This window comes from Streptomyces sp. NPDC048734, from assembly GCF_043198675.1.
Taxonomy (GTDB): domain Bacteria; phylum Actinomycetota; class Actinomycetes; order Streptomycetales; family Streptomycetaceae; genus Streptomyces.
The window spans coordinates 1-57,671 of the sequence record NZ_JBICUZ010000014.1 but is presented as its reverse complement, the minus strand read 5'-3'; the positions used below and the strand labels follow the sequence as shown (position 1 = coordinate 57,671).

46 protein-coding genes and 5 pseudogenes (1 of these 51 running past the window's edge) are annotated in these 57,671 nt (G+C 72.9%); 37 read left to right on the top strand and 14 right to left on the bottom strand.

The window, feature by feature from the left end:
• The 4 genes in view from pcaH to pcaD are tightly spaced (at most 6 nt apart) and all read left to right on the top strand, a layout consistent with a single transcriptional unit that may run on beyond the window.
• A protein-coding gene (gene pcaH, locus ACGFQC_RS29210; RefSeq protein WP_363090722.1) for a protocatechuate 3,4-dioxygenase subunit beta crosses the window boundary here: on the top strand, positions 1-762 show its 3' portion. 12 nt of this gene lie to the left of the window's left edge; only the last 762 of its 774 coding nucleotides appear in the window; its start codon lies off the left edge, out of view; the stop codon is at positions 760-762.
• A 6-nt stretch (positions 763-768) separates the two neighbouring features.
• The gene (gene pcaG, locus ACGFQC_RS29205) at positions 769-1,374 is read left to right on the top strand and encodes a protocatechuate 3,4-dioxygenase subunit alpha (protein ID WP_363090723.1); all 606 of its coding nucleotides are present in this window, start codon (positions 769-771) and stop codon (positions 1,372-1,374) included.
• Positions 1,371-2,699, top strand: coding sequence for a 3-carboxy-cis,cis-muconate cycloisomerase (gene pcaB, locus ACGFQC_RS29200; RefSeq protein ID WP_363090724.1), 1,329 nt, complete (start codon positions 1,371-1,373; stop codon positions 2,697-2,699). The genes pcaG and pcaB overlap by 4 nt, the downstream gene beginning before the upstream one ends.
• Entirely contained in the window at positions 2,696-3,820 is a 1,125-nt protein-coding gene (pcaD, locus tag ACGFQC_RS29195; protein ID WP_363090725.1) for a 3-oxoadipate enol-lactonase, read from the top strand. The genes pcaB and pcaD overlap by 4 nt, the downstream gene beginning before the upstream one ends.
• 336 nt (positions 3,821-4,156) lie before the next feature.
• Here the strand turns inward: pcaD and ACGFQC_RS29190 are convergent, their stop codons facing one another.
• Positions 4,157-6,871: an AAA family ATPase gene (locus ACGFQC_RS29190; RefSeq protein WP_363090726.1), complete on the bottom strand. Its 2,715-nt coding sequence runs from the start codon at positions 6,869-6,871 to the stop codon at positions 4,157-4,159.
• Positions 6,872-7,169: 298 nt separating this feature from the next.
• Here ACGFQC_RS29190 and ACGFQC_RS29185 point away from each other — a divergent pair, with 298 nt between their 5' ends.
• Positions 7,170-8,162, top strand: coding sequence for a DUF2510 domain-containing protein (locus tag ACGFQC_RS29185; RefSeq protein WP_363090727.1), 993 nt, complete (start codon positions 7,170-7,172; stop codon positions 8,160-8,162).
• 317 nt (positions 8,163-8,479) lie between these two features.
• Here the strand turns inward: ACGFQC_RS29185 and ACGFQC_RS29180 are convergent, their stop codons facing one another.
• Positions 8,480-9,124 carry a TetR/AcrR family transcriptional regulator C-terminal ligand-binding domain-containing protein gene (locus ACGFQC_RS29180; RefSeq protein ID WP_363090728.1) on the bottom strand — a complete coding sequence of 215 codons (645 nt, stop codon included), beginning with the start codon at positions 9,122-9,124 and terminating at the stop codon, positions 8,480-8,482.
• 314 nt (positions 9,125-9,438) lie between these two features.
• On the opposite strand from ACGFQC_RS29180, the gene ACGFQC_RS29175 reads away from it, so the two are divergent.
• Together ACGFQC_RS29175 and ACGFQC_RS29170 are read left to right on the top strand one after the other, a co-directional pair.
• Positions 9,439-10,245 (top strand): phosphatase PAP2 family protein, encoded by an 807-nt coding sequence (locus ACGFQC_RS29175; protein ID WP_363090729.1) that lies wholly within the window; start codon positions 9,439-9,441, stop codon positions 10,243-10,245.
• Positions 10,242-11,327, top strand: a complete 1,086-nt coding sequence (locus tag ACGFQC_RS29170) for a hypothetical protein (RefSeq protein ID WP_363090730.1) — start codon at positions 10,242-10,244, stop codon at positions 11,325-11,327. The genes ACGFQC_RS29175 and ACGFQC_RS29170 overlap by 4 nt, the downstream gene beginning before the upstream one ends.
• A gap of 6 nt (positions 11,328-11,333) precedes the next feature.
• Here the strand turns inward: ACGFQC_RS29170 and ACGFQC_RS29165 are convergent, their stop codons facing one another.
• A complete protein-coding gene (locus ACGFQC_RS29165) occupies positions 11,334-12,206 on the bottom strand; it encodes a phospholipid scramblase-related protein (protein ID WP_363090731.1) in 873 nt (290 codons plus the stop codon).
• A gap of 350 nt (positions 12,207-12,556) precedes the next feature.
• Between ACGFQC_RS29165 and ACGFQC_RS29160 the strand changes: the two genes are divergently transcribed.
• From ACGFQC_RS29160 to ACGFQC_RS29115, 10 genes are all read left to right on the top strand, one after another.
• Positions 12,557-13,081, top strand: a complete 525-nt coding sequence (locus tag ACGFQC_RS29160) for a hypothetical protein (protein WP_363090732.1) — start codon at positions 12,557-12,559, stop codon at positions 13,079-13,081.
• Positions 13,082-13,574: 493 nt separating this feature from the next.
• On the top strand, positions 13,575-15,716 hold the full coding sequence (locus ACGFQC_RS29155) for a hypothetical protein (RefSeq protein ID WP_363090733.1): 2,142 nt from the start codon (positions 13,575-13,577) through the stop codon (positions 15,714-15,716).
• Positions 15,717-15,850: 134 nt separating this feature from the next.
• On the top strand, positions 15,851-17,362 hold the full coding sequence (gene pelF, locus ACGFQC_RS29150; protein WP_363090734.1) for a GT4 family glycosyltransferase PelF: 1,512 nt from the start codon (positions 15,851-15,853) through the stop codon (positions 17,360-17,362).
• Positions 17,359-18,774 (top strand): hypothetical protein, encoded by a 1,416-nt coding sequence (locus ACGFQC_RS29145; protein ID WP_363090735.1) that lies wholly within the window; start codon positions 17,359-17,361, stop codon positions 18,772-18,774. The genes pelF and ACGFQC_RS29145 overlap by 4 nt, the downstream gene beginning before the upstream one ends.
• Before the next feature lie 100 nt (positions 18,775-18,874).
• Positions 18,875-19,876: a GDP-mannose 4,6-dehydratase gene (locus ACGFQC_RS29140; RefSeq protein WP_363090736.1), complete on the top strand. Its 1,002-nt coding sequence runs from the start codon at positions 18,875-18,877 to the stop codon at positions 19,874-19,876.
• A 42-nt stretch (positions 19,877-19,918) separates the two neighbouring features.
• Positions 19,919-20,632 carry a sugar phosphate nucleotidyltransferase gene (locus ACGFQC_RS29135; protein ID WP_363090737.1) on the top strand — a complete coding sequence of 238 codons (714 nt, stop codon included), beginning with the start codon at positions 19,919-19,921 and terminating at the stop codon, positions 20,630-20,632.
• Between the two features lie 7 nt (positions 20,633-20,639).
• Entirely contained in the window at positions 20,640-21,533 is an 894-nt protein-coding gene (locus ACGFQC_RS29130; protein WP_363090738.1) for an NAD-dependent epimerase/dehydratase, read from the top strand.
• Entirely contained in the window at positions 21,530-22,192 is a 663-nt protein-coding gene (locus ACGFQC_RS29125; protein WP_363090739.1) for a spherulation-specific family 4 protein, read from the top strand. The genes ACGFQC_RS29130 and ACGFQC_RS29125 overlap by 4 nt, the downstream gene beginning before the upstream one ends.
• Complete coding sequence (locus ACGFQC_RS29120; RefSeq protein WP_363090740.1) at positions 22,189-22,995, top strand: endo alpha-1,4 polygalactosaminidase; 807 nt, start codon at positions 22,189-22,191, stop codon at positions 22,993-22,995. The genes ACGFQC_RS29125 and ACGFQC_RS29120 overlap by 4 nt, the downstream gene beginning before the upstream one ends.
• Positions 22,996-23,253: 258 nt before the next feature.
• On the top strand, positions 23,254-24,765 hold the full coding sequence (locus ACGFQC_RS29115) for an MFS transporter (RefSeq protein WP_363090741.1): 1,512 nt from the start codon (positions 23,254-23,256) through the stop codon (positions 24,763-24,765).
• A gap of 550 nt (positions 24,766-25,315) precedes the next feature.
• On the opposite strand, the gene ACGFQC_RS29110 is transcribed toward ACGFQC_RS29115, so the two are convergent.
• On the bottom strand, positions 25,316-25,981 hold the full coding sequence (locus ACGFQC_RS29110) for a hypothetical protein (protein WP_363090742.1): 666 nt from the start codon (positions 25,979-25,981) through the stop codon (positions 25,316-25,318).
• A gap of 228 nt (positions 25,982-26,209) precedes the next feature.
• Between ACGFQC_RS29110 and ACGFQC_RS29105 the strand changes: the two genes are divergently transcribed.
• The 3 genes from ACGFQC_RS29105 (at position 26,210) to ACGFQC_RS29095 (ending at position 28,044) form a co-directional block, all read left to right on the top strand.
• Positions 26,210-26,860: a helix-turn-helix transcriptional regulator gene (locus ACGFQC_RS29105; protein ID WP_363090743.1), complete on the top strand. Its 651-nt coding sequence runs from the start codon at positions 26,210-26,212 to the stop codon at positions 26,858-26,860.
• Between the two features lie 41 nt (positions 26,861-26,901).
• Complete coding sequence (locus tag ACGFQC_RS29100; RefSeq protein ID WP_363090774.1) at positions 26,902-27,444, top strand: toxin-antitoxin system, toxin component; 543 nt, start codon at positions 26,902-26,904, stop codon at positions 27,442-27,444.
• 360 nt (positions 27,445-27,804) lie between these two features.
• Complete coding sequence (locus ACGFQC_RS29095) at positions 27,805-28,044, top strand: hypothetical protein (RefSeq protein ID WP_363090744.1); 240 nt, start codon at positions 27,805-27,807, stop codon at positions 28,042-28,044.
• 42 nt (positions 28,045-28,086) lie between these two features.
• Here ACGFQC_RS29095 and ACGFQC_RS29090 read toward each other — a convergent pair whose 3' ends face one another.
• A complete protein-coding gene (locus ACGFQC_RS29090; RefSeq protein WP_363090745.1) occupies positions 28,087-28,776 on the bottom strand; it encodes a 4'-phosphopantetheinyl transferase superfamily protein in 690 nt (229 codons plus the stop codon).
• Entirely contained in the window at positions 28,773-29,633 is an 861-nt protein-coding gene (locus tag ACGFQC_RS29085; protein WP_363090746.1) for a metallophosphoesterase, read from the bottom strand. The genes ACGFQC_RS29090 and ACGFQC_RS29085 overlap by 4 nt, the downstream gene beginning before the upstream one ends.
• A gap of 271 nt (positions 29,634-29,904) precedes the next feature.
• Between ACGFQC_RS29085 and ACGFQC_RS29080 the strand changes: the two genes are divergently transcribed.
• A complete protein-coding gene (locus ACGFQC_RS29080) occupies positions 29,905-31,035 on the top strand; it encodes an ATP-grasp domain-containing protein (RefSeq protein ID WP_363090747.1) in 1,131 nt (376 codons plus the stop codon).
• Positions 31,036-31,599: 564 nt separating this feature from the next.
• On the opposite strand, the gene ACGFQC_RS29075 is transcribed toward ACGFQC_RS29080, so the two are convergent.
• Positions 31,600-34,662, bottom strand: a complete 3,063-nt coding sequence (locus ACGFQC_RS29075) for a glycoside hydrolase family 38 C-terminal domain-containing protein (RefSeq protein WP_363090748.1) — start codon at positions 34,660-34,662, stop codon at positions 31,600-31,602.
• A 227-nt stretch (positions 34,663-34,889) separates the two neighbouring features.
• On the opposite strand from ACGFQC_RS29075, the gene ACGFQC_RS29070 reads away from it, so the two are divergent.
• Entirely contained in the window at positions 34,890-35,012 is a 123-nt protein-coding gene (locus tag ACGFQC_RS29070; RefSeq protein WP_363090749.1) for a hypothetical protein, read from the top strand.
• 23 nt (positions 35,013-35,035) lie between these two features.
• Here the strand turns inward: ACGFQC_RS29070 and ACGFQC_RS29065 are convergent.
• From ACGFQC_RS29065 to ACGFQC_RS29055, 3 genes and pseudogenes are all read right to left on the bottom strand, one after another.
• Positions 35,036-35,521 (bottom strand): annotated as a pseudogene (locus tag ACGFQC_RS29065) (GNAT family N-acetyltransferase); the annotation flags it as partial.
• Positions 35,500-36,093, bottom strand: a complete 594-nt coding sequence (locus ACGFQC_RS29060) for a hypothetical protein (protein ID WP_363090750.1) — start codon at positions 36,091-36,093, stop codon at positions 35,500-35,502. The gene ACGFQC_RS29060 and the pseudogene ACGFQC_RS29065, both read right to left, overlap by 22 nt.
• A 156-nt stretch (positions 36,094-36,249) precedes the next feature.
• Positions 36,250-37,587 (bottom strand): 6-phospho-beta-glucosidase, encoded by a 1,338-nt coding sequence (locus tag ACGFQC_RS29055; RefSeq protein ID WP_363090751.1) that lies wholly within the window; start codon positions 37,585-37,587, stop codon positions 36,250-36,252.
• 433 nt (positions 37,588-38,020) lie between these two features.
• On the opposite strand from ACGFQC_RS29055, the gene ACGFQC_RS29050 reads away from it, so the two are divergent.
• Positions 38,021-38,356 (top strand): YnfA family protein, encoded by a 336-nt coding sequence (locus tag ACGFQC_RS29050; protein WP_363090752.1) that lies wholly within the window; start codon positions 38,021-38,023, stop codon positions 38,354-38,356.
• A gap of 64 nt (positions 38,357-38,420) precedes the next feature.
• A complete protein-coding gene (locus ACGFQC_RS29045) occupies positions 38,421-39,245 on the top strand; it encodes a methyltransferase domain-containing protein (protein WP_393288890.1) in 825 nt (274 codons plus the stop codon).
• A gap of 27 nt (positions 39,246-39,272) precedes the next feature.
• On the opposite strand, the gene ACGFQC_RS29040 is transcribed toward ACGFQC_RS29045, so the two are convergent.
• Positions 39,273-39,551, bottom strand: coding sequence for a metal-sensitive transcriptional regulator (locus ACGFQC_RS29040; RefSeq protein WP_363090754.1), 279 nt, complete (start codon positions 39,549-39,551; stop codon positions 39,273-39,275).
• A gap of 323 nt (positions 39,552-39,874) precedes the next feature.
• On the opposite strand from ACGFQC_RS29040, the gene ACGFQC_RS29035 reads away from it, so the two are divergent.
• The 3 genes and pseudogenes from ACGFQC_RS29035 to ACGFQC_RS29025 form a co-directional block, all read left to right on the top strand.
• Positions 39,875-40,267 (top strand): metalloregulator ArsR/SmtB family transcription factor, encoded by a 393-nt coding sequence (locus tag ACGFQC_RS29035; RefSeq protein ID WP_363090755.1) that lies wholly within the window; start codon positions 39,875-39,877, stop codon positions 40,265-40,267.
• Positions 40,264-40,755, top strand: a complete 492-nt coding sequence (locus tag ACGFQC_RS29030; protein WP_363090756.1) for an SRPBCC family protein — start codon at positions 40,264-40,266, stop codon at positions 40,753-40,755. Before ACGFQC_RS29035 ends, ACGFQC_RS29030 begins: the two co-directional genes overlap by 4 nt.
• A 142-nt stretch (positions 40,756-40,897) precedes the next feature.
• Positions 40,898-41,086: pseudogene (locus ACGFQC_RS29025) on the top strand (transposase); the annotation flags it as partial.
• A gap of 46 nt (positions 41,087-41,132) precedes the next feature.
• On the opposite strand, the gene ACGFQC_RS29020 reads toward ACGFQC_RS29025, so the two are convergent.
• Positions 41,133-41,945, bottom strand: coding sequence for a recombinase family protein (locus ACGFQC_RS29020; protein ID WP_363090757.1), 813 nt, complete (start codon positions 41,943-41,945; stop codon positions 41,133-41,135).
• A 369-nt stretch (positions 41,946-42,314) separates the two neighbouring features.
• A complete protein-coding gene (locus ACGFQC_RS29015; RefSeq protein WP_363090758.1) occupies positions 42,315-43,193 on the bottom strand; it encodes a helix-turn-helix transcriptional regulator in 879 nt (292 codons plus the stop codon).
• 130 nt (positions 43,194-43,323) lie between these two features.
• Here ACGFQC_RS29015 and ACGFQC_RS29010 point away from each other — a divergent pair, with 130 nt between their 5' ends.
• The 5 genes and pseudogenes from ACGFQC_RS29010 (at position 43,324) to ACGFQC_RS28990 (ending at position 50,444) form a co-directional block, all read left to right on the top strand.
• Entirely contained in the window at positions 43,324-44,250 is a 927-nt protein-coding gene (locus tag ACGFQC_RS29010) for an alpha/beta hydrolase (protein WP_363090759.1), read from the top strand.
• A gap of 87 nt (positions 44,251-44,337) precedes the next feature.
• A pseudogene (locus ACGFQC_RS29005) lies at positions 44,338-44,898 on the top strand (oxidoreductase); the annotation flags it as partial.
• A gap of 52 nt (positions 44,899-44,950) precedes the next feature.
• Positions 44,951-45,616: an NAD-dependent epimerase/dehydratase family protein gene (locus ACGFQC_RS29000; protein ID WP_363090760.1), complete on the top strand. Its 666-nt coding sequence runs from the start codon at positions 44,951-44,953 to the stop codon at positions 45,614-45,616.
• A 223-nt stretch (positions 45,617-45,839) separates the two neighbouring features.
• A pseudogene (locus tag ACGFQC_RS28995) lies at positions 45,840-46,585 on the top strand (transposase); the annotation flags it as partial.
• Positions 46,586-47,009: 424 nt separating this feature from the next.
• Positions 47,010-50,444 (top strand): phosphocholine-specific phospholipase C, encoded by a 3,435-nt coding sequence (locus ACGFQC_RS28990; protein ID WP_363090761.1) that lies wholly within the window; start codon positions 47,010-47,012, stop codon positions 50,442-50,444.
• 256 nt (positions 50,445-50,700) lie between these two features.
• Here ACGFQC_RS28990 and ACGFQC_RS28985 read toward each other — a convergent pair whose 3' ends face one another.
• The gene (locus ACGFQC_RS28985; protein ID WP_363090762.1) at positions 50,701-51,588 is read right to left on the bottom strand and encodes an AraC family transcriptional regulator; all 888 of its coding nucleotides are present in this window, start codon (positions 51,586-51,588) and stop codon (positions 50,701-50,703) included.
• A 155-nt stretch (positions 51,589-51,743) separates the two neighbouring features.
• Between ACGFQC_RS28985 and tkt the strand changes: the two genes are divergently transcribed.
• The 5 genes and pseudogenes from tkt to ACGFQC_RS28960 all read left to right on the top strand — a co-directional run.
• Complete coding sequence (gene tkt, locus ACGFQC_RS28980; RefSeq protein ID WP_363090763.1) at positions 51,744-53,837, top strand: transketolase; 2,094 nt, start codon at positions 51,744-51,746, stop codon at positions 53,835-53,837.
• A gap of 19 nt (positions 53,838-53,856) precedes the next feature.
• Positions 53,857-55,032, top strand: coding sequence for a transaldolase (tal, locus tag ACGFQC_RS28975; protein WP_363090764.1), 1,176 nt, complete (start codon positions 53,857-53,859; stop codon positions 55,030-55,032).
• Entirely contained in the window at positions 55,029-56,573 is a 1,545-nt protein-coding gene (zwf, locus tag ACGFQC_RS28970; RefSeq protein WP_363090765.1) for a glucose-6-phosphate dehydrogenase, read from the top strand. The genes tal and zwf overlap by 4 nt, the downstream gene beginning before the upstream one ends.
• A complete protein-coding gene (gene opcA, locus ACGFQC_RS28965) occupies positions 56,570-57,505 on the top strand; it encodes a glucose-6-phosphate dehydrogenase assembly protein OpcA (protein WP_363090766.1) in 936 nt (311 codons plus the stop codon). The genes zwf and opcA overlap by 4 nt, the downstream gene beginning before the upstream one ends.
• Positions 57,498-57,671: pseudogene (locus ACGFQC_RS28960) on the top strand (glucose-6-phosphate isomerase); the annotation flags it as partial. The gene opcA and the pseudogene ACGFQC_RS28960, both read left to right, overlap by 8 nt.

Below are 57,671 nucleotides of genomic sequence, written 5' to 3'. Positions count from 1 at the left end.
CAAGCCGACATCGACCAGGAGATCGCGGCCGAGCACGCCGCGTACGAGAAGCGGGTCGCCGACGGCGCCCCCGTCGAGCACCATCCGCGCCGTGACTACGCGCCCTACCGTTCCTCCCTCCTGCGCCATCCGCAGCAGCCGCCGGTCGCCATCGACGTCCGCAAGGACCCGGAGCTGGTGGAGCTGGCCTCGCCGGCCTTCGGCGAGCGGGACATCACCGAGATCGACAACGACCTGACCCGGCACCACCGCGGCGAGCCGGTCGGCGAACGCATCACCGTCTCCGGCCGGCTCCTCGACCGCTCCGGGCGGCCGGTCCGCGGCCAGCTGGTGGAGATCTGGCAGGCCAACTCGGCCGGCCGGTACGCCCATCAGCGCGAGCAGCACGACGCCCCGCTGGACCCGAACTTCACCGGGGTGGGCCGCACGCTCACCGACGACGACGGCCTCTACCGCTTCACCACGATCCAGCCGGGCCCGTATCCGTGGCGCAACCACGTCAACGCCTGGCGGCCCGCGCACATCCACTTCTCGCTGTTCGGTTCGGCGTTCACCCAGCGGCTGGTGACGCAGATGTACTTCCCGAACGACCCGCTGTTCCCCTACGACCCGATCCTGCAGTCGGTGACGGACGACGCGGCGCGGCAGCGGCTGGTCGCCACCTACGACCACAGCCTGTCCGTGCCCGAGTTCTCGCTCGGGTACCACTGGGACATCGTGCTGGACGGCCCGAACGCCACCTGGATCGAAGAAGGACGCTGACCCGCCATGACGAAGATCGACACCAGCAACCCGGAGAGCGTGCCGCCCACCCCGTCGCACACGGTCGGCCCCTTCTACGGCTACGCGCTGCCCTTCCCGGGCGGCGGCGACATCGCGCCGGTCGGCCACCCCGACACGATCACCCTCCAGGGGTACGTCCACGACGGCGAGGGCCGGCCGCTGCCGGACGCCTTCGTCGAGCTGTGGGGCCCGGACCCGGACGGCCGGGTGCCCACCGTCGACGGCTCGATCCGGCGGGACCCCTCGACCGGCGGCTACCTGGGGCGCAACGGCGTGGAGTTCACCGGCTGGGGCCGCGTCCAGACGGACGCGAACGGCCACTGGTACGCGCGGACCCTGCGGCCCGGCGCACGCGGGCGCAGCGCCCCGTACCTCAGCGTGTGCGTGTTCGCGCGCGGACTGCTCGTCCACCTGTTCACCCGGATCTACCTGCCCGAGGACACGGCCGCGCACGCCACCGACCCGCTGTTGGCCGGGCTCGACCCGGCGCGCCGCGGCACGCTGGTCGCGGCCGGCGACGGCGCGGGCACCTACCGTTTCGACATCCGCCTTCAGGGCGAGGGCGAGACGGTCTTCCTGGAGTTCCGGTGACAGCTGACCAGTCGGACGCCGGTCTGCTCGCCCCCGGGTGGACCGGCTCCCCGGCGGCCTCCGCCACGAGCGACGCGGCCTACCTGCGGGCGCTGCTCGACGCGGAGGCCGCGCTGACCCGTGCGCAGGCCGCGCTGGGCCTGGCCCCGTCCGCCGCCGGGAGGGCCGTCACCGAGGCCGCCGCGGGCACCTTCGACGTACGGTCCCTCGCCGCGCGCGCGAGGAGCGGCGGGAACCCGGTGATCCCGCTGGTCGCGGACCTCACGGCGGCGGTCGGCACGGAGTACGGGCCGTACGTCCACCGGGGGGCCACCAGCCAGGACATCATGGACACGGCGACCATGCTGGTCGCGGGGCGGGCGATGGAGGCGGTCCTCGCCGACCTGGACCGTACGCAGCGGGCGCTGGCGCGGCTGGCCGCCGAGCACCGGGACACACCCGTGCCGGGCCGCACGCTCACCCAGCACGCCGTCCCGACGACGTTCGGGCTGAAGGCCGCCGGGTGGCGGTCGCTGGTGCTGGACGCGCGGGACCGGATCTCGGCCGTACGGGACTCCCTGCCCGCCCAGCTCGGCGGCGCGGCCGGGACGCTGGCGGCCTTCACGGCGTACGGCGCCGCGGACGCGACCGAGCTGCCCGCCGCCTACGCGCGGGAACTTGGCCTGCGCGCACCGCTGTTGCCGTGGCACACGCTGCGCACCCCGGTCGCCGACCTGGCCGGGTGCCTGGCCTTCACGGCGGGGGCCCTGGGGAAGACGGCGGCCGACGTGCTCACCCTCTCCCGCACGGAGGTCGCGGAGATCGCGGAGGGCAGCGGCGGCGGTTCCTCGGCCATGCCGCACAAGGCGAACCCCGTGCGGTCCACGCTGATCGCCGCCGCCGCGCTGCGGGCCCCCCAGCTCGCGGCGACGCTGTACGGCGCCCTGGTGGCGGGCGACGAGCGGCCGGCCGGGGCCTGGCACGCGGAGTGGGAGCCGCTGCGGGACCTGCTGCGGCTGGTCGGCGGGGCCGCCCGGGACGCGGCGGAGCTGACGGAGGGGCTGCGGGTGCACGCGGACGTCATGCGGGAACACCTCGGACTCACCCACGGGTTGATCGTCTCCGAGCGGCTCTCCGCCGAACTGTCCGCGGTGCTGGGCCGGGCCCGTGCCAAGGAGCTGTTGACCAGGCTCGCGCCCCGCACCTTCACCGAAGGCCGCTCGTTGCGCGAACTCCTTTCCGAAGAAGCGGCGTTGGAGGACGTCGACCTCGACGGCCTCACCGACCCCGCCCGTTACACCGGCTCCGCCGGAGCCCTCACCGATCGTGCGCTGGAGCGACGTTGACCGAGAAGCTGCTCAACCACCGGTCCGAGGGGCCGACTTCCGCTCCCCCGCTGATCCTCGGGCCCTCCCTCGGCACCTCGTACGCGCTGTGGGACGAGGTCGCGCCCGAACTGTCCATCGGGCACCGGGTGATCCGCTGGGACCTGCCGGGGCACGGCGGCTCGGCCGCCGACCTGATCGGCCCCGGTGCCACCGTCGGCGACCTGGCCGCCCTCGTGCTGGCACTCGCCGATTCCCTCGGCCTGGAGCGGTTCGCCTACGCCGGCGTGTCGCTGGGCGGGGCGGTCGGCCTGCACCTGGCGCTGCACCACCCCGAGCGGGTGTCGTCCCTCGCGGTGATCTGCTCGTCGGCCCACTTCAACGGTGCCCGGCCCTGGCGGGAGCGGGCCGCGCTGGTGCGGCGCGAAGGGCTGGCCCCGGTCGCGGAGAGCGCGAACTCCCGCTGGTTCGCCGGTGATTTCACGGTGCCCGAACTGATCGCCGACCATCACCGCGCCGATCCGGCGGGCTACGCCGCCTGCTGCGACGCGCTGGCCGCGTTCGACCTGCGCGAGCGGCTCGCGGAGATCACCGTGCCCACGCTGCTGGTCGCCGGACGCGAGGACCCGGCGACGCCGCCGGCGCATCTGCGGGAGATCGCGGACGCGGTGCCGGGCGCCGCGCTCGTGGAGATCCCGGGCGCCTCCCACCTGGCCCCCGCGCAGTGCCCGCAGGCCGTACTGACCGCGCTGCGCGCCCACTTCGGCGAGGGCGCCGGGCGGGGCATGCGGGTCCGGCGGGAGGTGCTCGGGGACGCGCACGTGGACCGGGCGCAGGCCCGCCAGACGCCGTTCACCGCCCGCTTCCAGGACTTCATCTCCCGCTACGCCTGGGGAGAGATCTGGACCGACCCGACGCTCAGCCGCCGTGAGCGCAGCATGATCACCCTGACGGCGCTGGTCGCCCACGGCCACTACGACGAGCTGGCCATGCACGTCCGGGCGGCCCGGCGCAACGGGCTCACCCCACAGGAGATCGGCGCGGTCCTCCTCCAGACGGCCGTCTACTGCGGGGTCCCCGCGGCGAACTCCGCCTTCGCGACGGCCCAGCGCGTCCTGGCGGAGGAGACCGACGAGGGGTGACCGTGCGGGGCCCCGCGCCCCGGCTCGGCCGGCGTCCCTGCGTTGCGGGCCCGGCCCCGCGGGGGTCCCGGGGCGGCTGGAGCCGGACGCCGCTCCACCAGGGGCTTCGTCCTCCGTGCGACGAGGGCCGGCCGCTCGGACTCCGTCAGGCGACGACCGGGAGCCCGGCACGGCGACGGCCGGGAGCCCGGCACGGCGACGACCCGGAGCCCGGCACGGCGACGGCCGGAAGGAGGCCTCCCTGCCGGGCCCGTCGCTTGCGGCCCTGCCGGGAGCCGGCCTCGCCGGGGCCCTGGTGGGCCCTGGGCCGGAAGCCGCTCCCCGGGTTCCTGGTTCCTACCTGCGGGTCTGGCCCGGTACCAGGCCGGCCGCCGGGGCGCCGAGGGCGTCCAGGGCGGTCTGGGCCTGGAGGGCGAGGCCGTCCGCGTCGCAGGAGCGGGCCAGTGTGAGGCCCCGCTGGAGTTCGGAGGCCGAGCGGGAGGCTATGCCGTACTCGACGCGGGCGGCGGCGTGTTCGTACTGGCAGGGCGAGGCCTCCAGGTAGGCGACCGCCTGGGCGGCGAGGCGGACCGCGCGCCGGCCGGTCTCCAGGGCGGCGGCACAGCGCAGGGCCTCGCCGATGGCGGTGTCCGTGCCGAAGCGTTCGGCCTGGCGGCGGGCGTCGGAGGCCAGCCGGGCCGCGCGGGCGGGGTCCTCGCCGGCGAGGGCCTTGGCCAGGTCCGCGGCCCAGGGCACCATCACCGGGTTGAGGTGACCGCGGGCGGCCGCCGCCTTCTCGGCCTCCTCCAGCTCGTTGACGCCGTCCTGGGTGCGGCCGACGGCCAGCAGCAGCCGGCCGCGCACCGACCGCGGGTCGGGCAGCACGATCGTGGACGGGTAGGGCGGGGCGAAGCCGTACTGCTCGGCGACGTCCCAGGCCTCCTGGACGTGTCCGCGGGCGAGCAGCGTGTCGACGAGGTTGCAGGTGGCCGACCAGTACAGGGGCAGGCCACGCCCGACGCGTTCGGCGATGCGCAGTGACTCCCGCAGGGACTCCTCCGCCTCCCTCAGCCGGCCCCGGCGGCGCAGGCCGAGTCCGAGGTAGGCGTGGGCCAGGGCGAGGTGGCCGCCGCTCCAGCCGGCGGTGACGTAGGCGCGCAGGGCCTCGTTGAAGAGGGCTTCGGCGCGGTCGAGCCGGTCGGTGTAGGCGTACGAACTGGCCAGCATCATCAGCAGTTCGAGGCCCCACTCGGGGTCGGTCCAGCCGAGGCCGGGTGCGAGGCGGCCGTTGACGAGTGCGCGGTCGCACAGTTCGACGACCACTTCCGCGTTCTCGCCGTGGGTCATGGCGTCGAAGCCGCGCAGGATGAGCAGGGCCCGCTCGGCGTTGTCGCGGCCGGTGCAGGTGGCGGCGAGCCTGCTGAGTTTCGCGGAGCGGCCGGGTGAGGTGCTCTCGCCGGCGTGGATGCCCTCCCACATGAACTGCACCGCCTGGAGCCGCATCCGGGCCGGTCCGGCGGACTGCCGGGCGGCCTCCGCCTCGACGGTGCGGACGGCCTCCTCCAACTGGTCGTTGTGCGTGAGGGCCTGGGAGAGGCAGTAGACGGCGTCGACCCGCTCGGCGTCGTCGAGGCCGGGCACGGCGAGCGCGGTCCGCAGGTGCTCGATGGTCCTGGCGGGCGAGATGAGGAGGGTGGCGCAGCCGAGTTCGTAGAGGACGTGCGGGTGCACGTCGGGCGCGGGCGGTTCCGCCAGGGCGCGTTCCAGGCAGCGGCGGGCCGCGTCCGGGGCGCCGACGGCGAGGTGTTCGCGGGCGGCCTCGCGCAGTTGCTCCACGAGTTCCTCGTCGTCGTCCGCGTGGACCTGGAGCAGGTGCCGGGAGGCCGCCGCGAGGCCCTTGCCGGCGTCGATGACGATCTGGGCGGCGATGCCGTGCATCGCCTTGCGCAGCCCCTCGGGGATGGAGTCGTAGACGGCGGTGGCGATCAGCGGGTGGACGAACTCCAGGTCGCCGTCGTCGGCGGGGGCGGCCGCCGCGTCGGGTGTGGTCAGGAGGCGGGCGGTGCGCAGCAGTTCGGCGCAGCGGACCGCGACCTCGTGGCGCATGCCCGCCAGCCGGGCCGCCTGGTCGACGGTGATCCCGGCGCCGAGGATGGCGGCCGCCATGGCGAACCGGGTGGCGTCGACGCCCAGTTGTTCCAGGCGGTCGACGAGGCCGCCGCCGCGCGCGGAGCGGTTCAGCGGGCGCAGTTCGGTGGCGGAGGACTCGCCGGGTATGAGAGCCCGGTCCTGCACCTTGGCGAGGAGTTCGACGGTGTCGTAGGGGTTGCCGCCGGTGACGGCCCAGACCTCGCGGCAGAACGGGTCGTCGGCGTGCTGGCCGAGGGTGGCGCGGGTGAGGCCGGCGACCGCCTCCGGGGTCAGGGCTCTCAGGCTGGTGACGGACTGCCCGGCGACCGCGGCGACCGCGTCGAGGTACTGGACGCCGTCGCCCTTGACCCCGCTGGTCCTGCAGGCCACGACGACCAGGACGGACAGGTCGTCGAGGCGCTCCACGAAGGCGGCGAGCCAGCGCAGGGTCTCCTGGTCGGCCCAGTGCGCGTCGTCCACCAGCAGGACGAGCGGCCAGTCCCGCCGGGCCAGCCGGGTCACGGCGGCGACGAGGCCGTCGCACACGCCCTGCGGGTCGGCGTGGCCCTCGCCGGGTTCGGCGATACCGAGGGCCGGCCCCGCGATGTCGTACCAGTCACCGAGGTACTCGCGGGCCTCCTCCGGGTGCAGTGACAGCAGGGCGGGCTGGAGCAACTGCCGCACCACGTTGAAGGGGACGGACCTGAGGGTCTCGCCGCCGCGGGCCGACCACACCGTACAGCCGCGGGCCTCGGCGATGCGCCGGGTCTCGGCCAGCAGTGCCGTCTTGCCGAACCCCGCGTCACCGCGCAGCAGGTGCACCCGGCCCGCCGAGGAGCGGTCGGCGCACAGCCGGTCCACCACCCTCTCGATGACGGCCACTTCCTCGTCGCGCTCCCACAGGGGGGCCGAGGCGGCCGCCGCCGGCCGTACCTCCGTCATCCCGCTACCTCCCCAAGTCGCCCGAACGACGTACCGGACCTCGAGCGTAGCCGTCCGGCGGTCCGCGCGGAGGGTGGTCGGCCCAGCTGTTGCCCCGGCGGGTGACGGGCGGCGCCCCACCGGGGCCCGGCGGGCCTGTGGGTGAGGCCCCGAACGTCAACGAGGCGGAGCCCAAGGCGAATTGACGTCGATTTTACGCCAGCGCGGCACGGAGTGCCGGACCGGCCTCCGAAGAGGGAGCGGGAGAAGAGCCGATCCCTCTCATACGACTTTCACCGATGCCTCATACGGTGGGGGCATGACGCAGGTGACTCCCCCCGGGTGGTACCCCGACCCCGGGCAGACGAATGACGCCCCGCCCACCGAGCGCTGGTGGGACGGCGGGGCATGGACGGACCAGACCCGTCCCGCGGGCTCGGCGGCCACGTGGGGTGCGCCGGCGCAGGCCCCGACGGTCGGAGCCTTCCCGGCATACCCGGCATACCCGGCGCATCCGTCCGGGCCGCCCGCCGGTTCGCGGCGCGGGCTGCGCACCGGGGCGGCCGTGGTGGCGGCCGCCGCGGTCCTGGCCAGTATCGGGGTCGGCGTGTACGTGCTGACCGAGGACGACGGCGGCTCCGCCGGGTCCGGTACGGCGCAGGGGCCCGGCGGCCGGGGCGGTCCCGGCGGCTCCGGCGGGCAGGACCCCTTCGGCGACCCGGGGGGCCCGGGCGGCTCCGGCGGCTCGGGGGGCGCCTCGCCGGTCCCCGAGGGGTCGGAGGCGCCGAAGATCGAGAGCGGCGCGGTGACCGACGCCCTCAACGGCATCAGCATCCCCATCCCCGACGGCTGGAGCGGGCAGGAGCTGAACGTGGGCGCGCAGATAACCTCCGAGTCCTCCTACAAGTGCCCCGGCGACACGTCGAAGACCTGCACCAAGGGCGGCGTGTACTCGGCTCCGGCCCAGGTGCCCGGCTCCACGGCGGAGGCGGTCGCCAAGGCGGACATCGAGGTCAACGCCGAGGAGTCGTACGGCGGCACCACGTACGGCGAGATCACCTCGCACCAGGTCCTCGCCTCGCGGGCGGTGACCGTGGCCGGCCAGAAGGGCTACCTGGTGCGCTGGAAGGCTGTCACGAGCAAGGGCGCCGACGGCTACGTCGAGTCCCTGGCCTTTCCGGCGCCCGCGGACACCAAGCGGATCGTGGTCCTGCGCTTCGGCGTCGACGCCGACCAGGAGGTGTCCGTCATCGACGAGATCACCAAGGGCATCAAGGTGTCGACGGGGAGCGGCAGCGGACAGGGGGTCTGAGTACGGACCCGGCCGGGCCGGGCCGCGCCGCGTGGGCGCGCGTCCGACCGGGCTGACGGGCGCCGGCCGGCACTCGCTGGGCTGAGCGGCTCGGCCGGGCTTCGTCCGGCCCGGCTTCGTCCGGCCCGGCCCGGCCGCCGCGGAGCGGCTCGAACCGGCGCGGTCGGGTCGACCGTCCGGCCCGCCGCCGTGTCCGGGCCGCCCGCGACACACGAGCGGCCGGGTGGGACGCCCCTCCGCTCAAGGGGCGTCCCACCCGGCCGGGGGTGCGCGCCACCCCCGTCCCCACGGTGCGGCGCGAGCAGGTCACCGTCCGGTCATCCCGCGGACGGCGGCCTGGGTCCTCCCGCTCCGAGGCCGAGTGCCGGCAGCACGGCGGCCTCCACGAAGCGCAGCAGGTACTCCTCGTCGGCGTACTCCCCGTCCACCACGGGACGGGCGCGGACGACGCCGAACATCTGGGCCGGGACGTACTCCAGCGCCGGGTGGCCGGCCGCCACCTCGCCGCGCTCGACACCCCGCCGCAGGATCTCCCGCAGGGCGGCGATCTCGGGTTCGACGATGGCCTCGCGCAGCGCGCCCGCCAGCTCCGCGTCCTGGGTGACGGCGTGCCCGAGCGCCTGGAGGAGTTTGGTGTCGGTGATGGACCACCGGGCGGCGCCCCGCGCGGCCTCGCGCAGGTCTCCGGCGAGCGATCCGGTGTCGATCCCGGCGAGCCGCGACCGGCGGCGGGAGCGCAGGGCCGCCACCACGAACTGCGGTTTGGTCTTCCACTGCCGGTACAGCGTGGACTTGCTGCACCGGGTGCTGGTGGCGACGCCCTCCATGGTGACGGCGTCGTACCCGCACTCGCGGATCTGTTCCAGGACGGCGTCGAAGAACTCCTGCTCACGCTCGGGCGTGAGCTTGGAGCGGCGCGAGGCGGCGACCGATTCCGGTCCGTCCGCGGCCTGCGACGTCATCGGCGCTTCTCCTCACTGCTGTCCACTGTTGTCCGGTGGCCCTCGGACGGGCCGCTACCAGTGTGTCGCATGTCGATCGATACGCCAGTGTACCGGTACTCGAGCGTATCGGTACACTGACGTATCGGTACACTGGCGTATCGGTACGACGTCGTATCGATGCTGCGCGCGGGTCACGGACCCGCACGTCACACGCACCGGCACACACCTGAGCCCGCCACGCATCGGCACGGGTACGGGCACGGCACTCGCGCGGCACACGCACCACTCACACGCACCACTCATACGCACCACGTCAGCGAAGGGGCCGGGGGATGAACGCCCGCACCGAGCCTGAAGAAGCGGAGCCGGCCACACCGGCGAGGCCGCCGATGGTCCGGGAGCTCCTGCTCGTCGCCGGACTCTTCCTCGTCTACAAACTCGGCCGGCAACTGGCCACGGGCCATACCGCCGAGGCCTTCCGCAACGCGCACCGCGTGTGGGACGCGGAACGGTGGCTGCGGCTGCCGGACGAGGACGCCGTGCAGTCCCTGCTGCTGCACGGCGACGGCCTCGTCCAGGGCGCGAACACCTACTACGCGACCGTCCACTTCCCCGTCACCGCGGCCTTCCTGGTGTGGCTCTTCCTGCGGCGCCCCGCGCACTACGTCTGGGCCCGCCGGGTACTGGCCGCCGTCACGGCCGCCGCCCTGGCGGTCCATCTCACGTTCCCCCTCGCGCCGCCCAGGATGCTCGCGTCGACGGGACTGATCGACACCGCGCGGGTGTACGGGCCCTCGGTGTACGGACCCCCGCGGACGGACACCTTGTCGAACCAGTTCGCGGCGATGCCCTCGCTGCACTTCGGCTGGGCCCTGATGGTCGCCGTCGGGCTGATCGTCGCCACCCGGTCGCGCCTGCGGTGGCTGTGGCTGCTGCACCCGCTGGTCACCCTGCTGGTGATCGTGGGCACGGCGAACCACTACTGGCTGGACGCGCTCGTCGCCTCGGCACTGCTCGGGATCGCCCTCGCGGTGATCCGCGCGCCGCGGCGCGCGGTGGCGACGGCCGGACGCGGTGCGCCCGCGGGCCGGGCCGGCGAGTCCGGCGACGAGAAGGTGCTCGTGGGGGCGGGCCGATGAGCGCCGCCCTCGTCGCCGTCGTCCTGTCGCTGTTCTCCGCGGTCTCCTACGCCGCCGCGGCGGTCGCCCAGGAACGGCTGGCCGCCCGCGCCCCCGGCACCGGGTTCGCACGGCTGCTGGGCAGCGGATCCTGGTGGGCCTCGGTGGGGCTCAACGCCGGGGCCGCCGTGCTGCACGTCGTGGCCCTCACGTACGGCCCGCTGACCCTGGTGCAGCCGCTCGGGGCGCTCACCCTGGTCGCGGCGGTGCCGCTGGGCGCGCGCATCGCAGGACGGCGGGTCGGCGCGGCCGAATGGCGGGGCACCGCCCTGACCCTGTTCGGACTGGCCACGATCCTGGTCACGGCGTCCGGTCCGGCCCCCGACGACGTGCTGAGCGGGTCCGAGGCGGTCGCGGTGGCGGGGGTGACGGCGGCGCTGATCGGGCTGTTGGCCCGGCCCGGCACCCGGCCCGGCCTGCGGCACGCCAGCGCGTCCGGCTTCGCCTCCGGAGTGGCCTCCGCGCTCACCCAGACCGTGACGGTGGCCGCGACCGACCGGTCCGGACCGGTGCTCGGCGCACAGGTGATCGGGGTGGCGCTCCTGGTGGCCGCCTTCGCCACGGGCGGGCTGCTGCTGTCGCAGACCGCCTACCGGGGCGGACTGGGCGCCCCGCTGGCGGTGGTGACCCTGGCGAACCCGGTGGCCGCCGCGGTGATCGGCATCGCGCTGCTGGGCGAACGGCTCCAGGGCGGGACGGCGGGTGCGCTCCTCACGGCCACCGGAGCGGGACTCTCCGCGTGGGGCGTGGTGCTGCTGTCCCGCGCGACGCCGGAACCGGCGTCGGGACCGACCGCGGCGCCCTCGGCGGACCCACCCCGGGGGCACCCTGCCGCGTACTCCTCGGAGCGCCCGTCCCGGCGGGGTTCGCGATACGGCGGGAGGCGTGCCGAGGACCACGGCGACGGGCGCCGCGGACACGAGGACGGGCACGCCGCGCATCCGGTGGCCGCGCTGCTCGCGCTGGAGCCGGAGACGGCCTCGGTCGAACCCGCGCCGCTGCCCCGGCCGGCCACGGGACCGGGGCACCTCACCGCGCTGTGACCGGCGTCAGCCGAGGCCGCGGGAGTCCTGCTTCAGGGCCGTGTCCACCGTCAGGGCGGTGGCGACGACCAGGCTCAGCAGGGGTTCGGGCAGCTGGTAGTGGATCTGCAGGACGTAGTTGTCCGCGGTGGTGAAGAGGGTCTTCGCCAGGCCTTCCCAGGTCTTGGTGATCCGGGCGACCTCGTTGTCCGCGTGATCGACGATCGCGAAGTTCCAGGCCCGCCAGTTCTCCGCCCTGATCGCGCCGACCTGGCCGCCACCGGCGTTGATGGCGAAGTTGATCTTCCCGAAGACGTTCTGCTGGACGATCTCGCCGACCGGCTGCCCGTCGGGACGCGTCACGAGCACCCGGGACTTGAGGAACTTGCGCGGGCGGGTCAGCAGCAGGACCGGCCGGCCGTGGGCGTCGCGGATCTCCAGTCTGTGGGTCATGAACTGGTCGATGCTGGCGACGAAGCGCAGGACCTTGCGCAGCGCGCTCTGCCCCACCTGCACGACCGAACCGAGCTGATTGCCCTGCTGGTCCATGACCTTGTACTCGTTGGTCAGCTCGATCAGCTTGGCCTTCTGGTTGACCACCAGCACCGGCTCGCTGAACAGCGTGCCGCCGCCGGGGCCGCCCGCGGCGACCCCCGCCTGCTGCTGCACCTGGTGCTGCACACGGGGGTCGGGTCCGGCGGCCGGCTGCGCGGGCACCTGGGGCTGGGCGGGCTGCGCCGGGACCGGCTGCCGGTCCGGCGTCTGCGGTAGACCCCGCGCCGGCTGCTGCTCGGCGTGGGTGTGCTCGGTCCACCGGGAGCCGTCCCAGTAGCGCAGGGTCCGGTCGGCCCCGTGCGGGTCCGGGTACCAACCTGAAGGTGTGTTCGAATGCGTGGTCACCGGGGCACACTATCCCGAACCCACGCGGACCTGACGGCCCACGCCCGCACGCGGGGCGGCCGGAAAGCGGCGGACGGCCGGGAAGCCGCCTTCCGCCCGCGCGTCGGGCACGGGCCGGGTGCAGCCGTACGCGCCAAATCCCCCCGGGCGGCCCCCGGGTCCGGACGTCCCCGCCCGCACCCTCGCTCCCCTGCGTCACGGACCGGACACCGTGCGCCTTCACCGGTCCTCCGGTGCGAACACAGGTCCGCCACACCGTCTTCACGCGGGGCACACTTCCGGCCGATCGAGGTTCCCTGCCGGTCGGCGGGGCAGACGGTGGCGACCGCGCCTGCCTAGCCTCCCGGCTCATGCGATCACCACTGATGAGACGCCTCGGACTCAGCACCGTTCTCGCCCTCGTCCTGGCCCTGTTCGGCCTGGCGCCCGCCGCGAGCGCGGACCCGGCCCCGGCCACGCTGACGTTCACCACCGACAGCGCGACCACCACGCCCGGCAGCACGGTGAACCTGTCGATGACGATCACCAACCACAAGACCCACGACATCTGGTTCGTGTACCAGACGATCGACCCGACCTGGCTGACCACCCAGCGCCCGGACCTGAAGTACGACTTCACCGGCTGCTCGCTGGCGACGGCCGCCGGCGCCACGCCCTGTTCCGGGACCGGACCGGCCGACCTCGGCGCCAACTACGGCACCACCGTCCCGCCCGGCCAGAGCCGCACCGTCACGCTGACGCTCCAGATCGCGGCCGACTCCGGCTGCAACGGCAACATCGGCTTCTACTCGTACTTCTACGCCGAGTTCAGCGACACCACCAGCCTCAGCGGTGGGCCGATGTACACGCCCGAGACCCGCGTCCTGTGCGCCTGAGGGACCGGCCCCCCGTCCCGTCCGGGCGCCTCGGCCCCGGTGGGACGACCCTGACGGATCCGGTCAGACGGACCGTCAGAAACCTTCTGAAAAAGCCAAGTTGACCTGAAGTCGGCCCGTGATCCGAAACCGGCCTGTGAGCAGTCCCACATCGCCACCGGATCGCGGGCCCCGGGCACGGCGGACCGGGCCGGCTCACCGGCACCACCCCCGGGCCCCCGACCAGCGGGCGTTCCCCTCACGTCACCTGGTCGCACGGAGCACCGGCGGACGGATCCGCGCCCTTTCCGGTTCCACCGGCGCCTCACCGGTCACCTGCGCTTTTCCGTCATGTTTCGCCGCGCCATCACAAAAGCCACACAAAGACATCACCATGTGACGCGACGGATGCGTCGACGACCGGCTTCTGAGGGGGACGCCGGAGTCGCGCGAGGGGGTGCGTCCGCTCCACGGGAGCCGTGCTCGCCCCTGCCCGGGGAGGGGACTTCACCGCATGAAGCGGACCATACGCACCACCGTGCTCACGGTCGGCGCGCTCATCGCCGCGCTCGGCCTGCCGGCCGGCCCGGCACACGCCGACACCACCGCGCCCCGCGTCGACCTGCGGGTCCTGGTGGTCAGCGACGGCGGCCCGGCCACCGACGCCATCGCGGCCGAACTCGACACGGCCGGCACGCCGTACACCGAGGTCGACCTGACGCAGCCGGGCCGGCCCGTGATCGACGGCGGTTTCCTGGCCGACACCGTGGACGGCCGGCCACGCGCCAAGTACCAGGCCGTGGTGCTGCCGAACGACAACCCGTTCCCGGCCGGTTCCACCGAGATGGCGGCCCTCGCGGCCTACGAACAGACGTACGCGGTGCCGCAGGTCGACGCCTACACCTACGCGCGCCCGGAAGCCGGCCTGCAGTATCCGGTGTACGGCGGCTACGCCGGCAGTCTCGACGGCGTGCGGGCCTCCGTCACCACCGCCGGCCGGGCGGGCCCCTTCGGCTACCTGGACGGCTCCGTCCCGTTCGAGGACAACGACCCGGTCATCGGGGAGAGTTACGCCTACCTGTCGACCCCCGTCGCGGGCGCCGACTTCACCTCCTACGTCGACGCGCCGATCCCCGGCCGGGCGACGCGCGGTTCCCTGGTGGGCGAGTACCGGCACGACGGGCGGCGCGAGCTGGTCGTCACGTTCGTCTACAACCAGTACCAGCAGCAGTTCCGGCTGCTGGCCCGCGGCATCGTGGAGTGGATGACCGGCGGTGTGCACCTGGGCGCCTCCCGGAACTACTTCGCGGTGCACGTGGACGACGTGTTCGCCGCCGACGACCGCTGGAACACCGCCCTGAACTGCACCCCGGGCGACGTCGACTGCACGGACCCGAACGCGGTCCCGGACCCGATCCGGATGACGCCCGGCGACGTCGACCACGCCGTCTCCTGGCAGCGGGAGCACGGCTTCACCCTCGACTTCGCCTACAACGGCGCGGGCAGCGTCGACCACCGCGAGGACCACGGCGGGGCCGACCCGCTCGCCGACCGGCTGATCGCCGGACGCGACGCGTTCCGCTGGATCAACCACACCTACACGCACGCGTTCCTCGGCTGTGTGCAGGACACCTCGGTGGTGCCCTGGAAGTGCGCCATCGAAGCCGACGGCACCACGCGGTGGGTGAGCCGCAACGGGGTCGCGGACGAGATCGCGGCCAACCGGGTGTGGGGCCGAACGGCGGGACTCCCCCTGGAGAACGACGAGTTGGTCACCGGCGAGCACTCGGGGATGAAGGTGCTGCCGCAGCAGCCGGTGGACAACCCCAACCTGGCGCTCGCCCTCGACGACAACGACATCACCTGGCTCGGTTCGGACAACTCCCGTGAGCCCGAACAGCGTTCGGTCGGCCCGGCCACCACCGTCCCCCGATACCCGATGAACGTCTTCTACAACGCGGGCCGCGCCGCCGAGCAGGTCGACGAGTACAACTGGATCTACACGAGCCGCGCCCAGGGCGGCAGCGGCATCTGCGAGGACAACCCGGCCACCACCACCTGCCTCGCGGCCCCGCTGGACCCGGCCACCGGCTACACCGGGCACATCGTGCCGCTGGAGACGCGGATCGCCCTCGGACACGTGCTGTCCAACGACCCCAGGCCGCACTTCATCCACCAGTCGAACCTCGCCGAGGACCGCATCGCCTATCCGGTGCTGAGCGGCGTCCTCGACGGCTACGCGGCACTGTTCGCGGACGACACCCCCGTGGTGAACCCGCGGATGAGCGAGGTCGGCACCGAGCTGGCGCGCCGGGCCGCCTGGCGCGACGCCCTGCGAAGCGGCCGGGCCACGGCCTACCGCATCGGCGACACGGTCACCGTCGAGGCACCGGCCGGAATCCCGCTCCCCGCGACCCTGCCCACCGGCTCCACGCTGAACGGCGCCGCGTTCGGCGCGCCGTACGCGGGTCTGGTGTCCGGCTGGACGCCCTCCGCCGGCACCCCGCTCACCCTCACCCTGCCGGCCTCCGCCCCCGCTCCGACCGTCCCCGCCCCGGTCACCGGTACTCCCGCCGCCGCGGTCACCGAGCCGGCCCCGGACACCCTCGTCCCGGAGGGCGTCACCGAGCCGGTCGCGTCCTCCGCCAGGAACTGAACGGCGCACCGACCCGCGTCCACCGAAGGTCCCGGCCGCCCACCCGCGGCCGGGACCGCCACTGGCGAAACGGTTCCCCGGAGGAACCTGCCGCCGCGCACGACCACCCCACACCTCGGCCGTGGAGCCCCTCGATGCACGTTCCCCACGGCGCGCGACGCCCCGGCGCGACGCGCGTCACCCTGCTCACCGAAGGCACCTATCCGCACAGCCACGGCGGCGTGAGCGTCTGGTGCGACCAACTCGTCCAGGGCATGCCCGACCTCGACTTCGACGTCCTCGCCGTCACCGGCACGGGACGCGAACCCCTGGTGTGGGAGCTGCCCGCGCACGTCACGCGGGTGCGGTCCGTCCCCATGTGGGGCGCCCCGCCCGCGGGACGCCCGCCGCGCGGCCGGTCCCGCGACCGGCTCGCCGCCGCCTACGAGCGGTTCCTCACCGCGCTCCTCGACCCGTGCGCGCAGGACGGGTTCGCGCCCGCCCTGTACGCCATGGCGGGGGCGGCCGGGGACGGCGGGCTGAGCGCGTTCCTGCGGGGCGACCGGGCGATCGCCCTGTTGTCCTCGGTGTGGAACCGTCCCGGTCTGGCCGTCCGCGAGGCCCGGCCGACCGTCCATGACGCGCTGACCGCGACGTCCCTGCTGGAACACGCCCTGCGCCCGCTGGCCGTAGCGCCGCCGGAGAGCGGGGTCGCGCACGCGGTGAGCGGCGGCGTCGCGGCGCTGCCCGGTCTGGCCGCGCTCGACCGGCACGGTGTGCCGCTGCTGTTGACCGAGCACGGCGTCTACCTGCGTGAGCGCTACCTCGGTTACCGCACCGCTCCCTACCGCTGGCCGGTGAAGGCGGTCGTCCTCGGCTTCTTCCGGCTGCTGGCGGAGGAGACCTACCGCCGGGCCGCGCTGATCACCCCGGGGAACCGGTACAACCGGTTGTGGGAGGAGCAGGGCGGCGCCGCCCCGGAGTCGATCCGCACCGTCTACAACGGGGTGGACCCCGCCGCGTTCCCGCCGGCCGGGCCCGAGCCGCAGGCGCTCACCCTCAGCTGGGCGGGCCGGGTCGACCCGATCAAGGACCTGGAGACCCTGATCCGGGCCTTCTCCCTGGTGCGGGCCCGACTGCCGGACGTGCGACTGCGGTTGTTCGGCGGGACGCCGCGGGGCGGGGAGGCGTACCGCGAGCGGTGCGAGGCGCTGGCCGCCGAGCTGGGGCACGCGGACGCCGTCACCTTCGAGGGCCGCGTCGACGACATCAAGGACGCCTACGCGGCCGGCAACATCGTGATGCTGTCGAGCATCAGCGAGGGTTTCCCGTTCACGCTGATCGAGGCCATGTCGTGCGGGCGGGCCACCGTCTCCACCGATGTGGGCGGAGTCCGGGAGGCGGTCGGCGAGACCGGGCTGGTGGTGCCGCCGCGCGATCCGGCCGCGATGGCCGCCGCCGCACTGGAGCTGCTGGGCGACCCGGCGCGGCGCCGCGCGATGGGCGAGGCGGCACGGCTGCGGGTGATCGAGCAGTTCACCCTGCGGCAGACCATCGACACGTTCCGCGCCATCTACCGGGAACTCCCCACGGTGAAAAAGGAGTTTCCCGATCGGATCGTCCTGCCCGCTCCGGCGGTCACCGGCACGGGGAGCCTCGCCGGATGAGCGGACCGATGTTCCTCGAACCCGGCGGCGCCGAACAGGACACGCTGGCGCTGCGGCTGGCGACGCCCCGGCCGCCGCGCCGCCGCCCGCGTTGGGCCCTGGACGAGGACACCCTCGCCGTCCGGCTGCCCCGGCGGGGTGCCGACGAGGAGGCGGTCAGCGCCCTCGCCGCCGAACTCGCCGACCGCGTCGGCCCCGCCGTCCACCCCTACGAGGTGGCCGCGCTGCTGGAGGCGGAGGGCCTGTCCGCCTCCGTGATCAAGGAGCGGTACGGTCATCCGGACCTGTTCTCGCTCGCCGCCGCGCTGTACGAGAGGGTGCCGCGGACCTTCCCCGAGCCCGCGCCCGGGCCCGACCCCTGGCGCCCGGACACCGTGCGCTGCCTGCTGCGGGGCGTCCTGTTCGCCCTGCCCGGCCTGGTCTACCCGCTGACCGCGCCCCTGTGGGACGCCGGCCGTCACCTCGCCGTGCTGGTGGTGGCCGGACTGCTGTCCTGGGCCTGGGGGCAGGCACTGGGGCACCGGGCCCACCTGCGGATGGCGGCCGGGCGGCGGGAAGCCGGCCGTACCCTCCTTCTCGGAGCGCCCCTCGGGGCGGCGGTCGCCACGGCCGCCGCCGCGCTGCCCGCCGGGGGCGGGCCGGTGACGCTGGTGGCGGCCGCGCAGTCGGTGTACCTGGCGGCGGCCGGCGTGCTGCTGGTGCTGGGCCGGGAGCGGCTGCTGCTGGCCGCGCTCGGTCCGCTGGTCGCCGGTGGCGCCGTGCTGCCGTGGTGGGACCTCGCGCCGTCGCTGCGGGCCGGGCTGCCGCTGCTGGCGCTGCTGGCCGTGCTCGCCGTCACCGGCCACGCGCTGCGCACCGTCCTCGCCGTCCCGCCGGCGCCGGCCGGGACTCGGCCGGGGCTGCTGCGGTCGCTGCCGTACGGGCTGTTCGGGCTGGCGGCGGGTGTGCTGGTGCTGCTGGAGGGCCACGAGGAGCCGTACGCCGTGATCGTGCTGACCGTCAGCATGGGACCGGCGGAGTGGTTGCTGTACCGCTACCGCGGGCTGTCCGTCGCCGCGCTGCGCGCCGCCGCGACGCCCGCCGGCTTCCTGCTGCGCTCGGCCGGCGTCCTCGCCCTCTGCCTGCTCGCGTACGTCCTGCCGCTGCTGCCCGCGGCGCTGCTCACCGGCGCCGATCCGGCCGTCCTGCTGCCGCTCGCCGCCGCCCTGTGGACCGCGCTGCTGCTCCAGGCGTTCGGGGCGGCCTGGCCCTCCGCCGCGATCTGCCTCACGGCCGCGGCCGGCGCCTCGGCGGTCACCCTGTTCCGGCTGCCCCCCGGCCCGGCCGCCCTGCCCCTGTGCTGCGGCGCCGCCGCGCTCTGTCTGGCCGGGTGCGCACTGTGGCTGCTGGGCCGTCCGGCCCCGCACGCCTGACGGCACGCCCGCTCCGCCGCCCAAGCCCCGACGACCGGCAACACCGACGACAACCGGCCCCACCGCCCATGACCGTCAACGACCTTAAGGAAGAACCGAGTTGACCTCCACACCGCTCGCCGCCGTCACCGGAGCCGAGGGTTTCATCGGCTCGCACCTCACCGAGGCGCTGGTCGCCTCCGGCCACCGGGTGAGAGCCATGGCCCAGTACAACTCCTTCTCCTCCTACGGCTGGCTGGAGACACTGCACCCGGACGTCCTGGACCAGGTGGAGATCGTCCTCGGCGACGTCCGGGACCCCGGCTCGGTCCGCGCTCTCCTCGACGGCGCCGACGTGGCCTACCACCTGGCCGCGCTGATCGCGATCCCGTACTCCTACCAGGCACCCCACAGTTACGTGGACACCAACGTCACCGGCACCCTCAACGTGCTGGAGGCGGTCCGCGCGCTGGGCACGCCCCGGCTCGTGCACACCTCCACCAGCGAGACGTACGGCACCGCGCGGACCGTGCCGATCACCGAGGACCATCCCATCAACACCCAGTCCCCGTACGCCGCCTCGAAGGCGGGCGGGGACCGGCTCGCCGACAGCTACCACGCGAGCTTCGGCACCCCCGTGGTCACGCTGCGGCCGTTCAACACCTTCGGGCCCCGCCAGTCGATGCGCGCGGTCGTTCCCACCGTCATCGGGCAGGTGGCCGCCGGGGAGCGGACGATCACCCTCGGCGACCTGCGTCCCACGCGGGACTTCACGTTCGTCGAGGACACCGCGCAGGCGTTCCTCGCGGTGGGCACGGCACCCGCCGAGCAGGTGGTGGGCCGCACCTTCAACGCCGGCACCGGCGGCGAGATCTCGGTCGGGGACCTGGTCGCGCTGATCGGCAAGGTGATGGACACCGCGCTCGACGTGCGCGAGGACCCCGCCCGCATCCGGCCGGCGAACTCCGAGGTGCTGCGGCTGGTCGCCGACGCGAGCCGGCTCGCCGCCGCCACCGGCTGGCAGCCCGCCCACACCCTGGAGGAAGGCCTGGCGCACACCGTGGAGTTCTTCCGCGCCCCGGGCAACCTCGCGCGCTACAAGACCGGCATCTACAACATCTGACCCGTCCGGCACGTCCCCGCACAGGCATGAAGGAGGAGCCCCATGCACGCAGTGATCCTGGCCGGAGGCAAGGGCGTCCGGCTGCGGCCGTACACCACCGCGCTGCCCAAGCCGCTCGTCCCCATCGGTGACCAGCACGCCATCCTGGAGATCGTGCTGCGCCAGCTCGCCACGGCCGGCTTCACCAGCTGCACCATCGCCATCGGCCACCTCGGCGAGATCATCCGCGCCTACGTCGGCGACGGCACCCAGTGGGGCCTGGCCGTCGACTACGCCACCGAGGAGAGCCCGCTGGGCACCATGGGCCCGCTGCTGACACTGCGCGACCGGCTCCCGGAGACGTTCCTGGTGATGAACGGCGACGTCCTGACCGACCTCGACTACGCCGACGTCCTGCTCCGGCACCGCGAGTCGGGCGCGCCGCTGACCATAGCGACGTACGCCCGCAGGGTGCACATCGACTTCGGGGTGCTGACCACCACCGACAGCAAGGTCGTGGCGTTCACCGAGAAGCCGAGCATGGACTACCGGGTGTCGATGGGCGTCTACGGTCTGACGCGCTCGACACTGGACGGGTACACGGCCGGACTGCCGCTGGGTTTCGACGAGTTGGTCCTCGACCTGCTGAAGTCCGGCAACGCGCCGCACGCCTACGACTTCGACGGGTACTGGCTCGACATCGGCCGTCCGGACGACTACGACCGGGCCAACGCCGAGTTCACCAGCCGCCGGTCGCTGCTGCTCAAGGGAGCCTGAGCACCACATGCGCATTCTCGTCCTCGGCCACACCGGCTACCTGGGCACCCACGTCGCCGAGCGGCTGCGGGCCCTGCCGGGCACGCGGGTCCTCGGCGGCGGACGTTCGCCCGCCGCCGAGTTCCCCGTCGACCTCGCCGCCGTCCGCCCGGAGCAGCTGGCGAAGACCCTGGCCTCGGCCGCGCCCGACACCGTCGTCAACTGCGCGGGCGCGACCGGCGGTGACGCCGTGACCCTCGCGGAGGTCAACGCCCGCGGCCCCGCCGTCCTGTGCGCGGCGCTGCGCGCGGCGGCCCCGGCGGCCCGCCTGGTCCACCTCGGCTCGGCCGCCGAGTACGGACCCGGCACCCTGGACACCCGGGTGACGGAGTCGGCGGCCACCAGCCCGGCCGGCCCGTACGGCGCCACCAAGCTCGCGGGGACGGTCGCGGTGACCGCGTCCGGGCTGGACGCGGTGGTGCTGCGGGTGGGCAATCCGGTGGGGCCGGGGGCGCCCGCCTCGGGGCTGCCGGGCCGGATCGCCGGGCTGCTGCGGGCGGCGGGCCCGGACCCGGAGGCGGTGCTGAGGCTCGGCGACCTGTCGGCGTACCGCGACTTCGTGGACGTACGCGACGTGGCGCGGGCCGTGGCGCTGGCGGTCACGACGCCCGGTCCGCTGCCGCCCGTCCTCAACATCGGCGGCGGGCGGGCGGTCCCGGTGCGCGAGCTGGTGCGGCGGATGGTGCGACAGGCGGGTTTCACGGGCCGGGTGGAGGAGGACGCGGCGGGCTCGGTCCGGTCCGCCCGGGTGTCCTGGCAGTGCTCGGACATCGGCGCCGCCGCGCGGGCCCTGGGCTGGCGCCCGGTCCACACCCTCGACGACGCCCTCGCCGCGCTGTGGGAAGGGGGCGGTACGCCGTGAACCTGCTGATTCCGCTGTACGTCCACCCGGCCGAGGACCCGGGCGCCTGGCACCGGCTGATCAGGTCCGCCGCCGGTACCTACGGGGTCGTCCTCAACCCGGCGAACGGGCCGGGCGAGGGACCCGATCCGGCGTTCGCGGCGGCGGCCTCGGCGCTGCGCGCGGCGGGGGCCCGGCTGCTGGGGTACGTGGACACCGACTACGGGATCCGGGACGACGCGGAGATCGCCGACGAGGTGCGCCGGCACCGTGAGTGGTACGCGGCCGACGGCTGTTTCCTCGACCGGGTGACGGCGACCGCGGACGGCCTGTCCGCCTGCCGCCGGCTGGTGCGCGCGCTGCGGCGGCAAGGGGCGGGGACGGTCGTGCTGAACCCCGGGGTCCACCCGGCGGCCGGGTACGCCCGGCTGGCCGACCTGACCGTCACCTTCGAGGGCCACTGGTCGACGTACGTCTCGGCCTTCAGCAGACCGGAGTGGACCGCCCGGCAGGCGCCCGGGCGGCTGTGCCACCTGGTCTACGGGGTGCCGGAGGCGCTGGTGCCGCTCGCCGTGCGCACCGCGCACGAGCGCGGCGCGGCGGTCTGCGGTCCCGTCACCGGTGAACTCCCCAACCCGTGGTCCGAGTTGAGTCCGGCGCTGAGCGGGGTCCGGCCGTGAGGCGGGCGGTGGCGGGCCCGGCGGTACTGGCCACCGTGCTGGTGACGGCGCTGAGCGGCTGTTCCGGTGACGGCCGGACCGGCGGTCCGGACCCGACGGCGAAGCCCCGGTGGCAGCCGCGCCCCGGCCTGGCCTGGCAGTGGCAGCTCGACGGCAGGGTCGACCCGTCGGCCGACGTGCCCGTGTACGACATCGACGGCTTCGAGAACTCCGCGGCCGACGTGGCCCGGCTGCACCGGGACGGCCGCAAGGTCATCTGTTACGTCAACGTCGGCGCCTGGGAGAGCTTCCGGCCCGACAAGGACGCCTTCCCGCGCGCGGTGCTCGGTGAGCCCAACGGCTGGGCGGGCGAACGGTGGCTGGACATCCGGCGGATCTCCGTCCTGCGACCGTTGATGGCGAAGCGTTTCGACATGTGCCGCGACAAGGGGTTCGACGCGGTGGAACCCGACCTGATGGAGGGGTACGGCAACGAGACCGGCTTCCCGCTCACCGCGCGCGACCAGCTCCGCTACAACCGCATGATCGCCGGGCTCGCCCATGAGCGCGGCCTGTCGGTGGGACTGAAGAACGACCTCCCCCAGATCCCCGAGCTGGTCGCCGACTTCGACTTCGCGGTGAACGAGGAGTGCGCCCAGTACGACGAGTGCGGCCGCCTCACCCCGTTCGTCGCGGCGGGCAAGGCGGTCTTCCACGTGGAGTACACGGAGCCGGCCGGGGAGTTCTGCCCCGAGTCCCGCCGGCTGCGCCTGTCGTCGATGCTGAAGAAACCCGAGCTGGGGGTGTGGCGCAGGCCCTGCTGAGCGGGGCGCGGGGCCGGGCGCGGGCGCCGTCGGGAGCACGGGGCGCGGGGCCGGGCGCGGGCGCCGTCGGGAGCACGGGGCGCGGGGCGGGCGCCTCACGGGCGGACCGGAGCGAAACGTTTGCGTTTCGCTCGCCGGACCTCTAGGCTAGGTGTACGAAACGGTTTCGTTTTACCTGTTCGTAACCGGCGCCGTCACCGATTTCGCCACCGACTTCGCCACCGACTTCGCCACCGACCACGACTGGAGTACGTCCCCATGGCTCAGACAGCCGCAGCACCGGACACGGTGTCGCCCGGCAGGATCGGCTCACCGGCCGAGGCCGCCGGGCCCCGCCACCGGTGGTGGATACTCGCCGTCATCGGGCTCGCCCAGCTGATGGTCGTGCTGGACGCGACCATCGTGAACATCGCCCTGCCGTCCGCCCAGGCCGACCTCGGCTTCTCCGACGGCGACCGGACCTGGATCGTCACCGCCTACTCACTGGCCTTCGGCAGCCTGCTGCTGCTCGGCGGCCGGATCGCCGACCTCTTCGGCCGCAAGCCCGCCTTCCTCGTCGGCGTGAGCGGCTTCGCGGCCGCCTCCGCCGTGGCCGGCGCGGCCACCAGCTTCGAGATGCTCGTCGCGGGCCGCGCCCTCCAGGGCCTGTTCGGCGCGCTGCTCGCCCCGGCCGCGCTCTCCTTGCTGACCACCACCTTCACCGACCCGAAGGAACGCGCCAAGGCCTTCGGCATCTTCGGCGCGATCGCCGGCTCCGGCGCGGCCGTCGGCCTGCTGCTCGGCGGTGTCCTCACCGAGTACCTGGACTGGCGCTGGACCCTCTACGTCAACCTCTTCATCGCGGCCTTCGCCATCGTCGGCGGCTCGCTGCTGCTCCGGCGCACGGCCCGTGACCCCGGCGCCAAGCTCGACATCCCCGGCACGGTCCTCGTCACCACCGGCCTGTTCGGCATCGTCTACGGCTTCTCCAACGCCGAGTCCCACGACTGGAGCTCGCCGCTGTCCTGGGGCTTCCTCGCCGCCGGCACCGTGCTGCTGGCGCTCTTCACCTGGTGGCAGACCAGGGCGTCGCATCCGCTGCTGCCGCTGCGGGTGCTCCTGGACCGCGACCGCGGCGCGTCCTTCACCGCCATGCTGATCTCCAGCGCCGGGATGTTCGGCGTGTTCCTCTTCCTGACCTACTACCTCCAGCTCAGCCTCGGCTTCTCCGCCGTCCGGACGGGCCTGGCCTTCCTCCCGATGGTCGGCGCCCTCATGGTGAGCGCCACCCTGTCCACCAGCGTCCTGCTGCCGCGCGTCGGGCCGAAGACCGTGGTCCCGCTCGGCATGGTGCTCGGAGCCGCCGGCATGGTCTGGCTGACCGCCCTCGGCCTGGACAGCACCTACGCGGCCGACGTCCTGCCCCCGCTGCTGGTCACCGGTCTCGGCATCGGCCTGATCATGGCCCCCGCCATGAGCGTCGCCACCAGCGGTGTGGCCACCGAGGACGCCGGAGTCGCCTCGGCCTCCGTCAACACGATGCAGCAGATCGGCGGCTCCATCGGCACGGCCCTGCTCAACACCCTCGCCGCCAGCGCCGCCACGTCGTACCTGGCCGGCAAGGACCCCTCCGACAAGCTGACCCAGGCCCGGGCCGCGCTGGAGTCCTACTCCGCCGCCTACTGGTGGTCGGCCGGCTTCTTCGCGGTCGGCGCGCTGGTCACGGGGCTGCTCTACCGGCGCGGCGTCCCGGCGGTCGACGCGGACGCCGCCCCCACCGTCCACATGTGAGCGGCATGTGGTGATCCGCGCCGGCCCGTGGGGACGGGGAGGGCGCGGCCGACGGGCCCGGTGCTTTCGAGCACCGGGCCCGTCGGCATGCCGCACCGCTTCTCCCGCGACGCCGGCCGGGCTCCCACGGCCGGCGGAAGCCGCCCCGCGGGACCGCCGGCCCCACAGCCCCGGGTCCGGCCACGGCACGCGGGGCCAGGGTCTTTCGTTTGGATCAGGCCGGATCAGGCCGGATCAGGCCGGATCAGGCCGGATCAGGCCGGATCAGGGAGCGGGGTCCGGTGCCGGGGGCACCTCCTGCGCCTTTCGGGCAGTGGGGGAGCCTCGCAAGGCGGAGGAGCGAGTAAGGGCGGAGCCCTGGCGACCGACGGCAACGCGGCGAGGGGCGGTGCCGGGCCCGCGAGCCCGGCATGATCCAAACGAGAGGCCCTGAGGCACGCCGTCGGCCGGGACGGGAACGCCCTGCGCGCCCGACCGTCCTCGGCGAGAACGTGCGGTGCGTCCCGCTGACCCGGGCGCCGTCGGCGACCTGAACGCCGACGGTGCCCGGTCAGGCCTCGGGGGCGGGCACCACGCTGAGGTGTCCCGCGGTGCGGCGCGGACGCCGTCCCCCGCGGGAGGCCGGCGCGGGTGCCTCGCGCAGCACCATCGTCAGCCGCGTGTACCCCATCTCACGCAGCGTGCGCGGAGTCTCACCGACGATACGGCACTCGGTGGCGGGTCGGCGCGGGTCGGGGTGGAGCAGGGTGCGGACCGCCCCGTCGTGCTCGACGGCGTCCTCACCCATGGCGCGCACCCAGTGCGGCAGTCCCTGCCGGTAGGCGGCCTCCATCAGGGGGTCCTGGGCGATCTCGCGGCGGATCGCCTGCAGGACGGGGTCGTGGCCGTGCCGTTCGAGGGTCGCGGCGAACCGGGCGAGCACGGGCAGGCACCAGCCCGCCTCGTGGTCGCCGAGGACCGACGCCGCGTCCGGGTGGAAGAGGACGAACCGCAGGAAGTTGTCGTCCGGCAGCGCGGTCGGATGCGGGCCCACGTCGCGGAAAAGTGACGCGAAAGCGGCGTTGGCGAGAACGACGTCCCAGCGGTGGTCGAGAACGACGGAAGGAAAGGGCACGGCCTCCAGGTACGCGGCGTAGTCCCGTAGGTAGGACTGGGCCTCGGGACTCGCGGGGACGGGCCGCGGTACCGACCGCTGCCCACCTGCCTGATACGCCATCGGGAGGTCACCCCTCTTGCCTCTGCGGCCTTCACGCGGCGTGCCGATCCTGCTGCCCTGCGCGCGGCGTGTCAACTATCGTGGCATTCGGCGGTCGTTGACGGCTGAAATTGGCCACAGTTGTGGCGAGACCTGGATGTGAGTTCGAAAGACCGGTTACTCTCCGGGCAGTTCACGGCGATCGCGTGTGCCCGTGAGAGGCTCGTGAGAGACGTAGGAGACCTGTCGGTGACGGATGGCTTCGAGGTTCCGGGCGCCACGGCGACGGTGCTGTTGTCAGCCGTCGTCGCCCGCGTCACCGCTCTCGCCGACCGGCTCGGCGTGCCGCACGCGGAGGTCTTCGGCACCGCACGGCTGTCCATCGCCTCCGGCGTGCCCGAGTCCGTGGTCAAGGCCCTGCTGAGCGGCCGCCCGGCGGGGGAACCGGACGTGCAGGCCAGGTTCCTGCAGCGGCTGGACCTGTTGCGCCGCACCCGGCTCAAGCCCAACGGCCGCAAGTACACCCAGCAGGAGATCGCCGACGGCGCCGGCATGTCGCGGCAGCAGGCGGGCGCCCTCATCAACGGCGACCGCCGCCCCACCATGGAGCACTGCGACGCCCTCCAGCGCTTCTTCCGCGTGCACGCCGGCTTCCTCACGGCCGAGGACCCCGAGGCCCTGGCGGGCGCCCTCCAGCACATCGAGCAGGAGTTGCTCCAGAAGCTCGCCGCCCGGGAGGCGGCCGCGGCCGCCGAGGACCCGCTGGAGCGGCTGCTCCAGGACCACGGAGTGCGCGGGATCGCGTGGCGGGCCGCCCAACTGCCCACCGATCAGCACCGTGACAAGGTCGCCGAGTGGCTGGACATGCTCCTGGAGAGCGTGAAGCGGCCGGAGTCGTGATCCGGGGGAGAACTGGGAGGACTGTGGGCATCGCCAAGGACATGCGCCGGCTGTGCGGCGAACTGGTCGCGGAGCTGACCCTCCCCGCCCCCGCCGCACCCGCCGACCTGTACGCGGCCCTGTGCGAGGGCATGAGCCGCCGCCGCGGCCGCCCGGTCGTCTTCCGTACGGCCGCGTTCCCGCCCGGCACCGCCAGCGGTCTGTGGCTCGACATGACCGACCAGGACCTCGTCGTGATCGAGGAACGCACCGCCCCCGACCACCAGTTGGTGATCCTGGGCCACGAGCTGTGGCACATGAAGGCGGGCCACTGCGGTCACCATGTGGAGGGCGCCGCGGTCGCGGCCCGGCTGCTCCACGACGAGGCGGACCTCCAGGCGACGGTCCGCAGCGTCGCCGCACGCACCCGGTTCGACCAGGCCGAGGAGCGGGACGCCGAGAGCTTCGGCCTGCTCCTCGCCAGCAAGTGCCGTACCTGGCTGCCCGGTTCGTCGCCGCGCGGCCGCGGGCGGCGCGATCACCTGGCAGGCCGGATCGAGGCGGCGCTCGGGTACCTCGGGCCGCAGGACCGGGCCGGCGGCTGAGACGGGCCGCGAGTCGGGGCCGACGGCTGAGACGGGCCGCCTCGGACCGCGGGTCAGGCCTGGCGGCCGAGCGCGGGGCCGCACGGTCCGGCGCGACGGTCCGGCCGGAGCGGGTCGGCCGGAGCGGGTCGGCCGGACCCGGTGCCGTGGACGGGAACCGGCGCGGGGCCGTCACCGGCCGTCGGCTTTCCCGGAGGGGGCTTTCGGTGACGCCCCGCCTCGGCCGAGCGGGCGAACCGCTGACCGGGAAAGCCGGATTGTCAGTGGTGGGCGGCAGGCTTGAGGGTGCGCCGCCGTACGGGGGCGCACGCGCCGCGGGCGGCGCGTGGGAGACGACGCCGACACGGGGAGAGCCGACCGATGCCCACTGCCGTACCGACCGACCGCGAGCGCACCGCCGTGCAGGCCTACCTGCGGCTGCTCCACACCGTGCGGGCTGCGCTCGGGGACGACGCCGGCGGTCCGCCGTACGACCGGCTGCCGCCGGTGGTCCCGCCCGCCGTTCTCGCCGAGGCGGAGCAGGCCCTGGCGGCCGCCGGTCTCACGGGCGGCGAGGAGGAGTTCTTCCGGCTGCTGCGCGACCGGTTCCCGGAGCGGTGACGGCGGGGGCGACCGGTCGGTGGGGCCGCGGGCCCGCGGGGTTCAGCCGTGCGGGACGGTGATCGCCGTCGCCACCAGTCCGCGACCGACGGTCCAGCCGCCCTCGAAGTGTCCGAGGCGGTGACCGCCGACCACGGGCCCGGGGACGAGGAGCCGGGCCCTGAGGGTGCCCTGTGAGCCGCCCGCGGGTCCGGCGTCGATCTCGATGTCGGCCTCGGCGAAGTCCAGCCACTTCCGGGTGAGGGGGAACCACGCCTTGTAGACGGATTCCTTGGCGCTGAACAGCAGCCGGTCCCAGTGCACCTCGGGCCGGTCGGCGGCCAGTCGGCGCAGCCGTTCCTGCTCCGCGGGCAGGGCGACGGCGGACAGCACGCCGTCGGGGAGCGGCTGGTGCGGTTCGGCGTCGATGCCGAGCGAGGCCAGGTCGGCGGCCCGGACCAGGGCGGCCGCCGCGTAGCCGTCGCAGTGGGTCATGCTGCCGGCCAGTCCGGCCGGCCATCCGGGGGCGCCGCGTTCGCCGGGCAGCACGGCCTGCGGGGGCACGCCGAGCTTGTCCATGGCGCGGCGGGCGCAGGAGCGTACGAGGGTGAACTCCCGGCGCCGTTTGGCGACGGCCCGCGCCACGAGTGCCTCCTCCTCCGGGTAGAGGGGGTCGTCGCCGAACTCGCGGACGCCGTCCTCGCCGTGCGCCTCCACCGCGACCACCGTCTCCGGCAGCAGCTCCTCGATCACGCGTTCTCGTCCTTCCAGGGCAGGATGCGGCGCGGCCGGCCCGGCGGCTGCGGGCGTTTGCGCCACTCTCGGGGGTAGCCCACCGACACCTCCTCGAAGCGGACGCCCTCGTGCCAGGTGGTCCGCGGGATGTGCAGATGGCCGTAGACCATGGCGGCGACCCGGAAGCGGCGGTGCCAGTCGGCGGTCAGCCGGGTGCCGCACCACATGGCGAACTCGGGGTACCACAGGACGTCGGTGGGGTGCCGGTCCAGCGGGTAGTGGTTGACGAGGACCGTGGGGAGGTCCTCCGGGAGGGCGGCGAGCCGGCGCCCGGTCTCGGCGACGCGGGCCCGGCACCAGTCCTCGCGGCTCGGGTAGGGGTCGGGGTGCAGCAGGTACTCGTCGTTGCACACCACGCCCGTCCCGTGCGCGTACTCCAGGCCCTCCTCCTTGGTGGCGCAGTCGGCCGGGAGGAACGAGTAGTCGTACAGCAGGAACAGCGGGGCGACGGCGACGGGACCGCCGGGGCCCTCCCAGACGGGGTAGGGGTCCTCGGGGGTGGTCACGCCCAGCTCGCGGCACATCTCGACGAGGTGCTCGTAGCGGGCGACGCCCCGCAGGGTGACGGCGTCCTTGGGGTGGGTCCACAGTTCGTGGTTGCCGGGGGCCCAGACGACCTTGCGGAAACGGCTCGCGAGGGTCTTCAGCGTCCAGCGGATGTCGGCCACGCTCTCCGAGACGTCACCGGCTACCAGCAGCCAGTCCTCGTCGCTCTCCGGGGCCATGCGCTCGACCAGGGCCCGGTTCTCGGGATAGCCGATGTGCAGATCGCTGATGGCCAGCAGTTGCCCGGCTCCACCGGCCGTCGACGTCACGCTGTGCTCCGTTCCCCGGCTCTCACCCGTCACCGCGCGCACCGACGGCACCGCGGCCGTCCCATCCTTACCCGCGCTCGCGCCCCGTACGAACATGATCGGAAAATCCGTAACACGCGCGTTGCACGCGGCACCTCCGGGAAGCCGTATGATCGCCCCAACACCACCGCCCCGACCTGCCTTCGAGCAGGGCGGTTTGGTGTCCCTCCAATCCCCCCTGCCCGGGCCGGGCCTGCTTCGCCCTGCCCGCGAACCGTGAAAGGCGGCCTGCATGGTCTCTCGCGTACGCGTCTGGCTCAACCGCACGTACGCGGAGAACGTGTTCTTCATGGATCAGCTGCGGCGAAATCCGAGCGACCGGGCCGTGGACATCCACGCCACGCACGGTGACGTCGACTCGCCCGTGCTGGCCGCCGCCGACACCGCCGACCTGGAGCCGGAGGGCCTGTCCCCCGCCGCGTACGTCGAGTACGCCCTCGACCAGTGCCGGCGCCGCGGCATCGACGTGTTCGTGCCCCGGCTGCACCAGGCGGCGATCGTGGCGCACCGCGCGGACTTCGCCGCGGCCGGGACGGCGCTGCTCGCCCCGACGCCGGAGGCCGTCGCGGTCTTCCACGACAAGGTGATCGCCTACGAGGCGGTCAAGGCCATCGGCGTGCCCGTGCCGCCGTGGTGGCGGGTCCGGACGGCGTCCGAACTCGTCGCCGCCGTCGAAGAGTTGGAGGCCGGCGGACACAAGGCGTGCTTCAAGCCGGCGTCCGGCGCGGGCGGGGTGGGCTTCCGGATGATCACCCGTGCCCCCTTCTCGCTGGCTCAGCTCAACGGTTTCCCGTCGCCGTACGTCCAGCTGGACATGGTCGTCGACGCGCTGGAGCAGGCCGAGGAGCAGGTGGACTGGCTGGTGATGCCTCGGCTGGAGCAGCCGGAGGTGTCGGTGGACTGCCTGACCGGCCCGGACAACCTGGTCCGGCTGTCCATCGGCCGCACCAAGAACGGCCGCCGCCGCGGCTTCACCCTCCAGGAGCAGTGGCTGGAGCCGGCCCGGCGGATCGCCGAGGGCTTCGGACTGCACTACCTGTCCAACATCCAGTTCCGGATGTTCGGTGACGTCCCGGTCCTGATGGACGTCAACACCCGTCCGGCCGGCGGGCTGCACCAGCTGTCCCTGTGCGGGGTCAACGCGCCGTGGGCGGCCGTACAGCTGGCGCTCGGCGAGGACCCCGGCGAGATCGTGCCGCCGTTCCTCGGGCAGGACTACGCGGTGGTGTCGGGGCCGCGCCCGCTGGGTGCGGTGCCGCTCGCCCCGCAGCGGACGGAGGAGACGGAGCCCCTGCTGTCGGCCGTGCCCGCACCGGTCGGCTCCGTCGAGGTGGGTCAGGCGGCGCAGGCGCTGCCGCTGTAGACCCCGGCTGCCCCGCCGAGCGTGAACTCGGCGACGAACGCGACCGGGGTCAAGCGGTACACACTGGTGTTCGCCCTGCCCTCCGGCGTCCGCAACCCGGCCCGGAACGGGCGGGCGAGCAGAGGGCGCTCACCGGCGGCGACGGACAGAGCGTCGTCAACGCGATCCGCCGAAGTCCCCCGGACGAAAAGTCCGGGGGATTTTTTCCTCCCGGGGTGTATCAGGGCCCGGGGTGCGCGCTCTTAACGGTGTAACACCGAAGGCCCACGGAGGAACGACGGGGAGCACGGGGGCGACGGGGGTCACGGGGGACCTTCGTGGGAGCAGGAAGGCACGACGAGCACCACCGCACGGGGGAGCACGGGGGAACCGGGGATCGACGGGGGATCCCCGGGGAAACGGGGGATCGGGCCGGCCGGCCGCTGTCACGGGGAGCGACCGGCCGGCCCGAGCACGTCAAGCAGCACCACGATCGAACACCCCTGCCGCGCAAGGGACTTCGCGGCGAGCGGCGGGCCCGTCCGGTTCCGGTCCTGTCCGGTTCCGGTCCGCCCAGCCGGACGGTCAGGGCCGGTGACCGGTGGTGGCGCGGCTCAGCCGGAGCGTCAGGATCTGGAAGGGCCGCAGCCGCACGGGGACGCCGTTCCCGCCGTCGGTGCCGGCCGGCTCCAGCGGTCGCTCCAGCAGGTCCGTGACCTGCGCGCCGACGAGCGGGAAGCCGGTGCGCAGGGTGCCGGTGGCCCGGCCGCCGCGCGACTCGTAGAGCCGGACGACGACATCGCCGGACGCGTCGTCGGCGAGCTTCACCGCCTCGACGGTGATGCCCTCGCCGTCGACGGAGACGACCGGGGCGGGCGCGCCCGCCGCGTCGGCCACCCGCAGCGGGAGGTTGAGGGCGTAGCCCTCGGCGACCGCGTCCTCGACGCTCGCGCCGGGGAGCAGCGCGTAGGTGAAGCGGTGCCTGCCCTGGTCGGCCTCGGGGTCCGGGACGCGCGGGGCGCGCACCAGGCTGAGCCGGACGGTGGTGGTCGTGCCGCCGTCCTCGCGGACCGTGCGGGAGACGTCGTGGCCGTAGGTGGAGTCGTTGAGGACGGCCACGCCGTAGCCGGGCTCGCCGATGTGCACCCAGCGGTGGCAGGACACCTCGAACTTCGCCGCCTCCCACGTGGTGTTGGTGTGGGTGGGCCGCTGGACGTGGCCGAACTGGATCTCGGCGGAGGAGTGCGGGGCGCGCACGTCCACCGGGAACGCGGCCTTGAGGATCTTCTCGGTCTCGTGCCAGTCGATGTCGGTCTCGAAGTCGACGCGGGGGCTGCCGGCGCGCAGGGTGACGGTCTGGGTGATCGTCGATCCCTTGCCGAAGGAGCGGGCGACCCGGACGGCGCCGACGAGCGTGCCCTCCTCCACCACCTCGACGGAGTCCGCCGTCAGGAGGTCGGTGTACCGGTTCCGGTAGTGCTTGTCGATGTCCCAGGCGTCCCAGTTGTTCGGGAGGTCGGTGTGCAGGCGCAGCAGGTTGCCGGTGTCGGCGAGGACCTCACGGCCGGCCCGCAGGTCGAACACCGAGGACAGCGTGCCGTCCTCGGCGACCTCCACCCGTACCAGCCCGTTGTCGAGGACGCGCCCGCGGACCCTGACCGGCTGCGGGGGTTCGGCGTCCGCCAGGGGGGCGCTGCCGCCCGCCGGGACCTTCACGAAGACCGGCGCGCCCGTGCCGGTGCGGACCACCTCGGCGCGGTCGTAGGGGCTGGTGTTGAACACCCGGGGCCCGCCGCCGCCCAGCGCGCCGAAGGCCTCCGTCGTCAGCTCCTCCAACTCCCCCGCCACGCGGGCGTACTCGGCCTCCGCCTCGCGGTGGACCCAGGCGATCGACGAGCCCGGCAGGATGTCGTGGAACTGGTGGAGCAGGACCGTCTTCCACAGCCGGTCGAGCCTCTCGTGGGGGTAGGCGTAGCCGGGTGCGTGCAGCGCGGCCGTCGTCGCCCACAACTCCGCCTCGCGCAGACGGTGTTCGGAGCGGCGGTTGCCCTGCTTGGTGCGGGCCTGGGAGGTGTACGTGGCGCGGTGCAGCTCGAGGTAGAGCTCGCCGTTCCACACCGGGGCGTCCGGGTACTCGGCGCGGGCCTTGGCGAAGAAGTCGTCGGGGTGCTCGACGACGACCTTGGGCGAGCCCTCCAGGTCGGCGAGCCGGCGGGCGCGTTCCATGATCTCGCGGGTGGGGCCGCCACCGCCGTCGCCCCAGCCGAAGGGGGCCAGGGAGCGGGTGCCGACGCCCTTCTCCGCGTAGTTGCGGACGGCGCGGTCCATCTCCACGCCGCTGAAGCGGGCGTTGTAGGTGTCGATCGGGGGGAAGTGGGTGAAGATGCGGGTGCCGTCGATGCCCTCCCACCAGAAGGTGTGGTGGGGGAAGGTGTTCGTCTGGTTCCAGGAGATCTTCTGGGTGAGGAACCACTCGTTGCCGGCGAGCTTGGCGAGCTGCGGGTAGGCCGCGTTGTAGCCGAAGGAGTCCGGCAGCCAGACCCCCTTGGTCTCGATCCCGAAGTGCTCGATGAAGAACCGCTTGCCGTGCACCAGTTGGCGGGCGATGGCCTCGCCGCCGGGCAGGTTGCCGTCGGACTCGACCCACATGCCGCCGACCGGCGCCCACTGTCCCTTGCGCACCGACTCCTGGATGCGTGCCCAGACCTGGGGGTGGTGGTCGCGCACCCACTCGTACTGCTGGGCCTGTGAGCAGGCGAAGATGAAGTCGTCGTACTCGTCGGCGAGCGCGGTGACGTTGGAGAAGGTGCGGGCCGTCTTGCGCTTGGTCTCGCGGATCGGCCACAGCCAGGCGGAGTCGATGTGCGCGTGGCCGACGCCCGAGACGGTGTGCGCGCTGGCGTGGGCGGGCCTGGCCAGGACGGGGGCGAGGACCTCTCGGACGGCCGTGGCGCTGCCGGAGACGTCGTCCAGGTCGAGGGCGTCCATGGCCCGGTCGAGGGCGTGCAGGATCTCGTGCCGGCGCGGCTCGTGCTCACCGAGGTGGACCATGAGTTCGCACAGGACCTGGAGGTCGAGGTCGAGGTGCCAGACCTGCTCGTCGAGGATCGCGAGGTCGGCGCTGCGGAACGTGTACAGCGGACGGTCGCCTGCGGTCAGTACGTCGCCGAGGGGCGTCGGAGCCGCGAAGCCGTTGGCCAGGATGTCGGGGTTGGAGGCCGCCTCGACCAGGTAGTCGACCACCTCGCCGCCGGTCGCCGGGTTGCCGATCGGCACGTACTGGTTGAGCGGGTTGACCGCCTTCAGCGGGGTGCCGTCGGTCAGGTGGACCAGGGCCTCGGCCTGGTTGCCGGGCCAGTCCTCGGTGAAACCGAGGTCGATGACCGCCTCGACCCGCCGGCCGGCCCACTCGGCGGGCACCCGGCCGCGCATCAGGAACCAGGTGGTCCCCCAGGGCGGCCCCCAGGACGTGCCCATCACGAAGGGCTCGTACGGGGCGGCCGCGGCCTGTGCGAACGGTACGGGCTCGCCCCGCGCCTGCCAGACCTCGACGTCCAGGGGCACGGTGGCCGCGTAGACGGCGGGCTTGATGCGCTGGGTGTGGACGCGCTCGACGCGCTCCTCGATCCGGCGGCGTTCGTCGTGCATGGGAAGTCTCCAGGGAGCCGGGAAGGCGGATGGCTGGAACCTACGGCAAGGAGAAGGAGAGGGAAAGCGCTTACCCCGGGTGACTCACCGGAGGTACGAGCGGGTACGCAGGCCGGGCGTGCACTGTGCCCACCCCTGCATTGTGCAGGGGTGGGCCTGCCCGTGATGGGCCTGCCTGCGGTGGCACAGCTTCATAAGGACACGTTCACTCCTCTGCCCTGAGTGCCATGAAGGCCTCCGTCAGAGCCCGCCGCGTCGGCGTCTGTCCGAGAACCAGTGACGACCGCCTGAAGGACGAGAAGGGCGTCGAGCGCCAGGAGGAATGCCGTCTTCCCGCCGCCGCAGCCTGATCGAACAACCTCAGCGGAGAACGTCAGATCGTCGCTCTACGGGCGATGCGGTACAGCACGTTCGGACACAGTGGCCCTTCGGGCTCGATGGGGTCGTCGATGTCGTCAGCCGGGTCCCGGGTCATGCCGATCCGGCCGCATCACCGCCTGGCAGCGAAGGTCGGTGGCCGTTGTGGCAGCGAGGATCTCAGGAAGCTCAAGAGCCTCGAAGCCGTGGGCCAGGACTGTCAGCGCAACCTCGGTGGCGTAGCCCTGGCCCAGGCCGAGCGGGCGAGCCGCCAGCGGATCTCCACTCCCGTGAACGGCATGTCGTCGTCCACTTCGTCCAAGCCTGCGAAGCCGATGAACTTGCCCGTGGCCTCCACCTCGACCGCCCACCCCCCATAGCCTCGCCGGTCGAACTCGGCCTGAAATCGGGACACGGAGGCATCGCCCTGTGCGCGGGTAAGCAGGTCACCCAAGTGCTCCCGGACCTCGGGGTCGGCATTCATCGCCGCCCACGGTTCAAGAGGGAGCGGATGGCTGCCTGCCTGTCGTCACGGTTCGAGTGCCCGATGGCCCTACGGGCGTGGGCGAGAGAGGCGAAGAACGGGTCCCGCTTGGTGATCGAGGTGGACTGGGCGGCCCGGGCGGAGTCGACAGCCTCTGTGTGCTCCCCGCGCTGGTGGGCGAGCATGGCGTAGGAGTTCCAGACCCTCAGCTCTGCCACGGGATCCTGGGCCATCCCCGCCAGGTACAGGGCCTTGCCCAACAGGGCGTACGCACGGCCGGCCTGACGAGCGTCCAGGGCGCTCCAGGCGGCCGTGGCGGTGTAGTCGGCGGCCACGGAGAAGAGCCGGAGCCGGATGCGCTGGGTGGCCCCGAGCTTCTGCTTCTCCAGGGCTTCGGCGGCTCCGGCCAAGGCCGCCCGCTCCAGGCCTTCATGGCCGCCCATGGCATCGTCCAGGGCCATCAGGGCATCCAGGCCGCTGCGGAGCCGGAGGACGTCGGAGGTGCCCACCTGGGGCGGCGCTCCGACGAAGGGAACCGCCACGGCGGCCGTGGTGCCGCTGGCGGCTGTGAGGAAGTTCCGGCGTCTCACGGGCTCCTCCGCAGGGTTTGAGGTGCGTCGTCTTCGCGCCGGTGGGGTGAAGCCCAGCTCTCCAGCGGCGGCCCCGAACGGATACGGACTCGGGGCCGCTGCCCGGAGGGGGTCGAAAACCTTCAGGTAGATACGTTCGAGCGAAGCCGCGGTACCCTACCCGAGGTACGCCAGGCCGGGGTGGACGGCGGTGTAGCCCTCGACCAGCCTGCGGGCCACGTTCACGGAGTCGACCAGCGGGTGCAGGGCGAAGGCCTTCACCGCGTCGGCGCGCGAGCCGGATTCGGCGGCGGCCAGCACCTCGCGCTCGACCCCCTTCACCGCGCAGACCAGGCCGGTCGCGTGCTCCGGCAGCGGGGCCACCGCCACCGGATGGGCTCCGTTGGCGTCGACGAGGCAGGGCACCTCGACGACCGCGTCCCCGTCGAGCACCGAGAGCGCTCCCCGGTTGCGGACGTTGAGGATCAGGGTGGTGCGTTCGTCGCGGGCGATGGCCCGCATCAGGGCGAGGGCCACCTTCTCGTAGCCGCCGGAGAGGTCGTCGGCGTCGCGTTCGCCGGCGCCGGCCGTCTCGCGGTTCTCGGCCATGTAGGTCGCCTCGCGCTCGGCACGGGTGCGCTCCCAGACGCTCAGTGCCGGCGCGTCGGGCCGGCGCATCTCCTCGTAGAAGCGGGCCTGCTGGTCGCGCAGGAAGGCGCCGCGGGTCTTGTCGGCCCGCTGGTAGGCGTGCACGGTCTCGCGGTTGAAGTAGTAGTAGTGCAGGTATTCGTTGGGGATCGCGCCGAGCGAGCGGAGCCAGTCGGCGCCGAACAGCTTGCCCTCCTCGAACGAGTCCAGCAGGTCGGGATCGGCGAGCAGGCGCGGGAGTTCGTCGCGGCCGGCGATCCGCAGGCCGCGCACCCAGCCGAGGTGGTTGAGGCCGACGTAGTCGATGAACGCCTCGTCCGGCTTCGCGCCGAGGACGCGTGCGATGCGGCGGCCGAGGCCGACGGGCGAGTCGCAGATGCCGATGACGCGGTCGCCGAGGTGGCGGGACATGGCCTCGGTGACCAGGCCGGCCGGGTTGGTGAAGTTGATGACCCAGGCGTCGGGGGCGAGGCGGGCCACCCGCCGGGCGATGTCGGACGCGACGGGCAGCGTGCGCAGACCGTAGGCGATGCCGCCCGCGCCGACCGTCTCCTGACCGAGGACGCCCTCCGCCAGGGCCACCCGTTCGTCGTCCGCCCGGCCCTCCAGACCGCCGACGCGGATCGCGGAGAAGACGAAGTCGGCGCCGCGCAGGGCCTCGTCGAGATCGGTGGTCGTGGTCACGGTGGGGGCGTCGGCCACCGTCGACGCCTGTTCGGCCAGTACCCGGGCGACCGCGTGCAGTCGGCTGTCGTCCAGGTCGTGCAGGACGACCTCCGTGACCCGCCCCTCGGCGTGGTCCGTCAGCAGCGCCCCGTACACCAGCGGCACCCGGAACCCCCCGCCGCCCAGAATCGTCAGTCTCACGCTCACACCTCTCCTGCCAGGACCGTCTCGGCCCAGGACCATCTCGACGCCCGTCTCCTCCGAGGAGGACCGGGTCGCCGGATCCCCCGGCGCGCCGGTCACCACCACGTCCGGTTCCGGCTGACCGCGGGCCCACCGACCGCCGGGTGGTCGACGCGGGCACGCGCCCGGTCGTCGTCACCGGCCGGCCCCTGCCCGGTAACCGTAACCACTGCCGGGCCCGGGAGGAATCCGGAGCCGGAGCGGTGGTGGGCCGGCTGCCCGCCGTCGCCGTCGTCCCGGCCGTGCGCGCCGCCGGGACCCGGTGGCCCGGCCGCCGCCGTCGCGCCTGCTCCTGCGCGCCGGAGAGCGCCGGTGAGGGTGGGTGCGGCTGCCACGCCTGTGAGAACCCGCGGAAGATCACCGGCGCGGGCCGCCGGTAGGGTCGGCCGGTATGACCGTCGCCCGTTCCGTCGCCCTGTTCGTCGTCGCCGCCCTCTTCGAGATCGGTGGCGCCTGGCTGGTGTGGCAGGGCATCCGCGAGCACAGGGGCTGGATCTGGATCGGCGCCGGTGTCATCGCCCTCGGCCTGTACGGCGTGGTGGCCACGTTCCAGTCCGACGACGACTTCGGGCGCATCCTGGCCGCGTACGGCGGGATCTTCGTGGCCGGGTCGATCGCCTGGGGCGTGGTCGCCGACGGTTACCGGCCCGACCGCTTCGACGTCATCGGTGCCCTGGTGTGCCTCGCGGGCATGGCCGTGATCATGTACGCCCCCCGCGGTCACTGACCGTGGCACGGCCTGGCCTGGCCCTCAAAAAACACACTCCGCACGGACCACGGCCGACGGTGCGGTGCGCGCTGCGGCTGCACGGTGTGGATCCAGGCCGGCCCGCAGAAGGTCCCGGCACCGGCCGGGCGGTGGGAAGGGCGTCCACGCGTCGGAGCACGAGCGGGAGCTGGCCGAGGCCCAGCGGGAGCACTGGCAGCGGACGTACGGCGAGCATCCCGGCATGTACGGCGAGGAGCCGTCCGAGCCGGCCGTCCACGCTGCCGAGGTGTTTCGCGCGGCCGGAGCGGTCGACGTGCTGGAGCTGGGGGCCGGGCACGGCCGCGATGCCCTGTGCTTCGCCCACGAGGGCTTCACCGTGCGGGCCACCGACTTCAGCCCGACCGGCCTCGACCGGCTGCGGGACGCCGCCCGAGCCCAGAGCATCGAGGAGCGGGTGACGACAGCGGTGCACGACGTCCGTGAGCCGCTGCCGCTGCCGGATGCCTCGGTGGACGCGGTGTTCGCGCACATGCTCCTGTGCATGGCCCTGTCCACCGGGGAGCTGCACGCCCTGGTCGCCGAGGTCCGCAGGGTGCTGCGGCCCGGCGGGGTCTTCGTCTACACCGTGCGGCACACCGGTACACCGGGCGGCACACCGGCGACGCGCACTACGGCGCGGGCACCGGGCACGGTGGCGGCATCTGGGAGCACGGCGGCTTCGCGGTGCGCTTCTTCCCCCGCGACCTGGTCGACTCCCTCGCCGACGGCTGGCAGCTGCGGGAGGTCCACGCCTTCGAGGAGGGCGGCCTGCCCCGCCGTCTGTGGCGCGTCACCCAGACGTCACCCAGACGTCGCCCCGGTACCGGCGGCACGCCGCTCTCGGCCCTCGTGGTGCTGCCGGCGGTGAGCGTCCCGGCCGTACCGGACGACGCGGTCAGGCAAGGGAGAGGAAGAGCTTCTCCAGCCGGGCCCGCATCTGCGTGGAGTCGCGCACCTCGGGGTCCTCGCTGGTCATGCACTGTTCCAGCCCGGTCGCGATGATCGAGAAGCCGGCCCGGTCCAGGGCCCGGGAGACCGCCGCGAGCTGGGTGACCACGTCCTCGCAGTCCCGGCCCTCCTCGATCATCCGGATCACTCCCGCGAGCTGGCCCTGCGCCCGCCGCAGACGGTTGAGCGCCGACTTCAGCTCCTCGGCCGACATGTCGAGTTGCACACTTCCTCCTCCTATATACCCCAGTGGGTATCTTACCCGCTGGGGTACAACACTTCAGGAGGCGTTTCTGTTCCGTGCCCGACCCGGCGGCAGCGGCCCCCGGGCGGCCCGCTCCCCCACACCCGGCACACCGGCTGCGGTCCCTCACCCCCGAGCCCCTCACGGCCCTCTCCCCTCGTGACTCCTCCCCCGGCTGAAGCAGGGAATCTCAGCTCCCACCCGCCGGTTCGAGAACCGGTCCTCAGCTTGTCTTTTAACCTCCGCGCCGGGTGCAACCTGAGGCTTGCCATCTTGACGCGTAACTTATGGGTTACGCTTTTGGTGTGGACGACCTGAGCAAGGTGGCCGGCGCCATCGCCGATCCGGTGCGCCGGGAGATCCTGATGATGTTGCGCCGTACCCCACTGACGGCAGGCGACATTGCCGCCCGGTTCGCCGTCAGCCGACCCGCGGTCAGCCGTCACCTGCGCGTGCTGCGGGAGAGCGGCCTGGTCCGGGACCAGCAGATCGGACGCCATCGGCGTTACTTCCTCGTCCGCTCCCGGCTGGGTGACCTGGCCGCCTGGCTCACGCAGTTCGACACCCAGCGTGTCGACTGGTCGCAGCGTCTGGCGGCGTTGGAGACCGAGGTTCACCGCACCCGACGGGACCGCAATCGGGCTGAGCCCGCCAACGATCAGCACACCGCGCGCCACTCCAAGGAGGACACGGCATGACCCTTGAGCCCACCGGACAACTCATCCCCACGCCGACGGGGCACGACCTGCTCCTCACCCGCAGCTACCGCGCCTCCGCCGATGACGTCTGGGCGAGTGTCACCGAGTCGGAGCGCACCGCCCGCTGGTTCGGCCCGTGGCGCGGCCAGGCGGCGGCCGGCCGCACCGTCGAAGTGCAGATGGTGTTCGAGGAGTCGGCGCCCTGGTGCCCACTGCGAATCGAAGCCTGCGAACCGCCGCGCCGACTCGCCGTCTCGATGGAGGACGAGGCCGGATCCTGGTCGCTGGAGCTGCTGCTGGCCGAGAGCGACGGCACCACCGAACTCCGGCTGGTCCATCATCTCGCCTCCACAGAGCACCTCGGCCAGACCGGCCCGGGCTGGGAGTACTACCTGGACATGCTCACCGCCGCACGCACGGGCAGGCCACGGCCTGACTTCGAGGACTACTACCCCGCGCGGAAGGCATACTTCGAGTCCCTGGCCTGAGCTTGTCTTCTAACCTCCGAGCTCGAACAGTGCGTCGCACGACGTCACCCATCTGGGGATTCGCAGGGCAGGCGGACGGCCTTCGCATGATCACGCGTTCCGCCACGGAACCACTGCTCACACGAAGGCCGCAGAGGTGGGCTTGCTGCATGACGACGCCCGGCACGACGCGTTCGACTTCACATCACACTTCCTGGAGGACTTCCATGCGTGCCTGACGCGGCGCGGTGACACGCTGTTCGAGCTGTGCGACGCAATGCTCTGCGAGGACGGACCGGTCACCTCGCCGGTGGAGCTGACGCTGCCGGCCGAGCACCGTCGCGGTCATGGCCGTGTTCTCGTATAGCCGCCGCCAGGTGGCGAGTAACGCTGAGTAATCACACGGGGCTGCGGTCGCGCTGCTGGAGGGCGGCGAAGTCGGCGTGCGCCGTTTCGACGGCCTCGGGATACGCCTGGTTCTTCTCGTGCTCGGCCAGCGCCCGGTAGCTGCTGGAGAGGCTGGGGCTCTGTCCCTTGCGGCGGCCGGTGGGGATGAGCAGGTCGGGCTGGATGTCCTCGACGGTCTCGCCGTTCGCGCGGCGGCGGAGCACGGTGTGCAGCATGTCGTCGGTGATGACCGGCGGCCGGCCGCCGTGGTTGCCCTTGCGGGCCGCGGCGTCCAGCCCTTCGAGGGTGGACTCCCGGATGCTCTCGCGCTCCGTCTCCGCCATCGCCGCGAAGAACCCGAACAGCAGACGCCCCGGCCCGCTGGGGTCGTACATCCCCTGGAGGGGGCCGGCGAGCATCTCCAGCACCAGGCCGTGGGCGGTGAGGTGATCGGCGAGCGCGGTCAGCTCAGCGGCGTCGCGCCCCAGCCTCTTCATCTCATTCACCGTGAAAATCACCCGGCAGTGCGGGGCGTGTGCCTTGATCTCTCTCGCGGCGGCGAGCGCGGCCTCGAACTGCGGGCGCACCCGGACCCGGGTGCTGATCTTCTCGGCGAAGATCTTGTCCCGCGGGATGCCGTGTCCGGCGAGCGCGTCGAGCTGCAACTGGAGTTCCTGGGTGAGGCTGGAGCACCTCGCATAGCCGATGCGGATGTCAGCGGTCGGGGTGCCCGGGTCGATGGGCGCGGGCGACTGGGGTGCCGGGCCGCCACGGCTGGCCGGGGCCGCGGTCGGCGGGCGTCGGTACGCGCAGGAGTTCCGCAAGCCGGGGCACCTTGGTGAAGCGCCCGGTGTGATAGGTGCCGGCGACCGCGCCGGAGCGCGAGCGGCAGGGTGAGCCTGGCGATGCGTGACAGCGTGGGCATTCGTGGCGCTCGACGTCGTCACCTTCGGACTCGAGTGCGGTTTGAGGGTCCGTCACGACCCCGGACACTGTCACAAACATTTCCCAGAACGGGCCTGAGTCCACTTTTGAGTGAGAGCGAGTTGTGACAGTGAATCCGCGTTCCGGACCGCTTCCGCCGACCGCTCTTGATCTTGATCCGGGAAAGGGTCGTTCTTGGGACCACCTGTCCCGCGTGCCTGAGCGCAAGGCGATGGGGTGGCGGGGTCCGGACGCGTCGGACCGCCGGATCAGTCGTGGGGGGTGTCGGCCGGATGTGTAGTCGGGGCGGGGGCGGTCTGCCAGGAGCTGAGGATCCGCAGTGCGTGGTCCTCAGGGGTGCCGGGTTCGGCGGTGAGGACCATGAACATGACGTCGGGGTCGTTCGGACTGGTCCAGGTGTCGCAGTCGAGGGTGAGGGGGCCGACGAGGGGGTGCCGGAAGCGTTTGAGGCCGTAGGTGGTGTCGGAGACGATCCGTCCGTTCCACCACTCGCGGAATTCGGGGCTGCGTACCGACAGCTCGCCGACCAGTGTGGCCAGGCGCGGGTCGTCGGAGTTGCTGGCCGTCTCCATCCGCAGCAGTGCCGCGCTGAGCCGGCCCGCGCCCTCCCAGTCGGTGAAGAGGCTGCGCATGGCCGGGTCGAGGAACAGCAGTCTGGTGAAGTTGCGCTCGGATGGCGTCAGCTTGCCGAAGTCCTGGTAGAGGGCCGCTGCGGCCGTGTTCCAGGCGAGGATGTCGTTGTAGCGGCCCAGCACCATCGCCGGCAGGTGGCCGAGGGCGTCGAGCATCCACTGCACCGACGGCCGCACCCGATGCCCGGCGCGGCGGCGCGGGGCGGGGGTCTTGCCCGCCAGCTCGTACAGGTAAGCCTGCTGTGCCTCGTCGAGCCGCAGCGCCCGCACCAGGGAGGCAAGGACGGTCGCGGAGGCCCGCACGCGCCCCTGCTCGACGCGGGTGTAGTAATCGGTGCTCATCGTGGCAAGGCGGGCGACCTCGTCGCGGCGCAGCCCCGGGACACGCCGCAGGGTCCCGTCATCGGCGAGACCCACCTGCGCGGGCGTCAGCTCGGCCCGGCGAGCCTTGAGGAACGCACCGAACTCGGATCGGGATGAACGCGAATCGGACATGACACCACTATGCTTCCACTGTGCCGCGGACTCGTGCCATCAAGGGGGGAAAGAATCTTCCCCGGCACGCCTTTCCCCAGGCAGGAACCTTCCTCTCCCGCACACGGGTCACAGCGGGCACGGTGGGGTCATGCGAACCGATGTGACCTTCACCAGCGCCGGGATCACCCTCGCCGGCCACCTGTACACGCCCGGCACCGCTGCCGACGGCCCGCTCGCCGCCGTGGTCGTCGCTCACCCCGGCGCCGGCGTCAAGGAGCAGACCGCCGGCGCCTACGCCCAGCGACTCGCCGACGCCGGATTCGTCGCGCTCACCTACGACGCCGCCTACCAGGGCGAGAGCGGCGGCACCCCCCGCGGCACCGAGGACCCCGCCCAGCGTGTCGAGGACATCAAGAACGCCGTCTCCTACCTCACCACCCGCCCGGAGATCGACTCCGACCGGATCGGCGCCCTGGGCATCTGTGCCTCCGGCGGCTACGTCATTCCCGCCGCGGTCACAGACCACCGCATCCGCGCGGTCGCGACGGCCAGCGCCGTCGACCTCGGACTGTACTTCCGGGTCGGCCCCGACGGCGCCCAGGACCCCGCCGTCCTCCAGGCGCTGCTCGACGCGGCGGCCGCGGCACGCACCACCGAGGCGGCCGGCGAGCCGCTCCCGACGATGTCCGTGCGCCCAACTGAGGAAGAGGCACGCGCCGGCGGCCGCTACTCCTACGAAGCCTGGGAGTACTACAGCACCGACCGCGGCCGGCACCCGCGCCAGGCCGACGAGTTCACCTTCTCCAGCGTCGACAAGATCGTGAATTTCGACGCCTTCCACCTCATCGGCCTGCTCGCCCCGCGACCGCTCCTGATGGTCGCCGGCAACGAAGCGGCCACCGCCTGGATGTCCGAGGAAGCGGTCAAGAAGGCGAACGAGCCCAAGCGGCTGCACTGGATCGAAGGAGCCAGTCACGTCGACCTCTACGACCGCTACGTACCCCAGGTCACCACCGAACTCCTCCCGTTCTTCACCCAGAACCTCGCGGCGCAGACCGCGCACGCGACGGTCTGACACCCCATCCCCCCGGCGGAAGCGGTCGCGTGGCCCGGGCGGCACTCGCGGGCCACGCAACCGCTCCCGTTCGCCATGAAAGGGGAGCGGTTCGGCGTCAACCACCTCGGGCACTTCGCGCTCACCGGCCTCCTGCTGGAGGTACTGCTGCCCGTGCCCGGCTCGCGGGTGGTGACCGTCAGCAGCTTCGGCCACCGCATCCAGGCCGACATCCACTTCGACGACCTGCAGTTCGACCGTTCCTACAACCGCGTCGCCGCCTACGGGCAGGCCAAGCTCGCCAACCTGATGTTCACCTACGAACTCCAGCGCCGCCTTGCCCGGCACCACACGACGATCGCCGTCGCCGCCCACCCCGGCGCCGCCGCCACCGGACTCCAGCAGAACCTGCCCCGCCCGCTGCGCAAGGCCGCGGACCTGGCGCTCCCGCTGATCACCCAGCCGGCCTCCATGGGCGCCCTGCCCACCCTGCGCGCGGCCACCGACCCCGCCGTCACCGGCGGCCAGTACTACGGCCCCGCAGGCATGGGCGGAACCCGCGGCCACCCCGAGCCGGTCGCCTCCAGCAAGAAATCCGACGACACGACGGTCCAACAGCGCCTTTGGGTCGCATCCGAGCAGCTCACCGACGTCCGCTTCCCCGTCTGACCCATCCAAGGCAATCCGGCCGACCACCCCGTACGGCAGAAAAAGGATCACTGTGCGCATTGTCATCTTCGGAGCCACCGGCATGGTCGGGCAGGGAGTGCTGGAAGCCTGCCTGCGCGACGAGGAGGTCACCGACGTCCTCGCCATAGGCCGTACATCCACTGGTCGCGCCCACCTCAAGCTCCGCGAACTCCACCACGAGGACTTCACCGACTTCACCGCCGTCCAGGACCATCTGGCCGGTTTTGACGCCTGCTTCTACTGCCTGGGCACCTCCGCCGTCGGCATGAACGAGGCCGACTACCGCCTGGTCTCCTATGACTTCCCCCTGGCCGCCGCCCGCGCCCTGCGGGCCGCCAGCCCCGGCCTCGTCTTCACCTACGTCTCCGGCGCCGGCACCGACGGCACCGGCAAGACCCGCATGATGTGGGCACGCGTCAAGGGCGATACGGAGAACGCCCTGCTGGAGCTGTCACCGCGGGCCCACATGTTCCGCCCCGCGTTCATCCTTCCTCTGCCCGGCACCACGGCGAAGACTGCGTCCTACGTCCTGCTGTACAAGGTGATCGGCCCGCTCTACCCGTTGCTGCGGCGCATCGCGCCGCGCTACGTCACCACGAGCCTGCAACTGGGCCAGGCCATGATCCGGACCGCACGCGGCGGCGTGTCCCGCCGCGTGCTGGCCACAGCCCACATCAACCAACTCGCCGCCTCCTGATGGCCGGCACCGTGACGACCACGGCGGCGACGCGGCAGAGAGGGAACCCTCCGATCTTCAAAGAACCTTCGTTTCTTGAAGCTCGGAGAAGGAGGAGAGGCCGGTCCTCCACCCCGTGACACGAGGGTGTCACGCCGGGGCTGCGGCCTCCTCCTCCTGCGGGGCGCGCGGGCCTGGCACCGCGGCCCGGATGGACAGGTCCAGATCGAGACGGCTGTTCATGTCCAGCTGGTGCCGGCTGCTCGACGCGGTCCGCCTCGGCCCGGACGACGATGTCGCCGAGGTCACCGCCGCCCAGATCCGCCGTGTGGTCACCGACCTGACCGAGGGCGGCCAGTGGGAGGTGGGTGACCCGGACGTCCCGGTCGTCTTCGACGCCGGATACGACGCCCCGCGCATGGCCTACCTCCTCGATGGCCTCCCGGTTGAGGTACTGGGACGGACGCGCTCGGACCGGGTGATGCGCAAGCCCGTCCCCGTCCCGTGGATCTCGCCACCGCAGGGCGGTCGGCTGCCCGAGCACGGCAAGGAATTCCGCTTCGCCAAGCCCGAGACCTGGGGCGAGTCGGACGCGGCGACGACCCAGGGCACCGACCGGTACGGCACTGCCCAGGTCATGGCCTGGGACCGCATCCACCCCCGGCTCACCACCCGCTCCGCGTGGATCGACCACGAAGGCGAGCTCCCGATCCTCGAAGGCACGCTGATCCGCCTGGAGGTCGACCACCTGCCCGGCGGCCAGGACCCGCTGCCGGCCCGGCTTACCCCGGCCCGCGTCCGCCGGAGTTTCGGAACCCCCGCCCGCACCCGCACTGCCCCGCCCGTGCACCCAAACCATCAACTCCCGGACCGGGAAGTCCACTTGGCTCGAAGAACCGTCGTCCCGCCACCCGCTACGACGTCGGCAAGACCACCAAACGCCCCGGAAGCATCACCGAGCGAAACCAGACCAAAGCTCGCAAAGGTTAAAGAACATCGATCCCGCAGACGACCTCGCCGACGTTGTCCTGCACAGCGATCGAATCGCGTATCCCAATTAGCGGTCGAGTCGTCGCGGGGCTCCGGGCGGCCAAGTTCTTTGAGCCATCCAACGGCGACAAGCTCACAGCCACACCCAGAACCCCCGGGTCCGCCGATCTTACGAATGACCAGCTCAGACCCACGCTTGGAAGGTAGGACAAGCTCAGTCGCACAGACGATCCCACGGCGGTCCCCGCGTCCGTAGGTGCGGGGCGCCGCTCCACCACGGCCGCGTGACCGCCGTCCTGCGCACCGTCCGCCCGAACCCAGCCGTGTGACCGGTACGAACGCCGGATGCTTCCGCATGAACAGTGGGCGAAGCCCTGTCACGGAGGGTTCTTGGTCACCGTGCCGGAGCCCTAGCCTCCACACCATGTCCGACACCTCCCGCCGCAGGATCCTCGGCGCTCTCGCCGGCGGCACCGCGCTGTCCCTCCTGCCTCCCTCGCTCCTCAGAGCCATGGCCGCGCCGATGCCGCGCGGCGGCATGAACGCGATCGAGCACGTCATCGTGCTGATGCAGGAGAACCGTTCCTTCGACAACTACTTCGGCACCCTCAAGGGTGTGCGCGGTTTCGGCGACCGCACCCCCCTGCGCCTGCCCGGTGGCGCCGACGTCTTCAGGCAGCCGCGGACCGGTGGCGACGTCCTTCCCTTCTCGGCCCGGCAGGCGGCGGTCGACGCCGGCCGCCCGGAGAGTGACATCCAGTACCTGGGCTCGCTCCCGCACGGCTTCCCGGACGGCGTCCAGGCACGGGCGAACGGCTGGTGGGACGACTGGATCGCCGCCAAGGGGCAGAGCACCATGGCCTTCTACGACCGGCGGGACATACCCCTGCAGTACGAACTGGCCGACCGCTTCACCATCTGCGACTCCTACTTCTGCTCCGTGTACGGCTCGACCAACCCCAACCGCAACTACCTGTGGACCGGCACCACGGGCTTCGAGCCGGACGGCGTGAGCAGGGCCGTCACCAACGCCGCCTACTCCTACACCCACGCCGGATACGACTGGACCACCTACCCCGAGCGCCTGGAGAAGGCCGGGATCCCGTGGCAGATCTACCAGGAGTGGGACAACTTCACCGACAACGCGGTCGAATACTTCCGGCCGTGGAAGCAGATCGGCCGGAAGATCCTTTCCAAGGTCGACGGACAGTACTCCACCACCGAGCAGTTCTACGACAGCCTCTGGGGCAAGACCTCCGCACAGCGGCAGGAGGCCCTCGCCCGGTTCCAGCAGGGCGTGGACTCCCTGACCGGGGCCGAGCGCCGCCTCTTCCTGCGCGGCGCCTACCGCTCCGAGCCGGACACCCTGATCTCCCGGCTGACGGCGGACATCGAGAACGGCACGCTGCCCAAGGTGAGTTGGGTGGTACCCACGGCGGCGCTCTCCGAGCATCCCGGGTCCTCCACCCCGGTCGGCAGCGCCAACCTCGTCTACGACCTGCTCGACGCCCTCGCGAGCGACCCCGAGACCTGGTCGAAGACGGTGCTGTTCATCAACTTCGACGAGAACGACGGCTACTTCGACCACGTGCCCGCCCCGGTCGCGCCCGAGCCCGCCTCCGGCAACAGCGACGACTGGTTGGACGGCCGCCCGGTCGGCCCCGGCCCGCGGGTGCCGATGACGGTCGTCTCGCCGTGGACGGTGGGCGGCTTCGTCTCCTCCGAGGCGTTCGACCACACCTCCGTGATCCGCTTCCTGGAGCGGTGGACCGGGGTCCGGGAGCCCAACATCAGCGCCTGGCGCCGCAGCGTCTTCGGCGACCTCACCTCCGTCTTCGACTTCCACCGCACCCATCCGCAGCCCGAGGTGGAACAACCCGGCCCGGTACCGGCGCCGGTCGGCCGCTGGAACCCCGTTCCGCCGAAGGAGCAGGCGCTCCCGGAGCAGGAGGCGGGCACCCGCCCCACCCGTCCCCTGCCGTACCGCCTGTCGCTGCGTGCCGACGTCACCGACGGCCGGGTCCGGCTGCGGCTCGGCAACACCGGCACCGCGGCCGCCACGGTCACCGCGTACCCCGGCGACGGTGGCGAGCCGCGGACCTGGACGGTCGCCGCGGGCAGGAGCACCGTGGACACGGTCGCCCACGGGTCCGACGGCTACGACCTCCAGGTGCGCGGCCCCGGCTGGTCGACGTGGGAGCTGCGCGGCACCGGCCCCGGCCCCGAGGCGTACCTGGTCGAGCACGCCGCGCAGGGCCAGGTCATGGTCCACTGCGCCAATCCCTCCTCGACGACCCGGACGCTCCTCGTCGGCGAGTCGGTCTACCCGCGCGCCGCCGGCGACCACGTCCGGACCGTCACCCTCGCGCCCGGGCAGAAGCGGATCGTGCCGGTCGGTCTCTCCCGCCACGGCTGGTACGACATCGTCGTGGTCGACAAGCGCGACCCTGCCTTCCTGCGCCGTATGACCGGCCGCCTGGCCGACGGCAAGCGGGGTGTCACCGACCCGGCCACCGGCGTGCTCCCGGCGCTGGCCGCCTCGGTCGCCCTGCCCGAGCCGCTGCCGCCCCTGGACACCCCGCTCGTCCAGGGCAGCCCGGCCGAGGTCGTCGTCACCCTGACGAACCGGAGCACGGCCGGGCTGGACCGCCTGACGGTCGCCCTGCTCACCCCCTCCGGCTGGACCGCCGAGCGGTCCGGGTCCGCGCCGCGGTCACTGGCCGCCGGGGATTCCGCCGACGTCCGCTTCACGGTCACGCCGGCCGCGGACGCCACCGTCGGGAGCCTGATCGTGGCCGCGCACGCCGACGGCGGCGGCCTGCTGAAGATCGCCGACGCGCGCGTGCGGACCGAGGTCGCCGCCGCGATGAGCGTGGCCCTGACCGGCCCGTCGGCCTCGCCGAAGACCGACGGCGCGGTGCTGTCCCCGGGCAGACCGCTCACCGTGACCGCGACCGTCACCAACGCCGGCGGCGCTCCGCTCACCGGCGTGGCGGGCGCGCTCACCCTGCCGGACGGCTGGACCGCCACTCCGTCGGCCCACACGCCGACCACAGTTGCGGCCCGCTCGTCCGCCGCGCTCACCTGGGACGTCGTCGCGCCCGCGTCGGCCGCCCGCACCTCCGCCACCGTCGAGGCCACCGTCACCGCGAGCCTGGGCGGGCGGACCGAGGAGCAGACGGCGTCGCTGACCGCCGAGGTCGGCCCCGTCATGACCGGTCACCTGCTCGCCGAGGACTTCGAGTCCGTCGCCCCGTCGCTGGCGACGGCCGTCGACCTCAGTCGTCCCGGGCTGACGGGCTGGACGCGGACCGCGCCCGAGGGCTGGACGGTCACCAACGCGCCGACGATGCCGCAGGGCACCAGGGAGCTGCAGGGCTGGTCCTTCCTCTCCAAGCAGTTCTGGTTCCCGGCCGGGCAGGACCGGCCGGGCTTCGGCCGGGGCCTCGGGATCGTCGCGGTCGCCGACCCCGACGACTGGGACGACACCGGCAACCCGGCGAGCCGCGGACGGTTCGACTCGACGCTGACCACTCCCGCGGTCGCCGTCCCGCCGGGCACCTCGACCCTCCATCTGGGCTTCGACTCCCACTACCGCCAGGAGAGCCCGCAGGAGGCCGAGGTCACGGTCGAGTTCGACTCCGGCCCGGCGACCCGCGTGCTGCACTACTCCAGCGCGGCCTCGGGGAACACCAACAACGGCCAGGACCAGCAGAACCGCCTGGTCGAGCTCTCCTTCGCGGTCCCGTCCGGAGCGACGTCGGTCAAGGTGAACTTCCGGCTCCACAACGCGGGGAACAACTGGTTCTGGGCGATCGACAACGTCCGCCTCGGCACCGGCCCGCTCACCGACGCGTGAGTCGTGCGCCCGCGCGGGGAGCCGACCGCCCCCGCGCGGGCCCGCCGGAGGTGGGGGCGGCACCACGCCTCCCCCGACCGGCGGCCGCGGCGTCCACCTGCCCCTCACCAGGGGCCGGCCCGCCGACTTCGTGAACGTGAACCGGTTCGACTTCGGTCACTGAGGCCGCCCAGGCCACCGAGGCCACTGGGGCCACCGACGGCCCGCGTGAGGCCGCCGACGGCCCGCGGGGCGGGACCGCCGACCCGGCGGCGTCTCAGCGCAGTTCCGCGCGGAACGCCGCCGGCGTCATGTCCGTGTGCTGGTGGAAGAACTTGGAGAAGTTCGCCGGGTCGGGGAAGCCCACCGCCGCGCCGACCCGGCCGATCGGCAGGTCCGTGTGGGCGAGGAGCCGCTTCGCCTCCAGGACCACCCGCCGGTCGATGAAGCCCTTGGGCGTCTGGCCGGTCGCGGCGCGCACCGCGCGCACGAGGGTGCGGCGGGAGTAACCGAGCGCGTCGGCGTACGCGCTGACGCTGTGGTTGGTGGCGAAGTCCCGTTCCACGGCCTCCCGGAAGAGGGTGAAGGTCGTGTCGGCCTGACGGCCCGCCGCCTCCGCCGAGCTGGCGGCGAGGTGCGCGAGGCGCAGCAGAAACGCCGTCAGACAGTGCCGCAGCACCGAGGTGTGCAGGCCGGGGGGCAGGGTCGCGGTGTCCTCGTACTCCCGTTGCAGATGCGCCAGGGCCGCGCGCAGGCCGGCCGACCGGTCCTCGTCGGGGTGGAGCAGCGGCGGCAGGTCGTAGCGGTACAGGCCGGTGGCCTCGACGGTGGCGCGGGGCAGGAAACCGGGCTGCATGGTCAGGACGGTTCCGCGGTACCCGCTGGTCTTCGAGAAGCGGTGGACCTGGCCCGGACGGATCCACAGGACGTCACCGGCCGCGGCCTCGTACTCGGCGAAGTCGACCATGTGACGGACGGGGCCGTCGGTGAACAGCAGGACGGTGTGGAAGTCGATGCGGTGGACGCGCTCCAGCGGCGCGTCGGCGTGCCAGGTGCGGCCGGCGCCCATGGGGCCGACCTGCATGCCGACGCCGCCGACGCTGAGGCCCGCCGGGAAGGGGAACGTCCTGATCGCGTCGCCGTCTCCGACGCCGGTGTCCGCCATGTCGCTCTCGTGCCGCCTCGTGCCCGCCCGGCGCCGCCGGGGTGTCCCACTTTCACCACAGCGTGACACACACCGACCTTCCCTCGAAAAAGTCAGACTTTTACTTTTGAACGCGTCAGACCAGCCAATCCGCTCGGATCGAGGATCTCTTGAAGATGAGCACGCAGTCACCGGACAGTCTCGAATGGACCGAACTCGACCGGCGTGCCGTCGACACCGCACGCCTGTTGGCGGCGGATGCCGTACAGAAGGTGGGCAACGGGCACCCCGGCACCGCGATGAGCCTCGCACCGGCCGCGTACACGCTCTTTCAGAAGGTGATGCGGCACGACCCCGCGGACCCGGAGTGGACCGGGCGTGACCGCTTCGTGCTCTCCCCCGGCCACACCTCGCTGACCCTGTACACCCAGCTGTTCCTGGCCGGCTACGAGCTGGGGCTGGACGACCTGAAGGCGTTCCGCACGCACGGTTCGAAGACGCCGGGCCACCCCGAGTACGGGCACACCGCCGGGGTGGAGACCACCACCGGGCCGCTCGGCCAGGGCGCCGCCAACGCGGTCGGCATGGCGATGGCCGCCCGCTACGAGCGCGGCCTGTTCGACCCGGAGGCCCCGCGGGGCGAGTCCCCCTTCGACCACACGGTCTGGGCGATCGTCTCCGACGGCGACCTCCAGGAGGGCGTCTCCGCCGAGGCCTCCTCGCTCGCCGGCCACCAGAGGCTCGGCAACCTGGTCTTCCTCTACGACGACAACCACATCTCCATCGAGGGCGACACCGCGACCGCCTTCTCCGAGGACGTCCTGAAGCGGTACGAGGCCTACGGCTGGCACGTGCAGCGGATCGCGCCGCTGGAGAACGGCGACGTCGACGTGCGCGCCCTGTACGCGGCCCTGACCGCGGCGCGGGCCGAGACGGGCCGCCCCTCGATCATCGCGATGCGCACGGTCATCGCCTGGCCCGCCCCGAACGCGCGGAACACCGAGGCCTCCCACGGCTCCGCCCTCGGCGACGACGAGGTGGCCGCCACCAAGCGTGTCCTGGGCTTCGACCCGGAGCGGTCCTTCGAGGTCCCGGGCGACGTGCTCGCCCACACCCGCGCCGCCCTGGACCGGGGCGCCGAGGCGCACGCCGCCTGGGACAAGCGGCTCGACGCGTGGCGCGCCGAGCAGCCGGAGCGGGCGAAGCTGCTCGACCGGGTCCTCGCCGGCCGGCTCCCCGAGGGCTGGGAGGACCACCTGCCCGTCTTCGAGGAGGGCAAGGAGGTCGCCACCCGCGCGGCCTCCGGCAAGGTCCTCCAGGCGCTCGGCCCGGTGATCCCCGAACTGTGGGGCGGCTCCGCCGACCTGGCCGGCTCCAACAACACCACCATCGACAAGACGTCGTCGTTCCTCCCGGCGGACAACCCGCTGCCGGAGGCGAGCCCGTACGGCCGCACGGTGCACTTCGGCATCCGCGAGTTCTCGATGGCCGCGGAGATGAACGGCATCGCGCTGCACGGCAACACCCGCGTCTACGGCGGCACGTTCCTCGTGTTCTCCGACTACATGCGCAACGCCGTGCGCATGTCGGCGCTGATGCAGCTGCCGGTGACGTACGTGTGGACGCACGACTCCGTCGGTCTCGGCGAGGACGGTCCCACCCACCAGCCGGTCGAGCACCTGGCGTCGCTGCGCGCGATCCCCGGCCTGAACGTGGTCCGCCCCGCCGACGCCAACGAGACGGCGATCGTCTGGGCGGAGATCCTGCGCCGGCACGGCACCCGCCCGGCGCCGCACGGGCTGGCCCTCACCCGGCAGGGCGTGCCCGTGTACGCGCCGAACCCGGACGCGGCGAAGGGCGGTTACGTCCTGCGGGAGTCCTCGAAGGACACCCCGGACGTGATCCTGATCGCCACCGGTTCCGAGGTGCACCTGGCCGTCGCCGCGCGGGAGGCACTGGAGGCCGGGGGGATCGGCGCCCGGGTGGTGTCGATGCCGTCCGTGGAGTGGTTCGAGGAGCAGTCGCGCGAGTACCGCGACGGAGTCCTGCCGCCGTCGGTGCGGGCCCGGGTCGCCGTCGAGGCGGGCATCGGCCTGACCTGGCACCGGTTCGTGGGGGACGCGGGACGCATCGTCTCCCTGGAGCGCTTCGGTGCCTCCGCCGACGCCGCGACCCTGTTCGCCGAGTTCGGCTTCACCCCCGAGAAGGTCGCCGCCGCGGCCCGGGCCTCGTTGAATTCGATCACGGGCCTTGCCGCCGCCCGCGGTTGATCCGATCGCCAGAAAGAAGATGATCACAGTGACCGAAGCAACCGCCGCCGCGGATCCCCTGCAGCGCCTCTCCGACGAGGGCGTCTCGATCTGGCTGGACGACCTGTCCCGCAAGCGGATCGAGTCCGGCAACCTGGCCGAACTCGTCGCCGGCCGGCACGTCGTCGGCGTCACCACCAACCCGTCGATCTTCCAGGCCGCCATCGGCTCCGGCGAGGGCTACCAGGAGCAGCTCGCCGACCTCGCCCTACGGGGTGTCACGGTCGACGAGGCGGTACGGATGATGACGACCGCGGACGTACGTGCGGCCGCCGACGTCCTGCATTCCGTGTACACGGCCACGGCCGGCCGCGACGGCCGGGTCTCCATCGAGGTCGATCCGCGTCTCGCCCACGAGACCGCGGCCACGATCGCCGAGGCGAAGCAGCTGGCCTGGCTCGTCGACCGCCCCAACGTCATGATCAAGATTCCGGCGACGAAGGCCGGTCTCCCCGCGATCACCGAGGTCGTCGGTCTCGGCATCAGCGTCAACGTCACGCTGATCTTCTCCCTGGAGCGCTACCGCGAGGTCATGGCCGCCTACCTGGCCGGCCTGGAGAAGGCCGCCGCGCGGGGCGTCGACCTCTCCACGGTCCACTCCGTCGCCTCCTTCTTCGTCTCCCGCGTCGACGCCGAGATCGACAAGCGCCTCACCGTCCTCGGCACCGACGAGGCCCTTGCGCTGCGGGGACGGGCGGCGCTCGCCAACGCGCGGCTGGCCTACCAGGCGTACGAGGAGGTCTTCGCGGGAGACCGCTGGACCGCCCTCGCCGGGGCGGGGGCGAACAAGCAGCGTCCGCTGTGGGCATCCACCGGTGTGAAGGATCCTGCGTACAAGGACACGCTGTACGTCGACGAACTCGTGGCGCCCGGCACCGTCAACACCATGCCGGAGGCCACGCTGAACGCCACCGCCGGCCACGGCGCCGTTACCGGCGACACGGTCACCGGCGGCTACGCGCAGGCCCGTGCGGACCTCGCCGCCGTGGCGGCGCTCGGCATCTCCTACGACGAGGTCGTCACCCGGCTGGAGGAGGAGGGCGTCGCCAAGTTCGCGGTGGCGTGGCAGGACCTGCTGGACGCGGTCACGAAGTCGCTGAGCACCGAGACGATCGGCACCGAGGCACTCGACACCGAGGGAGTTGACGCGGAATGAGCACTGCCGGCACCGACGCCGCCTGGGACAACCCGTTGCGGGATCCCCGCGACCGGCGTCTGCCCCGTATCGCCGGCCCGTCCGGGCTCGTCATCTTCGGCGTGACCGGCGACCTGTCCCGCAAGAAGCTGATGCCCGCCGTCTACGACCTCGCCAACCGCGGCCTGCTCCCGCCGGGCTTCTCCCTCGTCGGCTTCGCCCGCCGCGACTGGGAGGACCAGGACTTCGCGCAGGTCGTCCACGACGCGGTGCGCGAGCACGCGCGGACGCCGTTCCGCGAGGAGGTCTGGCAGCAGCTCGCCGAGGGCATGCGGTTCATCCCGGGCGACTTCGACGACGACACGGCGTTCGAGCAGCTGCGCGACGCCGTCGAGGAGCTGGACCGGTCCCGCGGCACCGGCGGCAACTTCGCCTTCTACCTGTCGGTCCCGCCGAAGTTCTTCCCCAAGGTCGTCGAGCAGCTCAAGAAGCACCGGCTGGCGAACGCGCCGGACGGGTCGTGGCGGCGGGCGGTCATCGAGAAGCCGTTCGGGCACGACCTGGCGAGCGCGCGGGAGCTGAACGCGATCGTGCACGACGTGTTCGAGCCGGACCAGGTGTTCCGCATCGACCACTACCTGGGCAAGGAGACCGTCCAGAACATCCTGGCGCTGCGCTTCGCCAACCAGATGTTCGAGCCGATCTGGAACCGTTCGTACGTCGACCACGTGCAGATCACGATGGCCGAGGACATCGGCATCGGCGGCCGGGCCGGCTACTACGACGGCATCGGCTCGGCGCGCGACGTCATCCAGAACCACCTCCTGCAGCTGATGGCGCTGACCGCGATGGAGGAGCCCGCCTCCTTCGACGCGGCCTCGCTGCTGACCGAGAAGCTGAAGGTCCTCCACGCCGTGAAGCTGCCGGAGGACCTCGGCCGGCACACGGTGCGGGCTCAGTACGCGGGTGCCTGGCAGGGCGGCGAGAAGGTGCGCGGCTACCTGGAGGAGGACGGCATCGACCCGTCGTCCACCACGGACACCTACGCCGCCGTCCGGCTGAACGTCGACAACCGCCGCTGGGCGGGCGTGCCGTTCTACCTGCGCACCGGCAAGCGCCTGGGCCGCCGCGTCACCGAGATCGCGGTGGTCCTCCAGCGGGCGCCGCACTCCCCCTTCGACTCCACCGCCACCGAGGAACTCGGCGCCAACGCGATCGTCATCCGGGTCCAGCCCGACGAGGGCGTCACCGTCCGCTTCGGCTCCAAGGTGCCGGGCACGTCGATGGAGATCCGGGACGTCACGATGGACTTCGCGTACGGCGAGTCCTTCACGGAGTCCAGCCCGGAGGCGTACGAGCGCCTCATCCTGGACGTGCTGCTCGGCGACGCCAACCTGTTCCCGCGCCACCAGGAAGTGGAAGAGTCCTGGAGGATCCTCGACCCGATCGAGGAGCACTGGGCACGGCACGGCAGGCCCGCGCAGTACGCCTCGGGCAGCTGGGGACCCGAGGAAGCCGACGAGATGCTCGCACGAGACGGACGGAGCTGGCGCAGGCCATGAAGATCGACCTGACCGACACCACGGCAAGCAAGATCAACAAGGCGCTGGTGAAGGGTCGCCGCGCCATCGGCACACCGGCCGTGGGCATGGTCCTGACGATGGTGATCGTCACGGACGAGGAGAACGCCTACGACTCGATCAAGGCGGCCGAGGAGGCCTCGCACGAGCACCCCTCGCGCACCCTGGTCGTCATCAAGCGGCACGCCCGCACCCCCCGCGAGCGCACCCAGTCGCGGCTCGACGCCGAGGTCCGGGTGGGTTCCGAGGCCGGCACCGGGGAGACGGTGATCCTGCGGACCTACGGCGAGGTGTCCGAGCACGCCGACTCCGTGGTGCTGCCGCTGCTGCTGCCGGACGCCCCGGTCGTCGTGTGGTGGCCGGTGGACGCGCCGCACAACCCGGTCAAGGACCCGCTGGGCGCGCTCGCACAGCGCCGGATCACCGACATGTACGCCGTCGAGCGGCCGCTCCAGGCGCTGGAGGCGCGCGTGCGGTCGTACGCGCCCGGCGACACCGACCTGGCGTGGACCCGGCTGACGCCGTGGCGTTCGATGCTGGCGGCGGCGCTGGACCAGGCGCGGGTGCCGATCGTCTCGGCGGCCGTGGAGAGCGAGGCGGACAACCCGAGCGCCGAGCTGCTCGCGCGCTGGCTGGAGGCCCGGCTGAAGGTGTCCGTGGACCGGGTGGAGACCGCGGGCCCGGTCGTCACGGCCGTACGGCTCGGCACCGGTGACGGCGAGATCGTCATCGACCGTCCCGAGGGTCCGCTGGCCACGATGTCCCTGCCGGGCCAGCCCTCGCGGACCCTCGCGCTGAAGGTCCGCCCCACCTCCGAACTGATCGCCGAGGAGCTTCGGCGCCTCGACGCCGACGAGATGTACGCCGTCGCCCTGCGGGGCGAGGCCACCGAGGAGACCCCCGCCCATGTCTGACACCCCCGTACTCACCCGGCGGCCCGAGTGGGCCGCGCTGGAGGACCACCGCGCCCGCCGGCCCACGCGGTTGCGCGAGCTGTTCGCCGCCGATCCCGGGCGCGCCGAGCGGTACGTCGTGCGGGTGGGTGACCTGCACATCGACTATTCCAAGCATCTGGTCAGC

What these genes read in the sequence shown, in the direction of transcription:
- ACGFQC_RS29155 (WP_363090733.1), top strand. Translation starts at nt 13,575, where the DNA reads ATGAAGCGGACCATACGCACCACCGTGCTCACGGTCGGCGCGCTCATC.
- ACGFQC_RS29130 (WP_363090738.1), top strand. Translation starts at nt 20,640, where the DNA reads ATGCGCATTCTCGTCCTCGGCCACACCGGCTACCTGGGCACCCACGTC.
- ACGFQC_RS29110 (WP_363090742.1), bottom strand. Translation starts at nt 25,981, where the DNA reads ATGGCGTATCAGGCAGGTGGGCAGCGGTCGGTACCGCGGCCCGTCCCC.
- pelF (WP_363090734.1), top strand. Translation starts at nt 15,851, where the DNA reads ATGCACGTTCCCCACGGCGCGCGACGCCCCGGCGCGACGCGCGTCACC.
- ACGFQC_RS28990 (WP_363090761.1), top strand. Translation starts at nt 47,010, where the DNA reads ATGTCCGACACCTCCCGCCGCAGGATCCTCGGCGCTCTCGCCGGCGGC.
- ACGFQC_RS29095 (WP_363090744.1), top strand. Translation starts at nt 27,805, where the DNA reads ATGCCCACTGCCGTACCGACCGACCGCGAGCGCACCGCCGTGCAGGCC.
- ACGFQC_RS29010 (WP_363090759.1), top strand. Translation starts at nt 43,324, where the DNA reads ATGCGAACCGATGTGACCTTCACCAGCGCCGGGATCACCCTCGCCGGC.
- ACGFQC_RS29190 (WP_363090726.1), bottom strand. Translation starts at nt 6,871, where the DNA reads ATGACGGAGGTACGGCCGGCGGCGGCCGCCTCGGCCCCCCTGTGGGAG.
- ACGFQC_RS28985 (WP_363090762.1), bottom strand. Translation starts at nt 51,588, where the DNA reads ATGGCGGACACCGGCGTCGGAGACGGCGACGCGATCAGGACGTTCCCC.
- zwf (WP_363090765.1), top strand. Translation starts at nt 55,029, where the DNA reads ATGAGCACTGCCGGCACCGACGCCGCCTGGGACAACCCGTTGCGGGAT.
- ACGFQC_RS29145 (WP_363090735.1), top strand. Translation starts at nt 17,359, where the DNA reads ATGAGCGGACCGATGTTCCTCGAACCCGGCGGCGCCGAACAGGACACG.
- ACGFQC_RS29180 (WP_363090728.1), bottom strand. Translation starts at nt 9,124, where the DNA reads ATGACGTCGCAGGCCGCGGACGGACCGGAATCGGTCGCCGCCTCGCGC.
- ACGFQC_RS29100 (WP_363090774.1), top strand. Translation starts at nt 26,902, where the DNA reads ATGCGCCGGCTGTGCGGCGAACTGGTCGCGGAGCTGACCCTCCCCGCC.
- ACGFQC_RS29170 (WP_363090730.1), top strand. Translation starts at nt 10,242, where the DNA reads ATGAGCGCCGCCCTCGTCGCCGTCGTCCTGTCGCTGTTCTCCGCGGTC.
- ACGFQC_RS29160 (WP_363090732.1), top strand. Translation starts at nt 12,557, where the DNA reads ATGCGATCACCACTGATGAGACGCCTCGGACTCAGCACCGTTCTCGCC.
- ACGFQC_RS29070 (WP_363090749.1), top strand. Translation starts at nt 34,890, where the DNA reads ATGAAGGCCTCCGTCAGAGCCCGCCGCGTCGGCGTCTGTCCGAGAACC.
- tkt (WP_363090763.1), top strand. Translation starts at nt 51,744, where the DNA reads ATGAGCACGCAGTCACCGGACAGTCTCGAATGGACCGAACTCGACCGG.
- opcA (WP_363090766.1), top strand. Translation starts at nt 56,570, where the DNA reads ATGAAGATCGACCTGACCGACACCACGGCAAGCAAGATCAACAAGGCG.
- ACGFQC_RS29135 (WP_363090737.1), top strand. Translation starts at nt 19,919, where the DNA reads ATGCACGCAGTGATCCTGGCCGGAGGCAAGGGCGTCCGGCTGCGGCCG.
- ACGFQC_RS29075 (WP_363090748.1), bottom strand. Translation starts at nt 34,662, where the DNA reads ATGCACGACGAACGCCGCCGGATCGAGGAGCGCGTCGAGCGCGTCCAC.
- ACGFQC_RS29015 (WP_363090758.1), bottom strand. Translation starts at nt 43,193, where the DNA reads ATGTCCGATTCGCGTTCATCCCGATCCGAGTTCGGTGCGTTCCTCAAG.
- ACGFQC_RS29185 (WP_363090727.1), top strand. Translation starts at nt 7,170, where the DNA reads ATGACGCAGGTGACTCCCCCCGGGTGGTACCCCGACCCCGGGCAGACG.
- ACGFQC_RS29175 (WP_363090729.1), top strand. Translation starts at nt 9,439, where the DNA reads ATGAACGCCCGCACCGAGCCTGAAGAAGCGGAGCCGGCCACACCGGCG.
- ACGFQC_RS29030 (WP_363090756.1), top strand. Translation starts at nt 40,264, where the DNA reads ATGACCCTTGAGCCCACCGGACAACTCATCCCCACGCCGACGGGGCAC.
- tal (WP_363090764.1), top strand. Translation starts at nt 53,857, where the DNA reads ATGATCACAGTGACCGAAGCAACCGCCGCCGCGGATCCCCTGCAGCGC.
- pcaG (WP_363090723.1), top strand. Translation starts at nt 769, where the DNA reads ATGACGAAGATCGACACCAGCAACCCGGAGAGCGTGCCGCCCACCCCG.
- ACGFQC_RS29050 (WP_363090752.1), top strand. Translation starts at nt 38,021, where the DNA reads ATGACCGTCGCCCGTTCCGTCGCCCTGTTCGTCGTCGCCGCCCTCTTC.
- ACGFQC_RS29080 (WP_363090747.1), top strand. Translation starts at nt 29,905, where the DNA reads ATGGTCTCTCGCGTACGCGTCTGGCTCAACCGCACGTACGCGGAGAAC.
- ACGFQC_RS29115 (WP_363090741.1), top strand. Translation starts at nt 23,254, where the DNA reads ATGGCTCAGACAGCCGCAGCACCGGACACGGTGTCGCCCGGCAGGATC.